Source organism: Bacillus sp. FSL K6-0138, assembly GCF_037982765.1.
Lineage (GTDB): Bacteria > Bacillota > Bacilli > Bacillales > Bacillaceae > Bacillus > Bacillus glycinifermentans.
Genome location: NZ_CP150286.1, coordinates 2,656,869 through 2,712,360, shown reverse-complemented (window position 1 = coordinate 2,712,360; position 55,492 = coordinate 2,656,869). Strand labels below are relative to the sequence as shown.

The 55,492-nt window shown below is 34.0% G+C and carries 78 protein-coding genes (1 of these 78 running past the window's edge); 48 read left to right on the top strand and 30 right to left on the bottom strand.

Annotated features, from left to right (window positions below; all coding sequences use genetic code 11):
- The 27 genes from MHB78_RS14490 to MHB78_RS14360 all read right to left on the bottom strand — a co-directional run.
- Positions 1–691 carry the 5' portion of a hypothetical protein gene (locus MHB78_RS14490; RefSeq protein WP_046132691.1) on the bottom strand. The gene continues 965 nt to the left of window position 1, outside the view, so the window shows 691 of its 1,656 coding nt (coding positions 1–691); it begins with the start codon at positions 689–691; its stop codon lies off the left edge, out of view.
- A 2-nt stretch (positions 692–693) separates the two neighbouring features.
- The gene (locus MHB78_RS14485; RefSeq protein ID WP_046132690.1) at positions 694–1,059 is read right to left on the bottom strand and encodes a hypothetical protein; all 366 of its coding nucleotides are present in this window, start codon (positions 1,057–1,059) and stop codon (positions 694–696) included.
- Positions 1,060–1,147: 88 nt separating this feature from the next.
- Positions 1,148–1,591: a hypothetical protein gene (locus MHB78_RS14480; RefSeq protein ID WP_052948569.1), complete on the bottom strand. Its 444-nt coding sequence runs from the start codon at positions 1,589–1,591 to the stop codon at positions 1,148–1,150.
- 39 nt (positions 1,592–1,630) lie between these two features.
- On the bottom strand, positions 1,631–2,437 hold the full coding sequence (locus MHB78_RS14475) for a hypothetical protein (protein WP_046132689.1): 807 nt from the start codon (positions 2,435–2,437) through the stop codon (positions 1,631–1,633).
- A 44-nt stretch (positions 2,438–2,481) separates the two neighbouring features.
- Positions 2,482–3,201 carry a hypothetical protein gene (locus tag MHB78_RS14470; RefSeq protein WP_065894420.1) on the bottom strand — a complete coding sequence of 240 codons (720 nt, stop codon included), beginning with the start codon at positions 3,199–3,201 and terminating at the stop codon, positions 2,482–2,484.
- On the bottom strand, positions 3,198–3,728 hold the full coding sequence (locus MHB78_RS14465; protein ID WP_046132687.1) for a hypothetical protein: 531 nt from the start codon (positions 3,726–3,728) through the stop codon (positions 3,198–3,200). Before MHB78_RS14465 ends, MHB78_RS14470 begins: the two co-directional genes overlap by 4 nt.
- On the bottom strand, positions 3,725–4,384 hold the full coding sequence (locus tag MHB78_RS14460) for a hypothetical protein (RefSeq protein WP_046132686.1): 660 nt from the start codon (positions 4,382–4,384) through the stop codon (positions 3,725–3,727). Before MHB78_RS14460 ends, MHB78_RS14465 begins: the two co-directional genes overlap by 4 nt.
- The gene (locus MHB78_RS14455) at positions 4,371–4,613 is read right to left on the bottom strand and encodes a hypothetical protein (RefSeq protein ID WP_052948568.1); all 243 of its coding nucleotides are present in this window, start codon (positions 4,611–4,613) and stop codon (positions 4,371–4,373) included. Before MHB78_RS14455 ends, MHB78_RS14460 begins: the two co-directional genes overlap by 14 nt.
- On the bottom strand, positions 4,610–5,008 hold the full coding sequence (locus MHB78_RS14450; RefSeq protein ID WP_046132685.1) for a hypothetical protein: 399 nt from the start codon (positions 5,006–5,008) through the stop codon (positions 4,610–4,612). The genes MHB78_RS14455 and MHB78_RS14450 overlap by 4 nt, the downstream gene beginning before the upstream one ends.
- An 11-nt stretch (positions 5,009–5,019) precedes the next feature.
- Positions 5,020–5,490, bottom strand: coding sequence for a hypothetical protein (locus tag MHB78_RS14445; protein ID WP_046132684.1), 471 nt, complete (start codon positions 5,488–5,490; stop codon positions 5,020–5,022).
- Positions 5,491–5,524: 34 nt separating this feature from the next.
- Positions 5,525–6,541, bottom strand: coding sequence for a hypothetical protein (locus MHB78_RS14440; protein ID WP_046132683.1), 1,017 nt, complete (start codon positions 6,539–6,541; stop codon positions 5,525–5,527).
- Between the two features lie 44 nt (positions 6,542–6,585).
- Positions 6,586–7,188, bottom strand: a complete 603-nt coding sequence (locus tag MHB78_RS14435) for a hypothetical protein (RefSeq protein WP_046132682.1) — start codon at positions 7,186–7,188, stop codon at positions 6,586–6,588.
- A gap of 25 nt (positions 7,189–7,213) precedes the next feature.
- Positions 7,214–8,653 carry a hypothetical protein gene (locus tag MHB78_RS14430; RefSeq protein ID WP_046132681.1) on the bottom strand — a complete coding sequence of 480 codons (1,440 nt, stop codon included), beginning with the start codon at positions 8,651–8,653 and terminating at the stop codon, positions 7,214–7,216.
- A gap of 33 nt (positions 8,654–8,686) precedes the next feature.
- Entirely contained in the window at positions 8,687–10,207 is a 1,521-nt protein-coding gene (locus MHB78_RS14425) for a hypothetical protein (RefSeq protein ID WP_046132680.1), read from the bottom strand.
- Positions 10,208–10,224: 17 nt separating this feature from the next.
- Positions 10,225–11,994, bottom strand: coding sequence for a terminase large subunit (locus tag MHB78_RS14420; protein ID WP_335498445.1), 1,770 nt, complete (start codon positions 11,992–11,994; stop codon positions 10,225–10,227).
- Positions 11,978–12,910, bottom strand: a complete 933-nt coding sequence (locus tag MHB78_RS14415; RefSeq protein ID WP_046132678.1) for a hypothetical protein — start codon at positions 12,908–12,910, stop codon at positions 11,978–11,980. Before MHB78_RS14415 ends, MHB78_RS14420 begins: the two co-directional genes overlap by 17 nt.
- A 125-nt stretch (positions 12,911–13,035) precedes the next feature.
- A complete protein-coding gene (locus tag MHB78_RS14410) occupies positions 13,036–13,167 on the bottom strand; it encodes a hypothetical protein (protein ID WP_269082062.1) in 132 nt (43 codons plus the stop codon).
- Between the two features lie 23 nt (positions 13,168–13,190).
- Positions 13,191–14,381, bottom strand: coding sequence for a metallophosphoesterase family protein (locus MHB78_RS14405; RefSeq protein WP_046132677.1), 1,191 nt, complete (start codon positions 14,379–14,381; stop codon positions 13,191–13,193).
- A gap of 12 nt (positions 14,382–14,393) precedes the next feature.
- Positions 14,394–14,585, bottom strand: a complete 192-nt coding sequence (locus tag MHB78_RS14400) for a YonK family protein (RefSeq protein WP_046132676.1) — start codon at positions 14,583–14,585, stop codon at positions 14,394–14,396.
- A 644-nt stretch (positions 14,586–15,229) separates the two neighbouring features.
- The gene (locus tag MHB78_RS14395; protein ID WP_046132675.1) at positions 15,230–15,745 is read right to left on the bottom strand and encodes a hypothetical protein; all 516 of its coding nucleotides are present in this window, start codon (positions 15,743–15,745) and stop codon (positions 15,230–15,232) included.
- A 65-nt stretch (positions 15,746–15,810) separates the two neighbouring features.
- Complete coding sequence (locus MHB78_RS14390; protein ID WP_046132674.1) at positions 15,811–16,041, bottom strand: hypothetical protein; 231 nt, start codon at positions 16,039–16,041, stop codon at positions 15,811–15,813.
- 944 nt (positions 16,042–16,985) lie between these two features.
- Positions 16,986–17,261 carry an HU family DNA-binding protein gene (locus MHB78_RS14385; protein WP_006640182.1) on the bottom strand — a complete coding sequence of 92 codons (276 nt, stop codon included), beginning with the start codon at positions 17,259–17,261 and terminating at the stop codon, positions 16,986–16,988.
- Positions 17,262–17,366: 105 nt separating this feature from the next.
- Positions 17,367–18,167 carry a hypothetical protein gene (locus tag MHB78_RS14380; RefSeq protein ID WP_046132673.1) on the bottom strand — a complete coding sequence of 267 codons (801 nt, stop codon included), beginning with the start codon at positions 18,165–18,167 and terminating at the stop codon, positions 17,367–17,369.
- Positions 18,164–20,938, bottom strand: a complete 2,775-nt coding sequence (locus MHB78_RS14375; protein ID WP_046132672.1) for a hypothetical protein — start codon at positions 20,936–20,938, stop codon at positions 18,164–18,166. The genes MHB78_RS14380 and MHB78_RS14375 overlap by 4 nt, the downstream gene beginning before the upstream one ends.
- A 30-nt stretch (positions 20,939–20,968) precedes the next feature.
- Entirely contained in the window at positions 20,969–21,421 is a 453-nt protein-coding gene (locus MHB78_RS14370) for a hypothetical protein (RefSeq protein ID WP_046132671.1), read from the bottom strand.
- A 620-nt stretch (positions 21,422–22,041) separates the two neighbouring features.
- A complete protein-coding gene (locus tag MHB78_RS14365) occupies positions 22,042–22,455 on the bottom strand; it encodes a DUF2283 domain-containing protein (RefSeq protein WP_046132670.1) in 414 nt (137 codons plus the stop codon).
- Between the two features lie 14 nt (positions 22,456–22,469).
- Positions 22,470–23,165 carry a DUF4258 domain-containing protein gene (locus tag MHB78_RS14360; protein ID WP_065894422.1) on the bottom strand — a complete coding sequence of 232 codons (696 nt, stop codon included), beginning with the start codon at positions 23,163–23,165 and terminating at the stop codon, positions 22,470–22,472.
- A 109-nt stretch (positions 23,166–23,274) separates the two neighbouring features.
- On the opposite strand from MHB78_RS14360, the gene MHB78_RS14355 reads away from it, so the two are divergent.
- Complete coding sequence (locus MHB78_RS14355) at positions 23,275–24,276, top strand: S8 family peptidase (protein ID WP_046132668.1); 1,002 nt, start codon at positions 23,275–23,277, stop codon at positions 24,274–24,276.
- Positions 24,277–25,038: 762 nt separating this feature from the next.
- On the opposite strand, the gene MHB78_RS14350 is transcribed toward MHB78_RS14355, so the two are convergent.
- Positions 25,039–25,476, bottom strand: a complete 438-nt coding sequence (locus MHB78_RS14350; protein ID WP_046132667.1) for a hypothetical protein — start codon at positions 25,474–25,476, stop codon at positions 25,039–25,041.
- 238 nt (positions 25,477–25,714) lie between these two features.
- On the opposite strand from MHB78_RS14350, the gene MHB78_RS14345 reads away from it, so the two are divergent.
- From MHB78_RS14345 to MHB78_RS14265, 17 genes are all read left to right on the top strand, one after another.
- Positions 25,715–25,996: a hypothetical protein gene (locus tag MHB78_RS14345; protein ID WP_006640599.1), complete on the top strand. Its 282-nt coding sequence runs from the start codon at positions 25,715–25,717 to the stop codon at positions 25,994–25,996.
- Between the two features lie 612 nt (positions 25,997–26,608).
- Positions 26,609–26,788: a hypothetical protein gene (locus MHB78_RS14340; protein ID WP_006640598.1), complete on the top strand. Its 180-nt coding sequence runs from the start codon at positions 26,609–26,611 to the stop codon at positions 26,786–26,788.
- Positions 26,789–27,100: 312 nt separating this feature from the next.
- Positions 27,101–28,333, top strand: a complete 1,233-nt coding sequence (locus tag MHB78_RS14335; RefSeq protein WP_065894424.1) for a hypothetical protein — start codon at positions 27,101–27,103, stop codon at positions 28,331–28,333.
- A gap of 311 nt (positions 28,334–28,644) precedes the next feature.
- Complete coding sequence (locus MHB78_RS14330) at positions 28,645–30,516, top strand: hypothetical protein (protein ID WP_231947452.1); 1,872 nt, start codon at positions 28,645–28,647, stop codon at positions 30,514–30,516.
- Between the two features lie 169 nt (positions 30,517–30,685).
- Positions 30,686–31,036: a hypothetical protein gene (locus tag MHB78_RS14325; protein WP_046132662.1), complete on the top strand. Its 351-nt coding sequence runs from the start codon at positions 30,686–30,688 to the stop codon at positions 31,034–31,036.
- 21 nt (positions 31,037–31,057) lie between these two features.
- Positions 31,058–31,312, top strand: coding sequence for a hypothetical protein (locus MHB78_RS14320; RefSeq protein WP_046132661.1), 255 nt, complete (start codon positions 31,058–31,060; stop codon positions 31,310–31,312).
- Between the two features lie 33 nt (positions 31,313–31,345).
- Positions 31,346–31,645, top strand: coding sequence for a hypothetical protein (locus tag MHB78_RS14315; RefSeq protein WP_046132660.1), 300 nt, complete (start codon positions 31,346–31,348; stop codon positions 31,643–31,645).
- Positions 31,646–32,043: 398 nt separating this feature from the next.
- Complete coding sequence (locus MHB78_RS14310; RefSeq protein ID WP_046132659.1) at positions 32,044–32,244, top strand: hypothetical protein; 201 nt, start codon at positions 32,044–32,046, stop codon at positions 32,242–32,244.
- Positions 32,241–32,396 (top strand): hypothetical protein, encoded by a 156-nt coding sequence (locus MHB78_RS14305; protein WP_157759329.1) that lies wholly within the window; start codon positions 32,241–32,243, stop codon positions 32,394–32,396. The genes MHB78_RS14310 and MHB78_RS14305 overlap by 4 nt, the downstream gene beginning before the upstream one ends.
- A 263-nt stretch (positions 32,397–32,659) precedes the next feature.
- Positions 32,660–32,887 carry a hypothetical protein gene (locus MHB78_RS14300; protein ID WP_065894426.1) on the top strand — a complete coding sequence of 76 codons (228 nt, stop codon included), beginning with the start codon at positions 32,660–32,662 and terminating at the stop codon, positions 32,885–32,887.
- Between the two features lie 299 nt (positions 32,888–33,186).
- Positions 33,187–33,393, top strand: coding sequence for a helix-turn-helix transcriptional regulator (locus tag MHB78_RS14295; RefSeq protein ID WP_006640584.1), 207 nt, complete (start codon positions 33,187–33,189; stop codon positions 33,391–33,393).
- Between the two features lie 93 nt (positions 33,394–33,486).
- A complete protein-coding gene (locus tag MHB78_RS14290) occupies positions 33,487–33,804 on the top strand; it encodes a hypothetical protein (RefSeq protein ID WP_046132657.1) in 318 nt (105 codons plus the stop codon).
- Positions 33,805–33,842: 38 nt separating this feature from the next.
- Complete coding sequence (locus MHB78_RS14285; RefSeq protein WP_046132656.1) at positions 33,843–34,307, top strand: hypothetical protein; 465 nt, start codon at positions 33,843–33,845, stop codon at positions 34,305–34,307.
- A gap of 32 nt (positions 34,308–34,339) precedes the next feature.
- Positions 34,340–34,960 (top strand): hypothetical protein, encoded by a 621-nt coding sequence (locus MHB78_RS14280; protein ID WP_096891761.1) that lies wholly within the window; start codon positions 34,340–34,342, stop codon positions 34,958–34,960.
- A gap of 39 nt (positions 34,961–34,999) precedes the next feature.
- Entirely contained in the window at positions 35,000–35,179 is a 180-nt protein-coding gene (locus MHB78_RS14275; protein ID WP_048356248.1) for a hypothetical protein, read from the top strand.
- A gap of 42 nt (positions 35,180–35,221) precedes the next feature.
- Positions 35,222–35,476 (top strand): hypothetical protein, encoded by a 255-nt coding sequence (locus MHB78_RS14270; RefSeq protein ID WP_048356247.1) that lies wholly within the window; start codon positions 35,222–35,224, stop codon positions 35,474–35,476.
- Positions 35,477–35,503: 27 nt separating this feature from the next.
- Positions 35,504–35,725 (top strand): hypothetical protein, encoded by a 222-nt coding sequence (locus MHB78_RS14265; RefSeq protein ID WP_006640579.1) that lies wholly within the window; start codon positions 35,504–35,506, stop codon positions 35,723–35,725.
- Positions 35,726–35,775: 50 nt separating this feature from the next.
- Here the strand turns inward: MHB78_RS14265 and MHB78_RS14260 are convergent, their stop codons facing one another.
- The gene (locus MHB78_RS14260) at positions 35,776–35,955 is read right to left on the bottom strand and encodes a hypothetical protein (protein ID WP_065894433.1); all 180 of its coding nucleotides are present in this window, start codon (positions 35,953–35,955) and stop codon (positions 35,776–35,778) included.
- Positions 35,956–36,047: 92 nt separating this feature from the next.
- Between MHB78_RS14260 and MHB78_RS14255 the strand changes: the two genes are divergently transcribed.
- The 26 genes from MHB78_RS14255 to MHB78_RS14130 all read left to right on the top strand — a co-directional run bounded on the left by MHB78_RS14255 (position 36,048) and on the right by MHB78_RS14130 (position 52,518).
- Entirely contained in the window at positions 36,048–36,497 is a 450-nt protein-coding gene (locus MHB78_RS14255) for a hypothetical protein (RefSeq protein ID WP_048406372.1), read from the top strand.
- A 307-nt stretch (positions 36,498–36,804) separates the two neighbouring features.
- The gene (locus MHB78_RS14250; RefSeq protein ID WP_065894435.1) at positions 36,805–37,041 is read left to right on the top strand and encodes a hypothetical protein; all 237 of its coding nucleotides are present in this window, start codon (positions 36,805–36,807) and stop codon (positions 37,039–37,041) included.
- Positions 37,042–37,064: 23 nt separating this feature from the next.
- The gene (locus tag MHB78_RS14245) at positions 37,065–37,349 is read left to right on the top strand and encodes a recombinase family protein (protein ID WP_065894437.1); all 285 of its coding nucleotides are present in this window, start codon (positions 37,065–37,067) and stop codon (positions 37,347–37,349) included.
- An 83-nt stretch (positions 37,350–37,432) separates the two neighbouring features.
- Entirely contained in the window at positions 37,433–38,284 is an 852-nt protein-coding gene (locus MHB78_RS14240) for a DUF4238 domain-containing protein (protein WP_065894439.1), read from the top strand.
- Positions 38,285–38,340: 56 nt separating this feature from the next.
- Complete coding sequence (locus MHB78_RS14235; RefSeq protein WP_335498398.1) at positions 38,341–39,936, top strand: hypothetical protein; 1,596 nt, start codon at positions 38,341–38,343, stop codon at positions 39,934–39,936.
- A 14-nt stretch (positions 39,937–39,950) separates the two neighbouring features.
- Positions 39,951–40,178 carry a hypothetical protein gene (locus MHB78_RS14230; protein ID WP_006640571.1) on the top strand — a complete coding sequence of 76 codons (228 nt, stop codon included), beginning with the start codon at positions 39,951–39,953 and terminating at the stop codon, positions 40,176–40,178.
- 135 nt (positions 40,179–40,313) lie between these two features.
- Positions 40,314–41,480 carry an AimR family lysis-lysogeny pheromone receptor gene (locus MHB78_RS14225; RefSeq protein ID WP_083217252.1) on the top strand — a complete coding sequence of 389 codons (1,167 nt, stop codon included), beginning with the start codon at positions 40,314–40,316 and terminating at the stop codon, positions 41,478–41,480.
- Positions 41,481–41,882: 402 nt separating this feature from the next.
- On the top strand, positions 41,883–42,092 hold the full coding sequence (locus tag MHB78_RS14220; protein WP_065894445.1) for a hypothetical protein: 210 nt from the start codon (positions 41,883–41,885) through the stop codon (positions 42,090–42,092).
- Positions 42,089–42,391 carry a hypothetical protein gene (locus MHB78_RS14215; protein ID WP_065894446.1) on the top strand — a complete coding sequence of 101 codons (303 nt, stop codon included), beginning with the start codon at positions 42,089–42,091 and terminating at the stop codon, positions 42,389–42,391. Before MHB78_RS14220 ends, MHB78_RS14215 begins: the two co-directional genes overlap by 4 nt.
- A 63-nt stretch (positions 42,392–42,454) precedes the next feature.
- A complete protein-coding gene (locus tag MHB78_RS14210) occupies positions 42,455–43,555 on the top strand; it encodes a site-specific integrase (protein WP_065894448.1) in 1,101 nt (366 codons plus the stop codon).
- Between the two features lie 57 nt (positions 43,556–43,612).
- On the top strand, positions 43,613–44,989 hold the full coding sequence (locus MHB78_RS14205; protein WP_065894450.1) for a DNA sulfur modification protein DndB: 1,377 nt from the start codon (positions 43,613–43,615) through the stop codon (positions 44,987–44,989).
- A gap of 17 nt (positions 44,990–45,006) precedes the next feature.
- Positions 45,007–46,011 carry a site-specific integrase gene (locus MHB78_RS14200; RefSeq protein WP_335498392.1) on the top strand — a complete coding sequence of 335 codons (1,005 nt, stop codon included), beginning with the start codon at positions 45,007–45,009 and terminating at the stop codon, positions 46,009–46,011.
- Positions 46,012–46,398: 387 nt separating this feature from the next.
- Positions 46,399–46,671, top strand: a complete 273-nt coding sequence (locus tag MHB78_RS14195) for a YopT family protein (protein WP_048356239.1) — start codon at positions 46,399–46,401, stop codon at positions 46,669–46,671.
- Between the two features lie 788 nt (positions 46,672–47,459).
- On the top strand, positions 47,460–48,197 hold the full coding sequence (locus MHB78_RS14190) for a hypothetical protein (RefSeq protein ID WP_046132647.1): 738 nt from the start codon (positions 47,460–47,462) through the stop codon (positions 48,195–48,197).
- Positions 48,194–48,541, top strand: a complete 348-nt coding sequence (locus MHB78_RS14185) for a hypothetical protein (RefSeq protein ID WP_065894454.1) — start codon at positions 48,194–48,196, stop codon at positions 48,539–48,541. Before MHB78_RS14190 ends, MHB78_RS14185 begins: the two co-directional genes overlap by 4 nt.
- A gap of 27 nt (positions 48,542–48,568) precedes the next feature.
- Positions 48,569–48,817 carry a hypothetical protein gene (locus MHB78_RS14180; protein WP_065894458.1) on the top strand — a complete coding sequence of 83 codons (249 nt, stop codon included), beginning with the start codon at positions 48,569–48,571 and terminating at the stop codon, positions 48,815–48,817.
- Between the two features lie 28 nt (positions 48,818–48,845).
- Positions 48,846–49,133: a hypothetical protein gene (locus tag MHB78_RS14175; RefSeq protein ID WP_065894459.1), complete on the top strand. Its 288-nt coding sequence runs from the start codon at positions 48,846–48,848 to the stop codon at positions 49,131–49,133.
- 36 nt (positions 49,134–49,169) lie between these two features.
- Positions 49,170–49,313 (top strand): hypothetical protein, encoded by a 144-nt coding sequence (locus MHB78_RS14170; RefSeq protein WP_164918155.1) that lies wholly within the window; start codon positions 49,170–49,172, stop codon positions 49,311–49,313.
- Positions 49,314–49,331: 18 nt separating this feature from the next.
- The gene (locus tag MHB78_RS14165) at positions 49,332–49,580 is read left to right on the top strand and encodes a hypothetical protein (RefSeq protein ID WP_128748129.1); all 249 of its coding nucleotides are present in this window, start codon (positions 49,332–49,334) and stop codon (positions 49,578–49,580) included.
- A gap of 35 nt (positions 49,581–49,615) precedes the next feature.
- Entirely contained in the window at positions 49,616–49,906 is a 291-nt protein-coding gene (locus MHB78_RS14160; RefSeq protein ID WP_065894462.1) for a hypothetical protein, read from the top strand.
- Positions 49,907–50,075: 169 nt separating this feature from the next.
- Complete coding sequence (locus MHB78_RS14155) at positions 50,076–50,294, top strand: hypothetical protein (protein ID WP_048355015.1); 219 nt, start codon at positions 50,076–50,078, stop codon at positions 50,292–50,294.
- Positions 50,295–50,554: 260 nt separating this feature from the next.
- Complete coding sequence (locus MHB78_RS14150; RefSeq protein WP_048355017.1) at positions 50,555–50,755, top strand: hypothetical protein; 201 nt, start codon at positions 50,555–50,557, stop codon at positions 50,753–50,755.
- Between the two features lie 32 nt (positions 50,756–50,787).
- Positions 50,788–50,931, top strand: coding sequence for a hypothetical protein (locus MHB78_RS14145; RefSeq protein WP_164918129.1), 144 nt, complete (start codon positions 50,788–50,790; stop codon positions 50,929–50,931).
- A gap of 70 nt (positions 50,932–51,001) precedes the next feature.
- Positions 51,002–51,421 carry a hypothetical protein gene (locus tag MHB78_RS14140; RefSeq protein ID WP_231592135.1) on the top strand — a complete coding sequence of 140 codons (420 nt, stop codon included), beginning with the start codon at positions 51,002–51,004 and terminating at the stop codon, positions 51,419–51,421.
- A gap of 41 nt (positions 51,422–51,462) precedes the next feature.
- Positions 51,463–51,990 carry a hypothetical protein gene (locus MHB78_RS14135; RefSeq protein ID WP_046132636.1) on the top strand — a complete coding sequence of 176 codons (528 nt, stop codon included), beginning with the start codon at positions 51,463–51,465 and terminating at the stop codon, positions 51,988–51,990.
- 324 nt (positions 51,991–52,314) lie between these two features.
- Entirely contained in the window at positions 52,315–52,518 is a 204-nt protein-coding gene (locus MHB78_RS14130; protein WP_046132634.1) for a hypothetical protein, read from the top strand.
- Positions 52,519–52,584: 66 nt separating this feature from the next.
- Here MHB78_RS14130 and MHB78_RS14125 read toward each other — a convergent pair whose 3' ends face one another.
- Positions 52,585–53,397: an ATP-dependent DNA ligase gene (locus tag MHB78_RS14125; protein ID WP_046132633.1), complete on the bottom strand. Its 813-nt coding sequence runs from the start codon at positions 53,395–53,397 to the stop codon at positions 52,585–52,587.
- Between the two features lie 92 nt (positions 53,398–53,489).
- Between MHB78_RS14125 and MHB78_RS14120 the strand changes: the two genes are divergently transcribed.
- Genes MHB78_RS14120 through MHB78_RS14105 form a run of 4 tightly spaced genes read left to right on the top strand, consistent with a single transcriptional unit; the run spans position 53,490 to position 55,492 of the window.
- Positions 53,490–53,714 carry a hypothetical protein gene (locus tag MHB78_RS14120; protein WP_335498380.1) on the top strand — a complete coding sequence of 75 codons (225 nt, stop codon included), beginning with the start codon at positions 53,490–53,492 and terminating at the stop codon, positions 53,712–53,714.
- Positions 53,711–54,073 carry a hypothetical protein gene (locus tag MHB78_RS14115; RefSeq protein WP_046132631.1) on the top strand — a complete coding sequence of 121 codons (363 nt, stop codon included), beginning with the start codon at positions 53,711–53,713 and terminating at the stop codon, positions 54,071–54,073. Before MHB78_RS14120 ends, MHB78_RS14115 begins: the two co-directional genes overlap by 4 nt.
- A 36-nt stretch (positions 54,074–54,109) precedes the next feature.
- Positions 54,110–54,781: a hypothetical protein gene (locus MHB78_RS14110; RefSeq protein WP_335498377.1), complete on the top strand. Its 672-nt coding sequence runs from the start codon at positions 54,110–54,112 to the stop codon at positions 54,779–54,781.
- Between the two features lie 33 nt (positions 54,782–54,814).
- Positions 54,815–55,492 carry a metallophosphoesterase family protein gene (locus MHB78_RS14105; RefSeq protein ID WP_301207953.1) on the top strand — a complete coding sequence of 226 codons (678 nt, stop codon included), beginning with the start codon at positions 54,815–54,817 and terminating at the stop codon, positions 55,490–55,492.

The window sequence follows — 55,492 nt, the reverse complement described above, 5'->3', positions numbered from 1 at the left end:
CGGCTGTTATTTTAAAGAGTTGAGCAGCGCTCCATTTTTTTCGTTCATCAGAAGTGATATGACGTGTGTTATCTGAATCGTGTTTATCAAAGTCGGACTTTGCTGCCTGCTGTATGTTATCAACGTTTCCGAGGCCGACCTGAGCTTTTGTAACTGAATGTGGATTTTCTTTGTTATTCGCATGATCATCTGTATAAGCTTTTGCAGCAGCTAAAGCAGAATCTAGATCAGAAGAAGAGGGGACAGTAATGAATTCTGTCCATCCCGTAGATGGATACCAATGCCGAAGATAAATTCTTGGATCATCACGATTACCAGCATGAAAGAAAAGCTGAGCAAATCGATATTTAGTTGTCTTTACATTTAAACACTCGCCATAGGAACTTGGATATCCAGTTGAACCAGATGAGAGATGAAATGTTGAAATTCCCATTGGATAGTTATCTCCAGAGTAAGAAGCATCTTGAAATGGTGATGGGTCACTGATGATCGTGACTTGCTCTGATGTAACATTATGAGGGTTTGATTTATTATTTATGTGATAATTCATCAAGTCTGTAAGCTGATCGATTGTTGACTTTAATTCTTTTTCTGTATCAAGACTGTGTTTTTCAAAACCAGAAAATGTCCCTTTTAGGTTTTCAATCTTAATTTCATTTTCTTTGTTCTGTGCTCTTGAGAGATTATCCATCGTTATGTCACCGCATTTCCTTTGATGGTAATTGAACCACCATTAATCTTTGTTACTTCAAATAGAATTGCGGTTTTCCCAGCAATATCGAATTCCCAAATCTCATCAATGCCGAGTGTACTTGCTCCAAACATGTGATTAGAAGAGTTTATTCCTTCAAGAGTGATCTTTTTCGCATCTTGAGTGACAGCATAAAACTTAACTTCTCTTGAAGTGCAGTCACCTGTAATCTCTACTGTTAGTGTTCGATGTGACCCAACAATGAATTTTTCTCCTTCCCCGGCTTCAGTGACGGAATCGTGAAAGGTGAAGGGGGTAACTAAGGGTTCAATTTTTCGAGGCAATTTCTTATAATCGCAAACTGACATCTACAGCCTCCTTACATTGATTTGTATAAAACTTGTATTTTATTTAAATAAAAAAGGAGAGGGGAGAAGTCCCCTCATTTGTCTCGCTTTATGCAAAATGGGTGATAACCAGGCTTTTAATGCTGACGTCTGCAGTTCCACTGTTTGTAATCATGATTCGTGGAGATGAAGAGAGAACATCTACTTTATTAAGACCCCTATCATTGTCTTGGAGTGTCAACACATCTTCATACTCTTTAATTGTGTAGTTACTTGTTCCAGGGATGATATAGGTAAGCTTAACGGTAAGATTAGTCTTTTGATTTAAATAAATACCCAATCCCAGGCCGTTTCCTTTGGCGTCAATATTCAGATAAACCGATTCTCCAGCTTTAACCGTTGCGTTTTCAAGATAGGTTTCTGGAATAACACGTGGAGAAAGGATGCCATCAGCCATACCTAAAAGATGAACGTCTGTAACAGGCTTACCTTGCCCATTGTCCCTTGAGGAAGTAAAAACACCATTACTTTCATTTAGAAATTGATTTGCCAATATATTCTCTCCTTACTTATGTTTTAAATTTTGATTATTTTAGTCACCAATACCTACAGCTTTAGTTTGAGTTTCTGTATCTGAACCTGTATCTGGAGCAGGGGAGGGGGTTACAGGTGTGCCGGTTTCAATCCGAGGTACTCGTGCGAACCTACCAATTTTACCTTTGCTGTCTGCTGCAAGAACCTTAAATGAAAGCTCCGGCGTGTAGGCAGAGCCATTTTCAAGAGACATTTCAAATTCACCAGATGGTGCAACTTTGTCAAATTGAATATAGAGGTCACTATAAACAACACCAGTGTCCGGATCATACTCAATAGTGTGATATTCAAGCTCGTACATTTCAGAGAATTTGTTCGTGTTGATTTCAACTGTTTCACCAGTTACTTCAACTTTGTATACTGCAGTTAGTACATCTCCCTTTTTAGCAAAACCTTCAGGAACCGTAACTACGCCATCTTTAAATTCAGCTTGTACAGTTGCACCTTTGCTATTTTTAAGTGATACCGTACCAACAGGAGTTTTCTGTAGTTTAACTGTCTTATCTGTATCAACTGTTACATCTTCACGTTCAAATACATTGAATTTGTTTTCTTCAATTGCAACCCCTTGAGTCATTGCCATGAATTCCATGTCAAAGAATGCATTTTTAACCTTTGCATCAATTGACTTATCAGAACGAAGGAGATAAAGAGTTTTATTCCCAATACCACCTTTTAACTCTTCTTCTGAAATTGATTGAGAAATAGAAGCCAATTGAGCTTCGGCAGCAGAAATTACATGTCCATCGGATTTTCTTTTCCAATAGACATCTGCTGTATCATGAATAACTGTTTTCTTGGTCATTAAATATCCTCCTTGAATTTAAATAAAAAAAGACTGATGATTAATCAGCCTTGAAGCAATCTTTTTAAGTTTTTGACTTGTTCATCTGTCAGTGCATGACTCTCTTCTTCAAAGAGGTCAACATGTTCACTCCAGTGTTTGATATTTTTACCTGCTTCAGGGGATACTGTTGCAAATAAAATAGATGTATCGTAATCCTTGATCCTATCAATGCGATAAAAGGTCATATACATTTGATACATTGTCATCTCTGCAATTTCTTTGTATGGGACACCTGTAAAGGCCATAATTGAACTAATCATGTCATACACTTCAAGCAGCTCTTGTTCTTGTCTTTTTAATCTTTTGCTTTGCTCGATTCTTCGTTGAACTTCTGGGTTTGGGCTAATCTTTTCTTCTTTGAGACAGTGCATTTCTATAATGAGTTTTCTTATTGAAATGAAATTATCTCGATCAATTAATTCAAATATATCCTCATTCTGAAAGACCTTTTGGAACACTTCAGAATAAGCCTCATTGAAATTTGGTAATTGATTAACGATATCAAAAAGAGGTAGCTTCTTCATTTCTTCAATAAGCTCGTTTAATTCACCGTTTTTATTAAGCTGGCTATATCTATAAACAATCTCATTTTTGCTCATCTTTATTAAGTTCAGGTATGCCGCATAGTCGTTGTAATCCTTCATTTTGAGGAAATGGCACTTACCAATAGGAGTGTCAACGGGGATACCTAAGATAAATAGTTTTTGAGAATTTTCGTTCATTTCATTGCTCCGAATGTGAAAATCATTTTATAACCCAAATACCCAGCAGGTGGGTTTCCGATCAGCATTCTTTTAGGAGCCATAGCCTTTCCGAAGCCAGCGATATTTTTATTGAAAAGAAGCTCAGATAACCTGTCCAAAATTTTTAAAGATCTAAATTCATTTTCTTCATATGTCTCAATATGAGTGTAGACATCAATATGAAGGTCTTGATCCATAAGCAAATAGCTTTGATTAGAGGGCTTTGATAAGCCACTTCCCAAATACATGCATACTCTACAGATTGGTGATTCAGTAATGTCATCGGTTTTGGGAGCTCTTTTGAAGATTGTCTTGAAAATAGGGGGGATAATGCGGACTTTTCCATCTTCTTCAACAGTTGTTTCGACTTCATAGCCTTCTAAGTCCTGAACATCAGGGAGGTCAGGGGAGAGGGGGTTGTCCTTATAATACAGAAGCCTGTTGAGCTCAGAATCATTAATCAATGTTCTGAAAATCTTGGTCATGTGTTCAACCATATTGCTCATGCACTACCATCACCTCTGACTTTCTTTTTAGCAATTAATTTTATTGTGCCGTGATCTCCATAAACCTTAGAGTAATCAATGTCATTAACAAGATAATCCTCACCAAAGAAAGAGAGGAGGAGCCCAATTTTAATTTTGTCGTTATTTACATTTGGAATTGTGATGTTCGCTTGGCCGTCAGGGAGATTTACAGCGAGGTCAGTCCCATTTATAGATGTGGATCGTTCAAAAATGCAGGGTATTTCAATAACTTCTCCAGGCACTTTAACTTTGATTGGTTTACCAGTAACTTCACTTATCTTGTCTGAATCAATCCATTTGTCATTTGTGGTTATCTTTATTGAGGAGTTGCACAGTCTAATTTCTGCTTTTTTATAAATTTTATTAAAGCTTGGGAATGTACTGATTAACCATTGCTCAGTACCCCATTTAACAACTCCTCCAATATAGATATCTTCGGGCAGTCCAAGAATGTATTTAGTCATTCCATCGCCATTGGAATACTTCGAGGTAATCAAACAATGTATCGATTCTTTCCCGTCAATTGATACAGTCTCGGATTGAAATCCTTTTAGACCAGCCTGAAAAATCAATTTTCCATCATGTTCTATTTTTTTATTAGTATCAATCTGATGATAATTCCTAAAGTCTTTCATTCAAATCACCGGATAGGTATTGACCTAATCTTACGATTTCAGCACTCACGTCCAAAATAATTTCCCGAATTTCAGCCAGTTCTGCATCAGCAAGCATTTTCTTATTTAGATATTGCTCTACTTTATAAAGAACAGAGTTGTTTTTCTTACTTAATCTTATGCAGTGTTCTTGCAATGAGAAAGGTGCCTGTCCTTCATTAAAGGGTTGAAAAACACTTTTGTTGCTCATAAATAGTCCACCTCTGTATTCATAATGAGGCGATCAATTTCTGCTTTTTGCTCTTCGATAGACTTTCCTAATGAATTGATTTGTGTACCATAGTTAGTAACGCCAACGTCTTTTGCAAATGGCTGCCATGTTGTCTGGAAAAAAGTCTGTTCATTAGTTAAAAAAATTAGACGTAAATAATGAACGAGAATCAATAAATCGTCCTCGTTCATTACTCTATCTACTGTTTCGGTTTCATCGTTACACTTTAATTTTTTGTCGCGAAGTCTGTTGTTGAATCGAAGAACTGCATTCCTTATAGACTTATAAATTAGAGTTTCGTCTGTGGGTAAATTGATATCAGACGTTTTGCAGTTTAGCAAGAAGAACTCCCAAATTTCATCATAAGAAGTCATTATGGAACCTCCTAGTCAAAAAGCAAGGAAGGATCTTCGACACCCATCCATTCAGCTAATGCTTTAAGTTTTCCAGCAGGGATATCATCACTAAATTCAGAGGCAACATCAATAACAAACTGTTTTTCCGAGTCAACTGTTATCTTTTCGAGTTTACTTTTCATCTGTGCAATGTTACCTGTTTTGATCATTTTTGTGATTTCTTCTTTTGTGTGAGTGTTGTTTGTATATGCTTCCGCATTAACAATAGACTCCTTAATTTCTCTTGTCGAATCACCTTCATCGACAATAACCAATTCACCTTTATCAAAGCAGACGCTGTTCATTGTTAACCAGTCAACAACATCTCTAGGAACTTCTTTGATCTCAGCCTTACCATTTTTACTACCTGACCAAGTGAATTGTTTAAGTCCACCATCTCCAGTGTACCCAACAAAATAAGAAGTGTTTCTATAACGAGCCAATTTAACTTTATCAGACATAATTTCCTCCTAGTTTATCCTTTAAAATAAATACTTAGATAGATACTGCTGCTTGTTCCTCGATAATTCCAATCGCTTCACCAAACAGAAGGTTAACAGAAGCAGATTGAGTGATTTTCATTTTAATTCTTTCATCTTCAATATCCTGTTCAGTTAACTGTTTAAGTCCACCGTACTCAACGATAGAGAATGGTTTTTGTGACACTCCACCAGCAAACATATAACCTTTGTTTACAGGCAACTCAACTTTTGAGTTAGTTTCATCAGTGAATGGGTTTGTGAGGTTTACTGCAGTAGTTCTTCCAATTGTAGTAGGGTTTAAAGCAGTTAGAAGCTCATTTTTAATGCCATCAGTTAGAAGGTTTTTATATGTAGAATCTGTAGCTTGTTGGAAAGCAAAGTAATCAATAAGAAGGGAGTCTCCAACAAATACTGGCCTACCTCCATAACGTTGAAGAACTGAAGCAACTTCATAATATTTTTGTAATGTAAGGTTTGAACCAACAGCCACGTTTTTTGGCGGAATTTTCCCTTTAGCAATAGCAGCAGCCGTTAATTGATGAATATTATCCAAATACAAACGAACTTTTGCATTGGCAATGTCATTAACTAATTTGTTGAAATACTCGACAGAATCAGTTACAAGATCAAGCGGTTCATAGTAAAAACCAGTAGATAGTATACGAGGAACAGCAGGTACATTTTCCCGACCTTCAACTCGAACCAGATCAACGCCTGATCCACTAGCAGACCAAATCACTTTTGCTTTGTTTTTCTTAGGGATTTTGATTAGTTTTAGATTCCCTGGCTTCTCTTGTTCGAGATTTGCAAATAACGAAAGAAGATTCGTTACCATCGGTTTTGCGATCTCATCAGCCTGTTGGACAACAAGTGTATTAAACTGATGCAACATGGAAGGGTCAGGAGTTACAGTTCCATCACCAAATACTTTTTTAATATAAGTTTCGATGTCTGATTTATCTGTGGCTTCCATCTTATTGTTAACCACACGGCTGAATAAGCCTTTAATTTTTACAGTGTCAAGTTTCATATAACGTACTCCTTTTCAAATAAGTGTTTGTTCAAATTTATGTATTAATCACCAATGTCTACGGCTTTAGTTTGAGTTTCTACACTTGTTCCTGGGACTAATCCTGTTTCTGATCCTGTGATTACTTCGAGACGTACGAGCTTTTGTCCCATTGTGTATTGGAGATCATCCTCGCTGTTTACAACAAGGAATTTAGCAGAAGAGTCTGCAAAGTCAGCATGTGGTGAAGCGGGGTCACTTAAAATGTATTTTTCAGTTTTAATATCAAAGTGCGCCACTTGTCCTCGTTTAACTTCTTTGACGCCTTCATTCAGAGAAAAAGCAGAAACATCAAAACGTGTGTATCCTGGTTCCAAAATAACGATACGAGCATGTTCACCTTTAGCATTATAGAAATCAGTCAAGGACTCGCCCAAATAACGAACTTCTGGAGCTGCAATTAAATAAGCTCTGTGCTTTTTGTCGGAAAGTTTTTTTGCAATGCGATTTCCTTCTTCATCAAAACCGAGTTCCACAAGCATAAAGTTGTCGATATCTGATCCAGACACCTTAGCACCGTGAGCAAGAGTTTTGATTTTTAATGAATTCAAGTTACCAGTAGTGTGGGTGCCTACTTCTGTGAGGGCAGTTTGTAGTCTAGTAGCCATTTATAAATCCTCCATTTTAAGTTTTTTAAGATGAATAACGCGATTCAAACGAATCATCATCTTTTAGTAATTTTTCACGTTTGCTGGACATCTCTCTAATAAAAATTCCATCTTGATCAGTTGCATGATCAACAAGTTCGACCAACATTGAATTCAATTGAAGAACTGCTTTATCGGCTTCTTCGTTGTCTTTAGCAGATGCTAGAATAAGATTTTGAACTTCTTCAGTTTCATATTTCTCTTCAGCATTAAGAGCTTCAAATTTAGACTTATAGAATTCTTTCTTTTCTTGAGCTCTTTTTTCGAACTCTGCTTTTTCATGTTTTTCCTTGAAAGGTTTTAGCTCTTCTACAACAGAGTTTAATTGAACGAGCTTTTCACTTGCCGCATTGAACTGCTCTTCAAGCTTGGATTTACTCTCTTTTATTTCATTAAACTGATTAGAGAGCTCTGAAATTGTTGTGTCTTTTTCATTTAACTGACTAACAATTTCTTCAGGGACAACTTCTTCCCAGTTTCTTTTTAAGAAGACTTCTGTTTTAGAGTCCAAATCAATTGTCAGTGTATCCCCATTTTTGGTGTAGTTAATTTTGTAATATTTGTCGTAAGAATTATCTTCAGACCAACTATAAATGTTTACAATAAAATATGAATCATACACATCAGCAATATATGATTCCTCATTTGATTCGAGAGTTGGATCAAGCTGATTATAGATAAGTGCTCTTATGTCTGAATGTGATAACTCAAAGACTTTTTTAAATTTATCCACTTTTTCACCTTCCTTTTGTTTTTCTTGGATAGCGGCTTGCGCTATTAATTTCTCGAATTTTACCATCTCATTAAAGCTCACTAAACGAGATGAATCATAAGCAGGGAGGACGATATCGTGTTCTCCTCGTTTCTCAGAATTCAAGATCGCATGACCTTCTAAATAAATAGGTGTTTCAATGTACTCTATTCCATCTTTAACAGAGTAATTTGAGTATAGAATTTCACAGCTTGTGTTTATATTGATGCCCCGCGAATACCATTCCAATAAAAGCTCACAGGCATCGCTGAAACGCGAACTCCATAAAACTGCATCGGCGGCCAAAACTTCCTTTTTCCCTTCTGGAGTATCGATCTCCATGATGTATCCTTCAGAAGTAAACACGCCGATTGGGGTGGTATCCGTCTTTACTTCAAGTTCACCGTGTTTATCAGTGCCTAAATATGCTTCATGAGATCCAAGAGCATCAGTAGCAGTGTTGTTTTCTTCAACCTCATGGTATTTTGCAACAATAGGCTTATTGATAATAGTAGGGGAGGCGTCCAAAGCAACTTCCTTAGAAATGACTGTATTGTTATGAGATGCCTCAAAGTCAAAAATGATAAAAGTGCAGGGGAGCTTTGTGGGATCATCTGTTTTCTTTATCTCATTTAGCTGCAATTGAAAAACTTTTTTCTTTTGCTCTTTGGCCAAACGTTTATTCACCTCCTTTCAAAACATTGCAAATTAGTCTGGTAAGCTGTTTCCATTTGATGTTGCAGATTTAATAGTGTTTTCATTAGTACTTTCATCTACAACAGGGTGTCCAGCTTCATTGCCTGTATATGTATAGGATGTTTGATAAGGCTTTATCTTATCTTGAAGATTCAATTCATCTGTTTCATATAAAGTTTGTTCCAAATAACTTTCCCATGACACGCCTGCAATATTGTCGATTACATGTTTAATTGACCAACCTTTATCATTAAGCTTAATGAGAATGTCCATCTTTTCTTTAAGAGTTAAAGGCTTATCTTTGTCATAGTTCATGTAATAATTATCTTTTTGACCTGCAGGAAGGATAAGGTTAAAGAGTTTTTGATATACTTCCTGTTCAACTTCCTCCATTAAGACGCCAATTCTTTTGTAAAAGGTATCTAAGTTTAATGAGGAAGTTGCATAGTTGCCGCCATCACCATTTAGCAAAGATCCTGATAAACCATAAGCAGATTGTATGTCACTGTTGATGTGATCAAATTTTGTTCCGTCTAATCCATCGGCTTTTACATCCGGGAACTCCAAATTTGCAAAGTCGGGGATGGAAACGACTGTAACTCCATCTCTATTGTTTTTTTCTAAAGCAGCCTTCACTCCAGAATGAATTTTTTGCTTTACTGGTCTTGGAAGCTTAAGATTTGTGTACTCGCCTTTAACTTTATCAGTCCCGATGGTTAAAACAGCAACTGCATTAATGATTTTATTGGCGATAGCTCTTTCAACGTCTTTAAGTTTCTTCTTATGTAGAACATCATATAAACCTGGTGTTACCCAAGATGTACCTAACCCTTGATTCCTTTTTAAAGTTCCGGTTCGAAGCGGGAATGTCCGTTCTTGTGGGAGTTCCTTATATCTGTATTTCTCACGATCTTTTAGGAAGTTTTCATAATCTGAATTCTTAATGAAAGGGGAAAAGCTGTTTAGCAACTCTTTTCTATAGTCCTCTTTGAAGTTGCTGAAATACTCCATATTGATTAAACAAACCCAATCACCATTTCTTCTGAAAGCTGGAAAAACATATTTAACGCTGTCGAACACAAAAGGGTAGGGGGATTTTTCATCTCCTAGCCAAATTCCAACGAGTGTTCCTGCTGCTGCAGTTTGTTTTAGCAAGTCGCGTGTTAATCTTTTATGTTTTACTCTATGGAGGGATTTATTTAAAAGGGAGATGTGCTTATCAGAGGACTTGCTTTTCACAAAGGAATCAATTTTATAATTCAAAGTTGGGAGAGCTTCGATTAACTCAAAAAGTTGGTGGATCTCAGCGGTTGAAATATAGAAATATTGAGCAAGATTTTCTATCTCTTCCTGAAACTTATCAGGGTTAGAAAAGTATTCTTTTAACTGCTTAGCATCTACTTCACTTATAATACCTTGAGAAAATAGGTTAGAAACGAAGCCAGATGCAAAAGTAGACACATAGGTACTGTAATCGTTTAGCAGCTTTTGGTACTCCTCTGATTCAATATCGATTTTATTAATACCAGCCATAATTCACCTCATTTCTTTTAAAAGTAGACAAGATCATCATCAATGTCATATTCTGTTTGTTTGTTGAGTTTTCGTTCTAAAAGGGTAGCAACATAATTCCCATACGCCACGGAACTATATCTGTCTTTTCGTTTACTCTTAGGTTCTTTTAGCTTGATTTGTCCGTTATCGCTGTATTCAGCTTCAAGGTTTATCATTTCATTGATCAACAAGGTGATTTGAACATAAGATGAAACAAATTTGGCCTTGGTTTCTTCTGGTAAGGCTTCGTATCCCTTGAGTCGCTTCAAATACTCTCGACCTTCATTTTCATTTATAGGGATTTTAATTTTTCCTCGTTTAAATCCGTCTTTAAGAAGAACTGCAATCTCACTATTTAACTGAGCGTTACCTTTAATGCTGTAAATGAGTTTTTCGGCATTTTGATACGTGCAACGTTCAGTCATTTTTTCGTCATTGATACAAGAGAGTGGTTCATATTCTTTAGCTCTTTCTTTATCATATAGAGGCTGACAAAGAGCATCATATACACCTAGACCAATGCTTTGAGTATCTAGCACAATATAGTCACATGAATAATCTTCAAATAATTGTCTTATCCTTGTTGCTTGTGAACCTGTGTGTCCACCAACTATGCTCTCCATATAAACAATGTGTCTATCATAACCATTTGAATTTGGAATTAATCTGAAAATAGTATAAACACTGGCGTCATTATCTTTACCTGCCATGCCAGCAATGTCGTTGCTAATTAGCCTTAGTTCACCAGGTTTTTTATTTTCAAATTTAAAATTTGAATCTTTAATGATGTCATAATAATCAGGTGGGAAAAGGGGAGAGGCGAGTTTTCGATTTTTTTCGAGATCTTCAAATTTAAAATAAGCCTTTTCTGATTCTCCAAACCACAATGCTTCCATTTCCATTGACCAGCCAATTGGGTCAAAGTCTTCTTCTGACATTTCGTCTTTTACTTGATCCTTATCAAGCAATCCTTCTTTAATGGCAATTTGATAAGGAAGGCCACATACAAAATATTTTGATCCTTTCATCATTGCATTAAAATAGGTGACAAATCTATTATATGACCAGTGAACCTTATACCAGCAGGATGATAAGTAAATTTCTTTGTTTCGTTCTTTTAGATGAGCATATTCTTCTTTTTCAAGATATTTTGGAGATCTTGGAGCGGTAAGGAACTTTCTTAATACTTTACTGATGATCTCGATATCGACCATTCTGAACTCGTCCACAATCAAAAGGTTTGCACGTTTTGAGCGAGCTCCGTCGTTTGATGCAACAATTTTAATCCAACTACCATTATGAAATTCAACCCTTGCGTCATTAGTTGAAGTTTTTAAGTCCTCAATTTCTCGTCTTAAATTCGGAGACTCTTTTCGCAAATCATCAATCTTTTCAATAACTTCTCTTGCTTGTCCTTTAGTTCCTGAAGCAATGACTATCTTTGTGCCAGGAAATAGTATGGCTTGAACACAGCAGTACACCGACGTTAACCAAGTTTTACCCTGTCCACGACTAGCTAAATACATAAAATAATGGTTATGTACCATCATGTAAATCAAAATACATTGAAATAGTTTAAGGGTTATCCCTAAGTATTCTTTTACAAAACGATGGGGATTTGCTCGATAAAAAGAAGCCCAAGCACCAATACCATCCATTAGTCTTTCTGATTTAGATTTCTTGTTGAAGTTCCTGCCTTTATTGAAGAGGTTAATACCTTTACTATGTTTTTTACGGTCTGTTGTGAAGTTACTGTATGAGGCCATTTTCTGTTACCTCGTCTTCTTCATCATCTACAGGCTCTTCAACAGTGTGCTTTTGCATTTCGCTCCAATATTCATCTGAATACTCATTCTTGATACCAAGCATCCTTGATAAGTGACCTAAGAAAAATACTTTTATGTACTTACCGATCTTATCAGGATCTTTCCAGCGAGGCTCAGGTTCTGGAATTGGCCTTTCGTTTTCATATTTCTTTATCAATGTTCCGAAGGTCTCTTGCTCAACGCCACTAGCCCCTGATTCTTGAACCGGCTTCAAATTACTTGAACCCAATAAGTCTTGGAGTGTTTTTTGTTGCTGATCGACTTTCTCTCCATTTTCACGGCGCTTACGAATATCCAACATTGTAAGACAGATTTGATTTATAAGCAGTTCCATTCCTTTAGAATCGCACTCATACCGATTTGTAAAATCAATGTACTCATTTTGAAGCCACAAATAGTCCTCAACCGATAAACCGCGTCCCCAAAATTGAATAAACTCCTCAATATCTTCTGGAGTTACATCTTCATTACTTTTAGCGAGCAGCATTTTTGTAGTATGTTCTTGATCATCTTCAAAATCATATTCACTGTCTGACCAGTTTTTAGCGATGAAATCTTTCATCCCAATGTTTTTCATGTAAACACCAAAAACATTGGCATCGCCATTTTTAGATTTTGTTTTTGCTTCGTCAATTGAAGCTGTCCAAATATCATAAATAAAAGGACGATCAATCATGCGTAAAATACTTTGTACATGTTTTAAGTTTTCAGGATCTTTTTTGTATTCAGTTTGAAGACATGTTTTGCAAACTGTGAGCTTCCCAGTGGCAGCATTAAATAATGATTCAGATTTGTAAAACTGAGTGGGTGCTTGAACTTTCCCACAACAAGAGCACATAATTTTTTGTGTAGCCATTAATTCACCTCCAATACTTAAGTTAAACACGTTTTATAAAACGCCCAGCAATAGGGAGGATGGGAGAAACCTCAATCACACTGGGCGTTCTAAAAAGGTGTTTTTAAATAAAATTAAAGATTTATTCAGATACAATGAATGTTTTTAAACAAACCGTCTTTTGTTTTATCTACCTCCAATTTTCCATTTACTTTTAAATTTAGGGCTACGGGTCGATTTCCAGCCAACTTTTCAATTAAAAACCTTCTTAGTTTCATTTGAATTCCTCCTAAAGTTTTTCTCATGTAAAACGAATTATGTATGTAGCTTCAATGCCTTCATCATCAAAAACCATGAATTTCTGAGAAGGCTTTGTACCAAAACGACCTTGCATTGCGTAATCGTCAGCACCAACTAAAGCGCCATTTACTACGACGGTCGTGCTGCCGTATTCTTTTTCATAATTGTGGTGAATATGCCCACCGAATATGTATGAAGGAATATAACCTAATAATTGAGGTAAGCGCGTAACACACTGATCAACTCGATCATAGTGTCCGTGAACAAAAACGACTTCACTATTATTGATTTTTGCTGGAATAAAACCATCTTGCTCAGGTTCAATAAAGATGTTGTCAATGTCTCTTAATCTGGCTTCTAAATACCAATTGATAAGGTATTCAAAATTCTCCTTGATTCCAACATCATTTTTAGAAGGGGAGAGGCGGCCATGATTTCCTGCAACGTTATAAAATTTAATGTTTTGAAATTCAGAAGCAAGTTTAGCCAAGACTTCAGAAAGAGTTTCTGACACATATTTAATTTGTTCAACAGCATCTTCATTTGCTTGCACTCTCGTTGAAACATGAATGAGCCCACTGATTAAATCACCGAGGTTTGCAACATGCAGCGTAGAAATGTGATTCAACCTTCCATATTCAATAACTTTACTTGTTAAATGCTCCACTCGTTCATTGAAAATTTCTTTGTTAAATTTGTTAATTCGGTTATCAATCTCCATTCCAAAATGCCAGTCACTAAAAAGAGCAAGTCCATGCTTTTCAGTTGCGACAGGCGATGGGGAAGTGAAATTGAGTGGTCGCTTTGATTCTAAGTTTAAAATAGCTTCAACTACATCATCTTTAATCTTTTCAAAACGAGCCTGGTTACGAATTTTTTTAGCAAATTCTCTATTTTGATCACGTTTCCTGACTTTCGCTTTTTCAGATTCAATATAGAGTTCTTCGTATTTATCTTGAATTTCTTTGTCAATGTTTTTAGACATTATATAAGTATACCAGCGCTCGTATTGCTTATAATCTTTACGCCACTTACTCTCATCATAATGAGAGCCATGTTCCTTATTAAGCAGCTCTGCAATAGTTTTTGTATCAATATTGTATGTATCTTTATTTTTAAATAATCTAATGTGGTAATCAGTAAACGATTCATCTTTATCACGTTGAAGAGCGGGATTCAAAACTGCTGTCATTCAATCACCATCCTACTCATCTTCTTTAACAGGAAGTTCATTTTCTTCCTTAATTGTGATTGACACGTTTTTCCCACTAAACTCAGAAAGAATTTCTTTAAAATCGTAAGTATACTCAGCTTCTTTGGTTTGTTCGGTAATTTCCATTACATCCATATCAAAAAAACCTTTCAAATTAACTTGATGAACTTTTTTGCTTGCCATATAAAATTTCCTCCTTATTATCCTTTTAATTGATATATAACTGAAATAAATTCCTTCGGAAGTCCGATGATCCGATAACATCGGCCAATCCGAAAAGAGGGGATGAAGGGGAATAATAAGAAATGAATAAATCGGATAGGTGTTGAGGGAAAACACCCGAAGGAATTTACAAAAAATAAAAACCCCATCTCACCTACGTAAGTAGCTCACGTGAGGAACGCAAGCCTTCGGATCGACAGGGAATATGGCTGCTTACGGGTTAGCCAAAAACCTTTATAGTCGGCAAAATTTAAGTAAGCCGAAATAGCAAAAGACGCTTTAGCAGCGCCTTCAGAAACTCCTTCTACGCATGGTAGATGAGCTAAATAATGAAGCAACAGAGAACAGAGTTAAAGTTTTTCATCAAAATATGACCACACTAAATATCTAACGTCCGTTTAATCGTAAAGCACGTGAACCGTAAGCTGTTAAACGTTATCCGTTTTCCACCCTACAAATAAATGTTGTAATTTTATCTTACAGTTCGGATACGCTCCAAACCAAGGCGGCTCTCTACTTCTCTGATGCTCCGTGCTGATGATTTTACATCAGCTATCAAGGTGAAAATCAGTTTCACCCTCATAGCTAAGGTAAAACCCCAGCATTTATAGATACTTATCAGCAGCCTCAAACTCAATTTCATAGTTATGATTTGCTTTTTCAATTGCATTTGATAAGCGATTCGCCATTCTTTCAAGTTTTAATCCTTTAGATTGCATTTTTTCAGGATCAAACATTGCTTTACGATAGCTAATAACATCAGAGTAAGATGATAATCGTTCAGTTTCTTTAGAACGGCCGTAGCTTTTAAGTCTATTAGCTTCACCTCTAAGTTGCTGAGCTAACTCAAGAGCTTCAGTAATAGACAATTCTTTTTCATCCCATACAACTTTAGCATTAAGGTTGGCTTCGGACATTAATACTACCAGATCTCGATAATCTTTTCTAGCCTCTTCCAGCTCAGATGTGATTTGATCTACACTTTTTGTAGGTTTGATGTATTCTTCACCTTTATCATACTCAACATATGCAACACTGTCACGTTCTTGCAAGAGTTCCTGAATACGTTTAGAAATAGTATTCCTTAAAGGAAGAGCCTCGAATAGTGCGATTTTCGTCATTTACTATCGACTCCTTTATGGGTTTATAGACTGATCTTAATATAATTTTGATAAATTGCCAACTATTACACATTACCGCTGGATTGACTTGTTTTTAAAATGGTACGTGGACTTCCCACGACTTCATCCCATTGACTAACAATGCCATCTTGTTCAAGTCGTTCTAGGAATTTTGCAGCGTCCATATACGAAATCATATATCGATACTTAATTGCGATAGGGGACATCGTTCGATCGCCAAAAGGATTGGACATAACCCAGTCGCGAACTTCCTCATATGTTAAACTTTTTTTCATGCAGCATCTCCTTTTACCGTATTTAACGCAAAAACAAAAAGACTGCCGACAACTCTCAGCAGCCTCGTTCTGATTGCGTTGGGATATTCATCTCGTCCCGTCCCATGCGGTATAGCCTCTGCGGCTGCCATGCGACAATGATTAATGAACCCGACGTCGCTATCGGATATTAACACCCGCCGCCTCAAGGCTGGGCAGCGTGGTTTTGTGTATGCGGGCAAGGATTTGCACCTTGCATGTGTCCATGGATACTGCCATCCCTTTATGCTCCATGGATTCACTTAGCGTGTTATGGATGGCTTTTCCTCAAAGAGATTCATTTGCACCTAGCGTCTACCTTATTCCGCCACCGCATATGTATTGAAAAGGCAAGACCGAAAATAATCCTTTTCTGTGAAATGGGAGCGGTGATCAATCGCTCAAGCCTATTCACTTATTTTACGATTATAGAAAAATCGCTAACCCGGAAAAATTTTGTGGCCTCATTCGAATGGTCGAAGGGCAGTATTTTAGGGGAGGAAGACGCATCCGCCTCACCTAAAGTGTAAGCCGAAGCTGTACACCGCAATTAATTTATAGACAAAACTGTCGCCCATAATAAGACTGTGATGGGTTCACCCTACAAAGTAGTTAGTAGCAAAGGTCTTATTGACAGTTTTCGTCCGATAATAGCCACTTGCCTGTCTCCTAGAGATACAGGCGACCAAGCTAACCTCGATCCCTCGCAAATGACTATTATCCGACCCACTTCAAATTGAAGTGGAGGAAAGAGGAGTAATTATTCTGAAAGGATTAACCCAATACTCCTCATATACTCTTCCTCGGAATCGAAGAAAAGTTCAATTTGTTCCTTGGTGATCGCGATGTTGCGCTTCTGTGCAATTTTCCATATCACCTTTTCCAATTCATCATAACTAAATCGCAAATGAACAAACTCCTTTTAATTATTGTTTGATAGCATCTTTAAGAGCTTTAGCAGCTTTAAATGCTGGTGCTTTTGTTGCTGGGATTTCAATTTCTTCCCCTGATTGAGGGTTACGCCCCTTGCGTGCAGCACGCTCTCGCACTTCGAAACTGCCAAAACCGTGCACTTTAACTTTTTCACCATCTTTTAGAGCAGATGTGATTACATCAAATGTTGAGTCAACAACCAATTCCACATCTTTCTTTGTTAGTCCTGTAGCCTCTGCAACTGCACCAATTAGTTCTTTTTTATTCATTCTTATTTCCTCCTAAATGTAAGTTTAATTTTATGTATCCTTCCATATAATAAAAATTTATGTATGGTTCAAAAACGCTTATATATCAAGGGTTTTAGCGTTTTTCTAAAGCGTTACATTTCGATATTTTCTTACTCTTGCCCTTGTTTTTTCTTTTGCTATAACGGATGCACAAAAAGGGCAGTATTTAGATTTGTTACTTTTAAATCTAAATGGGGTTTGACAATTGACACATGGTTTAACTTTCTTTTGATCAGTGTGCAGATCATAATAAAGGCCGATACTGTCAAACGATCTTATTTTGATAGCCGTTTCTCCGCCAGGTTCAATACCATAGATAAAACTTAATTTAATGAATCCTTTATTTCGAATCTCAACAATGTCTTTCGTGGCCAACTCTCCAATGTTTTGATGCAGCTTGTTGGCAGTTAGCGAAGTATGAGAAGCATCTATAAGTTCTTTGTATCTTTTGTTGTTTCCGCCAAAATAGTGTTCTGTTGTATGCTCCCCGTATTTGATGTGATGAACTGTCGAATATAATTTTGCTAAGACGAGAAGGGTAAAGCAGAGCTTTTTTTGTTGATGGTTGATATCTAAAGAATCAATAAATCGAAGTTCATTCTCGGTTATATCAATTTCATCTATATTGATTAAAATATTTTCTTTTTTTCTTGCATGATTGAGTACTGTATTAATTTTTTTGTAATATAGCACCCGGCTAAAATTCTCTATGTTTTTTTCACAGAAATCATAAAGGAGTTCTTCTCGTTTTTTAGGTTTATATCCTAATTCTTTATAATACTTGGCCAATAGCTTCAATTCATAATTCAGGTTTTTTGAAATAAATCCATTTTCAATAATTGCTTCTGCATATTCTTTCTCTTTAAACTTAAATTTGTCTATCATAGACACACCTTTCTTAATGAATAGTGTTTATTAAGGTAATTAATATCTCCGTCTTGATCCAAAACAGGGATGTGGAAACTGTCTTGCTTTCTTTTTACGTTTTCAAATATGTATTGGCCGTATAAATGCCATAGAATCTCTTTATTGGAGCTCTTCTCATCAACATAGAATAAGCGAATAAGGTAATTAACTGCTTCATAAACATTGGAGCAGATATCATTGATTTTTTGCTTGAATAATTCTAGGGAGTTTGAGAAATTGTTACAGAGCTCAGCATCATAGAGATTCTTATCAGATTCATTACTTGTTCCAAATGAAAAGGATTGATTAATGCTCTTCTTATGTTTTTGGTATGCTTTCATTATTTTTTTGTAACGCGATTCATCAAAATCAATAGTGTCGTCCATGTAAAGCTTGTAAATCTCATAGTCAACATCCTTGTTTACAATGCTTCTTATACCGAAATCAACAGATTCAATGTATTTACATAGCCTATTCATTACACAGTCGCTCTCAATCACAGGGTTAAACCTTTCAAATAGCTTAAGGAATTCATGTTGCTCCTTTGTCTTTCGTTTTACTTTCCTTAGCTCCTCAAGGCTAATTCCAAACTTCTGCTTGCAAGTGATATCGTAGGTTTTGACATGTTTTTTATACTTATTCTTTGTGCCTTTATACAAATAAATAAAGAAGTAGGGATGCTTATCCAATAAGATTTTATTGTGAAATTCCTTTTCCAGTTTTATTTTCTCCGGATCATCTTTTTTGATCTTTTGATAATTGATCCAACGGGAAGGAATCCCTTTAACTTCTCTCCCAATTTTTGCTTTGTCAATTTGAGCACTTTGCAATTTCGTACACATCTTTACACGGTTCAATGTAGTCAAATATTCATCAGAATCAACGTCTAATTGCGAAAGAAGGGCATATCCACTCGTGCTTTTATTTGTTATCGAGCCAATGATTGACCCAAACGAAAACAGGTCTGCATTAAACAAATCTTCCTCTGTTAAAACCTTTTTAGTCGAAGTGGGAGGGGTGTATGCAACTGGCAGCTCATCTTTATAAACCCCTCTTAATACTGTTTCATTGGACGTGGTTGCAATAATGTCATAGTCAAAATCACTACCAGCCCAATTCATTGTTTCAGATCCATGCACATTCACAATGATGCCTGTGTAATTGTATCTGTACCAATAATCCAAATCCTCATTTCGCTTAAGATTCAAAATCAAATGTTCGCTGCGATAGGTGAGGGGAGCGCGCATACTGTCAACATATTTGACCCCTTTTTGATTCCAATAATTTGAGTAGTATTCACGCTTACCTAAAAGCCCTGTTACCTCTAAGCCACAAACGTGCTGCATCATTGCATAGGGGTCGCTGACAAGTGTTTGAAAGTTCCCGTCTAAGATAATATCCCCTAAGCAGCCACGTTGGATTTTCTTTTTCATAAGGTCATATATTTTCTTTTTTATGTATTTGTCATTGATTAAATTGGGGTTCACGATTAAGGACTTAACCCAATGATTTTCAGATTTCTCTAAGTAATTCATGATTTTTTCGTCTGTAACGTCAGTTCCAAGCAAGAACAGAATGGTGTAATATATGTTCCCTGAATTAACACCAGTAATCCAATTTACAAACTTCTCACATATCATTTCAATGTCCTCGTTGTTAAGGTTCAGTGTCTGCAAAAATTGATAGTTCATTTTCAAAATGTCTTTATCTTTTTTAGGACTATGCAGTGATACTCCCCATTTCAAATTGTTCTTTTCGCAATTATGTTCGTAAACTTCAATAGAAGGGAAGCTGTCCCAAAGTTTAAATTGGCTTTCGGTAAGGATTACATCGATGTCTCTTAAGTCAACAATTTTTGGTTTCCCATTCCCGTCCTTATATGAAGTTCTTATTCTGTAATTGCCGTTATTGACTTTTTCACAAAACTCATGAATGGGGAAGGTGTTAAGCATTCCTTTGATGAAGTTCTGTCTGATACACCATTGTGCAGGTACATAATCTAAGCCTAATTCATCTGCCCATTTTTTCGCCATCTCATAGCTAATCAAGCCTTGGCCATCAAAACGGTTAAATGATTCAACAATATCTTTAACTTCGATAATGTCATCATCTTCATAATCTGTTTCTGTCACAAAGTTTACTTTTACTTTAGTGTCGCTATAATAATCAGGGACTAAACAAAACCGGGGAGCGCTAACTACTTGAGTGGCGCTGCCAGCCAATCCCTTATAAGCATTAAACTTAGAAGGGACTAGAGCTTTATTTAAATCTCTTCCGTTATCCAGGATTTCATTAAGTCTTTTGGAGGTCTCTTCTTCGATAAATACGACAGTGGACACTCTTGCTTGACCTGCAGAAGAAGAGAAGCGGACAAACCGTTTGTTATTTAAGATCAATCCATTTTTATGTAAGTCTCTATAATGGCTGTTGTGATCCATTTTGATCGTTATGTATTCTGGTACGAAAAGCATCTCATTGATTTCTGATTGAATTTCTTTTAATCTTTTAGAGATTTCTTGAGAATGCTTTTGTTTTTGTAAATGCTCTTTCTCTTTGTTAAGAGTCTCAAGGTAAGCATAATCGATGATTTCGTTCTTAATGTCTCTTATTGATCTTAAAATTTGATTATCAAATAAGGCAATTACCTCGTTGTATTCCTGTGCTTCTTGAAAAGAAAGAGTAATGTTGTATCCAAATTCTTTTAGGCGCGAAGAATTAAATTTATATGTATAAAATTGTTGATTGTCCAATAGGCACCCCTCCTTTTACACTATGTATTTTTAATTTGTTTTAAATAATTCAATTTCAGTTATGTATGATGCAATCTGATCAAGCAAATAGTGAAGATCTTCATTACTCATATCGGATGGACAAGAAATAAATGACATATCTTCAATCCAAGGATTCCTCTTGATGATCAATTTAACGTGTTTCACTTTCTCTTCTGAAGAAAGACAAATATCATCTCCAAATTCATCTTCGATCAATCCTTTTAATTTGTTTAATAACCTTTTTGAAACAACAGTGTTTTCACTGGTAACAGGTTCTTTTCTAATAAACATATATTCTTTTTCACTTAATCTCTTAATCTTGTTCCTGCTATTACCAACAAAGGCTGCTTCACCTATGTTGAGAGCACGGTTTAATACTTCTCGTTTAATGTATGTATGACCGTTTTCTTTGATTTGAATGTCTTTTGTTAATGTATATCCTTCTGTATTATGTAGTAACATGCTTCTCCTCCAAAATTTTCGATTTATTTTTCACTGAATCACACTCCTATTGAATATTCTTTAGGGCGTTTAACACTAATCAACTGATCCCAATTATATATCAAATCACTCCCTGCTTACCTTTCTATATACATTATATACTTTTAATTTGCTTATGTCTATAATTATTGAGCTGAATTATTCATCCAGCTCAATAATTTCAAATAAATCGGATAGCTCACAATTTAGGACAGACATTAATCTTATAGCATATGGAAGTGATGGGGGAGAGCTACAATAACCCTTTTTTCTGTATTCTCTAATTCTTTTTTGGTTAGAACCTTACCTTCCATACAACAACCTCCTTATTTTCATTTAGTAACTAATAAGGGTATTGTAACTTTTTATCCAAGGATTGGATAGTGAACTTGGTTGATTATCGTTGAATTATTTGTAATGAATTATGATGCTATCGTAATGAGGAGAGAGAATAGATGAAAAGACTACAACGACAAAGGATTTATGTGTTTTTTTATTGGGGAAGGGGGAGGATGAAAAATGTTTGTACCCAGGAGGTGAATTAAAGTTAAGGGACTGATTCATAAATATGGCTTCTGTATCAGTCCCTCTATAAAAACTCGTTATTTTTTTGTCATTTTGTCTAATAATTTTTCATCGTATTTTGATATATCAATAATATCAAAGCCAACAAATTCTTGAAATTTATCATCATTAAAACAAAAGGAAATCCCAAAAGCGTTATAAGTTTTATTTATTTCTTTATCAGATAGTCTAAAACTATAAATTAGACTATTGTTATCTTTATTTAAAGATTTGGAATATATTTTTTTAGCACCTGCAAAATTGGCTAAAGCATGTGCTGTATCTCCAAATAACTCCATCCCGACAATTCTATCCTCACTGTCAATATCAAGCATGATATCCTCATTGACTTCTAATTCATCTGTAGATTCAATTTTAGATTTCCTGGAAGGGGGTAAAACATATATATATCCTAACTCGGCTTCCATGTCAAATGTTATTAGTGATCTCATTTAGAACCTCCTTCTTATTTCCATCGTTTTTTCGGTGTTTTTGAACGGTAAGTAGTCGTTAAAGTACCACCTTTTTTTGCCACTGCAACACCTTTATAATAATAAACTGTTGATTTATACTTTGGATCATAGTATTTTTTTCCTTTTCTAAGAGCGTCAAGTACATCACCTGGAGATATATTTCGTTGAACCATACGTACTACCAAATGAAATGAAACTTTAACGGCTTTAAATCCAAACTTTTTTAATAAAGATTTAGTTTGAGCAAGCAAAAGCCTTACTGCTAATCCTGCAAATTGCCCCTTAACCTCTGTAAATTGTTCTTCATCTATATCTTTATCCATTTGATCAAGACTATCTAGGTCTATATCTGGATTAATAGTGTCTATGTAGGCTAAAGTTTCATCATCAATCAGAATATCTGATTCAGTTAAATTTTCTTCTATTTTCTTTTCAGCTTTATTTACTTCTGTTGTAGTTGGACTAGGGTTTTCATCTTCAATGTAAGACACTAACTTTTTATCTTTAATTAAGTCATCAATGTCAAGATCCAGCAACTCTTTGTTAGATAGGTTTGTCTGATTTTCTGGTTGAGTTATTTCTTTTTCTGGTGTACTCTGAATTGCTTCTGCTACTGATGTTCCAATAACACTAAAGAACATTACAAAAGCAGTTAAAGAAAAAATAAGTTTTTTTGAACTTTTAAGCATCCTTCTCCTCCTAAAATAAAAAATACTAGATTATTATACCATCATTGGTTTATTATTCAATAGTGTAAAGGAACTTTTATTCTTAATTTCATAATAAAAGGAGAAATAGATGAAAAAAGAATTAATTTTATCATTGATTTTAACTGTTATTTTTTTGGTTTGCCCGTTTCGCGAGACATATGGATTATCTAACGAAGTGTATTTAAAAAATCAATATAAAGAAGTGATAGGAAATAGAGAAAAATATAATGTTAACGGAGATGGAATATCAATTGCCTTGCTTGACTCAGGCTTTAGTAAAAAAAAGAACAAAGAAATAACTATGAAAGGTGGAATATCATTTAAAGAAACGAATAATTATGAGGATTTAAACGGGCATGGGACACATTTAGCAGGAGTTATTAATTCAATTGCCCCGAAGGCAGATATATATGCGGTAAAGGTTTTAGACAAGAGACTTTCAGGAAGTTATGATGATTTGATTAAAGGTATTGAATGGGCAATTGACAATAATATCGATATCATTTCTATGAGTTTGGGAGGTGAGAAGGAATCTGAAAGCTTACATAAAGCTATAAAAGAAGCACATGATAAAGGAATCATAGTAATATCATCTGTAGGGAATAATGGTTTTTCTATAAATGATACAGTTACATACCCAGCTAAATATGATGAAGTTATAGGTGTTGGGGCTCTAGGGAAAAATAAGAAAAGATGGTTTAGAACTAGTCGAGGAAATGGCATTGATATTTTGGCGCCAGGAGAAGATATATTAAGTAACTCTCTAGATGGGAAATACATAAAAAGAAGTGGTACTTCAATAGCCGCAGCATATGTGGCAGGCGTCGTTGCTCTTATTATGGAACAGAATGAAAGTCTATCAAATGATGAGATTAAAAACATACTCTCAAAAACAGCTATACCTATAGGAAGCAAATTAGAATATGGCAATGGGGTGTTAAGTATTAGTAAAGCTTTAGATCAGTCTAATAAAATAAAACTGCTTAAAAATATTGAAACTGGAGGGATGTTATTTTTATTGACAACTTTAGTTATTGTTTTTTTCTTTATTCGAAAAAAACGCAGAAAAGTTTTATTAGAGAGAAAATAACACTGAAGGAATGTGCGATTTTTTAAAACAGAACTTGTCAATAATCTGAATTTTATTTAGGTGATCAGCAATGATCATCTCTTTTTTTGTTTATTATGGTCAAAGATGCCATCGTGATGAGATAAGAAAATTTGAGGAAAGGCAACGGTGACAATAGTTTTCTAAGTTTTTTTAGGAGATATGAGGGAAGTTAATCGTAAAACATTTGGGGGAGAAGGGATTGGGAATGATTTGACATAGGATTTAGAGTGTTTTAGGGGGAGGGGATACGATGAAATGTGTTGATATTAATGAATTTTACGATAGCAATTACGATTGAATTTTGGCTGAAATCGAAAAAATGATCCTGGTGTGGAAATGGAAGTGCTAGGGGCGAATATAACCCTATTTGACGCAATTTGGATGTTAATATACCCCCTCTATAACCTAATATATGGAATCCATTTACGGTTATAAGGACTGTTATAACTGGATTTATTGAACCGTTATTCAGGAATTAACTGAGATCACATATTAATGAAAAGTCAATAGTTTGTGTGAATATTTTTCAAAAAAATTTTATTAATGTTCACAATAACCCTGAAACATTTCTTTTTTATTTATAATCGTGAGAATAACAGCAAGCCGCGAGCCGAAGACTTATTTTCTTTTTAACACATTTGTACTATATTAATTAATCCTCTCATCATTACACCAACACACATGTATCATAATCCTCTCATCAAAAAAGAGACCAGCCACAAGACTGATCCCCTTTGTTATTTATTCTATAGTTAACCATTTCGACCTAGCTTCATATAAATTCTCTCCGTTTGATGATTTTTTCAAGCCTACATATACAATAGCATCTGTTTTTTCTTCCGGATGTATGATAGTTATAGATTTCAAAGGAGTAACGGAAGTAAACGAACCTGTTGGCAGATTTTCACCCATTCCTATTGACCAATCTCCTTTCCAAGACAAAAACATTTCATAATAAATAGTCCCGCATTTACCGTTCTGTTCGGCTTTCACATCAACTGTCTTAGCTCTAGATGAGTAGTTCAATGCATCAGTATACACGCGAACTTGACATCCTTGTTTAAATCCATTAAAGCTTTGCCAATCTGACCAAGCCGCAGAAGCATTCTGAGGTGAGAACCCTAATAAGATCGCCATACTCACACCGAACAACACACATAGTTTTAATACTTTTTTCATCTCTTAACTCTCCTCCTTTTTGATGGAACTTTACATAAATAATTCCATCTGATGAAATCATAGCCTAGCAACTCTCTTAATTCAATGTGTCAATAGATTGGTATTTTATGTATGTTGAGAATCCAAACATAAACAAATTAAAAATAATTACATGATATATATTGACTATCTTTAATAGTCGTGATACAATTTAAATATAGTTAATCGATACATATATAACCGAAAGGGGAAATGAAAAATGGCAAAAGCGATCAAATTTATGGGTCAAAATGAAAAATTCGAGAAATGTTTAAATGAAGCGTGGGGGCTGCATTTAGATGAATTCGCGCCCGAACTTGATAACCTTGAAAGCAAAACGATTTCTAGTGTAATGTTTAAGGTTTTATCTGAGCGCGACCTTGCGATTGAGGGACATACGAATGTGCCTTCAAAACACATCAACAAAGTAGATAAATTCCTTTCCAAGTGGAAAAATCACATTGAAAACGATGATGAGAAAGCAATGTATAGGATCTTTTAAAAAAGGGATATGGCCCTTTAAATTTTTCTCTTTTATTTCATACTCATTGAATATATAATATGTTTAGAGGAAGGAGGATAATTTTGAATCATTCGCGAAAAATCTCGCAAGCGTTCGTTAAGACTTATCCAATCCGGTAAATGGTTTAAAGAGTTTGCCCATGCTGAATATAATAACGATCTAAACGTTATGACTCTTTTGCGTTTCTGTTGGGGCTTAGATGATTCAACTAAACAATGGGCAAAGTATAGGCTGTCAGTTGCAAAAGGTGAATGCCAGGAAATCAAAGCAACACGAAGACTGAAAGGTCTAGTAAAGGAACGAAACAAGAAAGGGATTCATAAAATGACAAAAACAAATTAAAAATAGAAATAAAACACGACTCAGTTTTATAACTGGGTCTTTTTTATTTCTATTCTAACCACCTTTACAGCCTCATACAGACGTTACAATCAAATCCTAACCCAAATACACTCATCAACTTTAATCCTTGTTATATCGAACGTAAACACTCTTTATCTATCATCCTAAAAATTATAAACAAATTAAAAATAATGATTGACTATTTAAAGGAGTCGTGATAAAATTAATATATAGAAAGGAGGGGAAAATGTGCTTGATAAGGTAGGTGTTGTATTGGCTACCGTCCTTTCTTTATCAACGTTAACACTTAATATCTTAACGATCATTGAGAAGCTGACAGCGATAAGAAAGGAACGCCAAAAACAGCAAAAGAAAAGGCGTATACATAAGCGAATCCGGGCAAGGCATCGCAGACGTACACGCCAATAATACAGCAAGGCTAGGGGAGACTTCTCCCTTAGCTACACCTACAGTATAACACAATCAAGCACATGATAAAACATGAAGCGTAATCCATTATGGCTAACACATTTATTGTTTATTGTTTGCTTTGTTCTATTCTTGTTCAATAAACAATACTTCAGCAGCACAACACAGATCATTATTTATACGGTGTTTATTGTTACGCTTGTCCTTATTGTGGTTTCATGGTTTGTTTACTTTGGAATCAAGCGTAATCAAAAAAGATGAGTGAAGGTAATCGCTCATCAATACATAACATAAATTAAAAGGAGATAGTGAATGACAAAAGTTAAAGTAATTGATTCAATAATGGGAAGCGGCAAAACAACGTATGTAATTAATATGATGAATAATTCTTCAGAAGATGAACACTTTATTTTTATTACGCCTTATCTTGATGAGGTGGCAAGAATAAAGAAATCATGTACGAATAGAAAATTTTATGAACCTAAAGTTCACAGCGAGGAAGGGGAAACAGTATATAAACTTGATTCACTTCACAAATATTTAGCAGAAAACAGAGATATTGTAACAACACACGCATTATTTAGCATGGCTAATGAAACAACAAAAGAACTTATTTATTCTGGTAACTATACACTAATCCTAGATGAAGCTATGGAGGTTGTAAAAAAATTAAACATATCAAAAGATGATTTAGATATGCTGTTTAAAAACAAATGGATTATAAATAATAACGGTCAAATTGTTTGGAATGCAGAACATGAAGAAAAGTTAAACAGGGAATACAAAGGAGAATTTCAAAACCTTAAACAATTAGCATTGAGCAGAAATTTAATTTTACATAACGACAGCGTTCTTTTTTGGCAATTTCCAGCCGATATCTTTAAACAGTTTAAACAGGTATATAATTTAACTTATTTGTTTGATGCCCAAATACAAAAATATTATTATGATCTGAATAATATTCAATACAGTCTATACACAGTAATTAACGATGGGAATGAATATAAACTAATTAACTATAATAAAGACAATGATAAGAAAATAAAAGCGGATCTAAAAGACAAAATAAAGATATATGAAGGGCAATTAAACAAAATAGGTGATGACAAATATGCATTATCTAAAAACTGGTTTGAAAGACGTTCAGCACTACATAAAAGACTTAAAAATAATATCTTAAATTATTATCAAAATATTATTAAATCAAAATCAAAAGATAATCTTTGGACAACATTCAAAACACATAAAAGCAAATTGAGCGGGAAGGGATACACAAAAGGCTTTTTACCTTGCAATACAAAGGCAACAAATGAATATAGCCACAAAAAGACATTAGTCTATTCAATAAACAGATTTGTCAATCCAGCTATTGACGATTATTTCAGATCAAAAGGAATATTAATTAACCAAGATATCTATGCGTTATCTGAGATGATTCAATGGATTTGGAGATCAGCTATACGAAACGGAGGAACAATAAATATATATGTTCCATCTGCAAGAATGAGGGGATTGTTAAAAAACTGGCTTGAAAACAAAATTTAAAAGAAGGATATGAAAAAAAAAGCAATAAACCATTTTTAAAAAGCTTGATACACAAGGGGTTTTTAGGCTTGTCTCGTAAAACAAAGGATGTATATAAATTAAAAGAATAAACAAATGAAAACCTTGGGATGCTGACAAACATTTAAAACAGCTTCGCTGCCTTAAATGTTTTGGTCTGCACCATCCCAAACCCTTCACAGACTAATACATAAATAAATTAAAAATAATACATAAATAATTATTGACTATCTAAAATAGTCATGATAATATAATGGTAGGTCGAATGAACAAATTAAAAGGAGATATTTATAATGGCATTATCTTATTATGATAAAAGAACGGCAAAAGTTGAAATCATGTGTGAACTTAAAAAAAGGGGTTGGAATGTATTCGGATATAAACCGGACAACAGTGATCCAATGACTGACTATTTTGATCCTGCATCATGGGATGGTATTGCAGAAAAAGACGGCTACATAATTCTGATTGATATTTATAAACACGATCTAAGTATGTCAGGCAAAAAGGTAACAAAAAAAGGTTACACTATTGATCATGCTAAAATTGCAAAACTTCAAGCAACAATTAACGATAGTGCAGCAAGTGAAAATGAAAAAGAAACGTCCAGAAAAATCATTGAAAAAATGAGACAGAAAGAAGAAATGGAAACTGTTGTTGTCTCTCAATATCCAGTCTTTAAACATGCCAACCCAAGCCGAACAAATTGGCATATCGAAAAAGATGGGGAAATCATTGCTAAAGGTAACCGCGCTTTTTCTTTCTTTGATTGGAATAATAAAGAAGAATCACAAGCTAAACTTGTGAAATTCATCGACGGTTTAGAAAACAAAATCAATGAACAATCAAAACTAATTCCAGTCAAAAAACAAGTTATCAAAAAAGTTGTCAAACCTGTATCAATTGATCTGACTATTGAAGAAGCTCAAGAGGGACAGACATACCTTGTAATTGATAAGCCTTTGACATATGGTGTACAACAAGGATATGTTTATAAATTAACTAGAAAACAAATGTTTAACGGTAAATTGTCTGTATCTTTCGTAAGAATGAATAAAAAATTAAATAAAGAGCTTACGGGTTCAAGCAATCCAGCAAACACTATGTACTTTTCCGAATCTAATTTCAAAAGACTTTTTGAAAAAGGGTGCTTTCACTTTGCAGAGTTGAAAGAGGTGGAAGAGGTCACGGAAAAGACTGTATATGTAAAGGCAAAAAGAGACACAGCCCAAAAAGAAAACCTTTTAACAGGTGAATCAGTCGAAACAACAAACAAAGCGGCAAATGAAAACGTGCAAGAAACAACAGAACAAGAAACAGTTACATATACACTTAACGAAGAGAAAAACGGTGTTGAAATCCGTTTCAGCTCTAAACCATCCGAAGAGATACGGGAGCAGATGAAAGCGGTCGGGTTCCGGTGGTCACGTTATTCTAAGTGTTGGTATGCTAAACAGTCAGACAGTACAATTTCACTTGCTAAAAAACTAAGCTCGAATGATCTTGAAAGCCAAGAAAACGCCTTTGAATATCCTGAAATAGATATTGATGATGTTGAAACATATGTCATTGATCAAACAATACAAGATCGCGAACATGATGCACATTGGATTTTTAGAACAACTAAAAGAGATCACACAAAGGAAATACAAAACCTGTTTAATTCTTGGAATGATGAAGTTAAAAAGCTAATTAAAACAACTGATAATCAAAGCATTATATACCATCTTAAAAAGGACTTGCAGCGGTTCAAAAAGCGTTATTATGATCTGTACGTGAAGTATTTAACTTTAAGGGGAAATAACCCTTCCTGGGCGGTAACTGGACGTGCTGGGCGTAATATGAATAGATATAACAAGCTAGTAGACAGAGAAAACTCCGTAATGCTTGAGTTTACGGGAATTCCGGAGGAATTTAAAAGAAAACTATCCGAAGCAAAGGACAGAATTAGACATACAAAGAAAGAAAAAATCAAAAAACTGGTTTCGAAGATTAATAATGTTATTGAGTTTAAAGCAGAAAATAAAGAATTTACTTTTATGAATAATCTAGAAAAAAAGCGGGTTTACACTCATGGGGATTGGTTTATCTGCAAGACATGTGGGGCTTTTAGGATTTTTTATAAAGGAAATGAAGTCCATACAATGCTAACAACAGAATGCTAAGAAATACGCGACCTATTTAATAAATCAATCCAATACAAAAATATCATAAACAAATTAAAAATAAGTATTGACTATTTAAAATAGCCGTAGTATAATAAAATCATAAGAGAAAGCGTTATTAAAAAACACTATAAACAAATTAAAAGAAAAAAACAAAGAGGGGAAGAAAATGAGAAATAAAAAGTTAATGAAAAAAGTAATTGATTTAGATACGCAAGTTTTACGAACAAGAGAGCAGAGTTTGAGGGTAATGATACAAATCGCAATAATTAGACAAGCGTTTGGAGTTAAAAACGATGAAACTAACCAGCCCGTTAGAGATTATGAACGAGATGTCATTCTATCCGATGATGAAATAAGAAAGCAATTCAATGAGGAATTAAATTGGCTAAACTTAGCTAAAGAAAGAAGTGATTTAGGGGACGTAAAAGAGTTTGAAAATAGAGTGCACTATTTTATTGACGGTGTAAGATTTTTTAATGCTAGCTTAGCAGATGAATTTGAAACATATGTTAATTGAAAAAGAATGGAGCGGTTAAACATGAGACATTTAGATTTAAAAACCATTGAGGAAATTTTAAGAGGTAAGATTTCAACAAATCCAAAACGGTTCGAATGTGCAAACGGAATTGTATTTTCATTGAACAATAGAAGTGGTAATGCCTTAGATTATTTGTCATCTAGAGGTATTGAAATCCATGAACTGGTTAAGGGCATTTATTACACTGAAACAGTTATGACCGTTATAGAGTTTGAAGGACTTGATTGCATTTCACATGTGATTCAGATTGCATAAAACAACAATTTTAAACTGAATGGAGAGAGCAAAATGAAAACAAATAAATGTACACTGGATTATCTCAAATTAAAAGAAGAGTTAGAACAAGAAAATATGATTATCGAAGCTGTAAGAAGTAGAAGAAATAGAAATCAGAAATTGACATATATCTTTCTAAAATCAATGTACATAAAATATTTTGTATTTGTTGATGGGGAAGGTTACTATTCAGAGGGAGAGGAAACTTGCGTAAACGTTTATTGTGGCAACGGTGATACTAAATACGGAGCGTGGTTTAGGAACTTTAGAGAGTTGGCGGCCGAGCTCAAGAAAATAAATAAACTTGGTTGAAATAAAACAGCAGTTTTATATGAAATGGGTTAAAAAGCCGACGGACTGGAAATAGTGAAATATTTAATAATCGATAAGGGAGAGGATTTATATGGAAAGTAAAATAATCAATAACCTGGTGATACTTGAGGCAGAAAAGGAGCGAGCTGCCCTACGATTAAAAGACCAAATAAGAACTATTCGAAATGCTTTAGATAACATGGAATCAAAAATGAATAACAACTAAGATTTGTATGATTCTGATGGTTTACAGGGCAATGGGGTATATATTGATGTTTATTTGAGTAAAGTGGTTGCATACGAAAGAGAGATCGAACGGTTTAAAGCGCTTTTGAGCAATGATGCGAAAATCTAAATAAAACATGAGTTTTAAACAAATAAAAAGGGGTTCAGTAAAATTGCTTGATCATATACATGATTGTTTTGTAAGTGTTTATGGAAGAGTTCCAAATAAAATGGAATTAAAAATTATTGCTAAGACTTTGCCCGCAGAAATTAAATTCCTTGCTGAACAATGGGGATGGAATGATACAGAAGTAGGGGACAAGGTTTTCTGTTGGATAGAGCAAATGAAAGCAGAAAGGGAGAGCCAAATATGAAGACAGAAAAAGAATATGCTGAAATGACTTATAGGATATGTCCAAAGTGTAAAAAGAAAATGCTGAAAGAGTTAGGAAAGGAATATCCTAAAACTGTGAAGTGTCCTAACGGTTGTATAACAACAAAAGAACTTGCTGTCTTTTATGCATAAACAAATCGAACTTAAAGGAGCGGCTTAAAATGAACTTACATAACACCCTATTCCACGAAACGACAGAACAAATCATACTTACTTACCCCATAATCCTGTGACATGACCAAAGAATGGGGGACGCAGGAGCAAGTGCTTGATGAACTTACTGAGGGATATATTGAATATAAAGAGGGATTCGGCGGTAGTATTAACGATTATCTTGAATGGTATGCAGAGTTGCCTTGCTACCATTAAAAACAAATTAAAAGGGGATATGAATAGTGAACAGGAAAGAACTTAGAGATTATATGATTAACATTAGTAACAACGGAATAGGAGACACGGCTAGAAAAGCAGCCCAAAGTGTTTTTAAGAAGGCTGATAAAACAAACGAGGATAATTTGATCATTACAAGCGCAATAGCTAAGAAGGCGTTTATTGATGCTTTTGATCTTGAATATGAACGCCTTTTTCTAATGGCTGAACTAGAAGAAAATATATTTGAATAAAAACACCATTTTAAAAAGAGTTTAAAGCAACCAAAAAGGGATACCCTTTATAAAGCGTATAACAGCTCTTATCCTTTTTTGCGGGCAAAATTTTGATACACAAATGGATTTTTTAAGATACTACATAGCTCACTAAAAAAATTAAAACAGTATAACAGCAGCGGTAAAAAGTTGCGGGCAATTTTTGCGGAAACGATATAACAGCCAACTTGAAAAATCGCGGGCATTTTCTTAAATAGGAAAATTTTGATTGACATTTTTAAATAGTCAAAGTAAAGTTGTATAAGAGGTGAGAAAAAATGATTAGATCAAATTTGAAGGCTATTGCAGATGAGGCAGGTATTTCAATTTCTCGATTAAGTGCCGAAATAAATCATGGGAAAGAAACCGTTAGAAAAATGTACAACGATGACATGGAACGATACCCACGGGAATTGCTTGATAAGCTTTGTAAGCATTTCAACTGTGAACCAGGAGATTTAATAAAATTCGAAAAAGATGAATAAATTTCTATTTTATTATTGACTATTTTAAATAGCCGTAATATAATTGAGTTATGAGGTTAAACGAATTAAAAATAATTTAATGGGGGATGAAATATGGTGAAATCAAGAGAAGATGTATTGAATTTATTGAAACGTAAAGGATTTGCTTTAAAGACATATGAAGATCAAGGACTTACATTTTATACAGTTACATATAGTGATCCTGGGATTGTAAAAGGGTTCATTGACAAGTTTTATGAACCGTTAGAAGAGGAAGAGGACTTCGATTGTACAGGTATTGAATTCGTTGTTGAGATTCGAGATGATTTTGAAACTCCTCAATGGTGCTTTGCTAATGGTTTAGAAAAATATCATATTTTTGATAGCGTAGATGAATTTGTTAAGTTCGTTGAAGAGCTGCCGAATATCTGAATGAAATCATACTTTTATGACAAAAAGGGGGGATATCCTTGGATCAGCTTATAAATCCAACGAAACATTCATTTTATTTTAGATTAAGTGAAAGAGACTGTTATAAAGTTCGTACAGGTAGATGTTCTTTGGATCTTAGTGATGAGGAATTTAAATCTTTAGAAGGAAAAGAATACGAATATGCACTTCGGTGTAGAAGATTGGCAGCACACTATATAAAACCTGATATGCATAAAAAACACTCTGGGATATTTGCAAGCATAAATGCTTGTGGGCATATTTCCTTTAGTGATGGCCAGCATAGAATGTGTATTTGTAAAAGATCAGGAGTAACTAAACTACTAGTATACCTTTCAGATAACGGCGATTATGTATGCCATATCTGTCAAGACAAAAACAAAAAGCTTACAGCGTTTGAAAAATTAAAACAACTTTTATTCAATAAATCTCCGAGAAAACTTGCAAGAGAAAATGATTTTATTGATGATGAATTTTTTGATTAAAACCAGTCTTTTATATAAATAAGGGGGAAACAATGAAATTAAGCTTGCTTGCTAATGGGATAGACTCTTTAAAAGCTTCATATAATTCTCTTGAGGATATTGACTATCTTGTTGAAGGGGGAGAGCATAGAGTTAAAGATGCTATCCTTTCTTTGAATCATGCAAATGAAATCCTTTTTAAATTACTTCTTAAACAAAAAGCAGAGTGTTTAGTTTTTGTTGATATTAAAGCCTATATGAATGCTAAAGAGGAAATGCGTTCTAGAGATAAGAGTAATGTGTTTGAGGTTAAGCCAGGTTTGCAGACAATAGGTATTTCTGAAGCAATCAAAAGGTTAGAATTGTTGTGTGATATAGAGGTCTGTTCTTACTTAAAGAGAAGCCTTGATTATTTAAAGCAAAAAAGAAATCAAATAATGCATTATGAAATTAACCTAAATGAAGGTGAATTCAAGGCATTGATAACTAAATTGAAAAATTGCTATGAAAATTCAGTCCGTTTTTTTTCTCAGTATATAGAAGGTCTAAGTGACAAAGTAGAAGATGCGAGATTTGAATTATATGAACAAGATCTAATTGATGATCCTGATGTTGAAGCTATGGTTGACGAAGCATACTATGATTATTTAGCCGGGTTGTCTGAACAACAATAAACCAAATAAAATTACGATTTTAATGGAAAAGGTGAAATCATGTTAAAAATCATTTTAAAAAATGGACGAGAGCTGTTGAATGATCCTGAACTAGGCTTGAATTTAGAATCAAAAGAAGAAATCGAAGAAAACTTAAGTGTAACTGGACGCTATGATTTGTGCACCAGTGATGAAGGATTTATTTGCTTATCTGTTGATGAGATTAAGGATATCATTTGAAATAATGATTGCGATAAAATGCAATTTTAAAGGGTGTTAACTATGAGAGTTAATCGAAATCCGTTAAGGGAAATAATAGGAACAATACAGGTTGAATTTTCACCTGACAGTATTTCAATACCCATGGAAGTTTATGAATGTGGACATTATGCTCCTCCAAAACAAGACATAATTGGCGAATACAATGCGGTAAGGAGAAGATGCGCGAAATGTGGAAGGGGGAAGCCTCCTCAACTTACAAATTTAGAAATAGAACAAATTAAGAACGGTAAACGATTGTTGAAAATAGAAGAGTAGACCGTGAAAATCGAGGTGAGAAAATAGATGATTAAGGCTTATACAGTCGGACATAGAATCCCTGAAGAGATCAAGGCATGTATTTCTGAATGGAATTACTGGAATTGGATTGTTACTGCAAATACACCGAAGAAAAATAAGGATGCTAAAGAGATTATAAACAAAATTGAGCCTGATGTTGATAAAGTTGCAGTATTTAAGAATGGGGATATTGACGTTTATGTTAGCTACATGTTTCCCGTTAAGTAACTTTAAATAAAAGAAGCATTTTAACATAACAGGCAGCGGAAGAAGAGAGGTTAAATACTCTTCTTCATCCCGCAGCGGCGACATTCACGCAAGAATATGCCGTCCTTAACTGAGCTTTTAAACAAGGTATTGTCACAATTATCACATCGGCCATGATGAGCATCTGGATACTCTTTGTAGTCGTAGACAATTGAAGTATCATATCCCTTTGTTTCAAACTCTTTCTCCATGAAAATCACCTTCATAAATAAAGTCAACTTTATAAGAATAACAAATTTCGAAATCCAAATACAGATCAATATCAAAGAAATGAGGAGACAAAATGAAACTGCCCAAAGTCAAAATTGATATCGAATGGAATGAGCTTAACAGTGATAAAAGAATTAAAGACATCGAAGGTTTGATGGAAGTAAACAAATTAAACAACAATGATTTCAGCTACTTTTTTGAATTGCATGAAGATGAAAATGCTGTAGTGTTTGTGAATGTTTCAGGGTATGACCTTGAGGAAGAAGATATTGAAAGTGGCATCGGAAGAGTTTTTCAAACTGAAACAGCAATTATTATCAAAAAAGCGGACAATGTAAAGCTAATCAATGAACTACGCTTTCGCGGCGACTATAATGGAGATATGCTTAATAAATTGAACAATTTATTAAAAGATAAACCTGTTTGGACAATAAATGATTTTGAAAAAGCTGGTGTAAAATTAAATGTTCACGGCTGTGATCCTTTTGGATATTCTTGGTACGATTACATCGATGAAGAATAAAGCATTACCGTTTAAATCCTAATTAAAAGTATAAACAAAACATAAATCAGACATAACAGCAGCCGACAATGATTACGGCCAATTTAATCGAATTAAACAAATTAAAAATAATTACATGAGGTGATTGAGATTGACTATTGAAAATTGGAAAGACAATTTGATCTTTATTGGTGTTTTAAGTCTAGGACTAACAGTGTTTGTATTATCTCTTGCATATTTTGGTCATTAATCCTTTCCTATGTTGTATAATGTTAATAAGGAGAATACATAAGATTGTGTTTGTATTATTGGTTAGAAGGGGAGTCAAATGGTTAAAAATCTGAAAGCTGAATTGGAAAGGTTTAATGTTACATTGAAAGATCAAGACAACAGCGTCTTGTGTGAAATGGAACTGAATATTAGAAATCGGGAGGAGACTATGACGAAAATTAGAGAACTCACTGAGTTGTATATGAAATCTATTGAGGGTGTTACTGCAATTACAGAAACAGTTCATGGCTTAAACTCTGGGCTAGAAATAGAAGAAACAGTGACAAAAATTTAAAAAATGATGAGGAGGAACAAATTATGATTTATGGATATGTCCGAAAGAGTTCAGAGATACAGAAACCTATGCTGCTTAAAAATATTGAAGAACTTAATCAAGCAGGCGCAGAAAAAGTTTATTGCGAAATTGCTTCTGAAAGCAGCGAGGAAAAGCAAGCCCTCAATGAACTTATAGCCGGCTTAAAAAGTGGTGATGAGGTTTATTTACTGGGTTTCAATCATCTCTCTAGAAATGAAAGTGAAGTGAAATCAATTTTGGAAGAGATTAAAGCAAGGGGCGCGGAAACTAAAGTATTGACTAAATAAAGACTGATGAAGATGATATGGTCGAGGATTTCTAAATAAAAACATCGTTTTAATTGAATTATGAATTAGAGAAAGGACAGCATATGCAAAAGAATCCTGTAAGGCAACATACAATTCCAAAAACATATTTAAAACATTTCTCTAAAGATCAAAAGACTATTTATCTATATGATAAAGAAAAATATGAGATTAGAGAGCAAAGTATAGCTAGCGTTTCCATTGTTAAAGACATATATACAGTTATTAATAAGGAAAATGAACAAAAGCTATATGATTTAGAACACCTATTGGCTGATGAAATTGAACCAGTTTACAACCCTACTTTATCATTTGTTGAAGAAAATAAGTATGTTGTTGATAAGAGACAGCTCGCATATTTTATTACTGCTCAATATTTAAGAAGCCCACGAGCCAAGAAACAAATATTAAAAGAAATCCAAAATGCTATAATTACTGGGGAATCAGGAGAAATATTTAACGAAAGAGATTTAAGAATATTTAAATCTGAAATTATTCAAGACAATGGAAAGAAAATAAATTTTAAGGAATTTGTTAAAAAAAGAGAAGAAGGCTTCTCAATAGATACGGAAATTGATGATAGTTGTTATGGGCAATATTTTGTCAACACTATAATTGGAATGTCAGAATCAATAGCAAAACAGAATTGGGCATTTATCAAACCTCCGATGAAGAGGAATTTTTTAACTAGCGATAACCCATATATTTCAGTAAAAGACTTTGAGGATTCTATTGGCTGGTTGAAAGGTGATATCTTTATTTTAAGCAAGAGCCTTGCTCTTGTCATTGGAGACCTTGAGGGATGGTATGATCTGGATTTAAAAGATGTTAAAATGATAAATGTTCATACAGTTAAGAACTCGGATCGTTTTGTATTTTCACATTCAAAGGATCTGTTAAACCGATTTATTAAATAATTAAATGAATTAGGACATTCCCATCTTTAAAATACAACTTCTTTTTGGGTGATTGGATGAAGAAATCATTATTAAAAAATGTTAAAACTTTAGCTACATTTAGTGATTGTTTTGAAGTTAAAGCAACAACTGAAGAGACAATATCAAGCTTAGTGAAAAGAGTGCCATTCTTTGATACATGTATCTTTTTGTCTAAAATGTCAACGGACGAAATGGATGAAGAAGTTTTCAAAACAGTACTCGTACAAACCCTTCTAAATAAAAGGATAAGGTTTAAAGAAGATGCGATAATTCCCAATAAATTGTTTTCCCAGCAAACAATATTACAATTTTGGAAGTATCTAATTACATATGGAAATCCAGATAATGACAACAAACTGAACGGTGAGGAATTTGCTTTTTTGATAGGGTATATATCATTAATGATTAATGATACTCTTTGGTTAGAGAAAATTTCAGAATTAAAATCACAGGTGTTTAGTAATGGGATATTTAGTAGTGGTTACGATTTTGATGACTTTGCTGCTGCTATAGCGAGAACGGATTATGTGTATACAACTATTGCACAAGAAAAAAGCTTTTTTAATAAAAACGATTACATGGATATTAACAAAGATTTTTTTAATAAATATGGATATAGTATTAAGGACTATATAGCAGTATGGTTTGGGCTAATCACAGGTTTTATAAACCCTAATGGAAACGCAGACCATTGGTCTATGAAGCGTGATTTTTTTCAAAAAACAAATCTTTACTCTACAGCAAAAACCATATTAATGGAAGAAGGACAAAAAATTGATCATTATATTAACTTTTGTAAAACTAGTTTAAAAAAGCCAATAGATTTTTCTGGTTTTATCTCTAAACCACTGTTATTTATAAATGATGAATATTTTTTACCGATAAGTCTTTATTTAATAAAAAAAGAATTTTTCAAACTCTTATTCTATAAGGTAAAAGATGTTTATCCAAGAGAAAACAATAAGTTTTTATCTTTTTTCGGACTACCTTTTGAGGTTTATGCGCAAAATTTACTTAAAGAATCTTTAAGTAAAAAATTAAAATACAAATTCACTAAGGATTTCAAATATGGAAAAAATAATAAGTCCCCAGATATAATGATTCGCCTTGGAAATAGGTTAATTGTAATTGAAGTGAAAAGTTTTAGACTATCTTTTAGTACAGTTTTCGAGCCTGATACTAAACCTGTTGAGGATGAAATAGAAAAATTTGTAGTAAAACCTTTGCGGCAGGCATGCAAAAGGGTAAAAGAAATGATCGACCTTAATGTTGAATTTTTAAATAATGTGGAAAAAGTGGATTTTATTATAGTAGGTAATGGGGTCATACCTATCATGCAGGAGCATAAAGATATTATAAGTAGAGACATTAAAGAGGATTTTAATAACCTCCCTGTAAATGTTACCTCTTATAACTACTTAAGTATTGAGGAATTTGAATATTTTTGTAGTCTGATGGAAAAAAACAAACCTGTTTTTAAAGTGTTAGAGAGATATTTAACGAATGGCGAATTGTTTGAGAATTTTTTGAACTTTTTAAAACACAATTCTTATAGAGTAAAAAGACCAAAAAAATTAAACGAATTATATAAATTAACCATGGAAGAAATAAGAGACAATTTCTTTAATTAATTTGGAGGTGTTCTATGAGAGACGGTGAGCGAATTAACAGAATAGCAGGGTTGATTACTCAAATCTGGGAGCGACAGCACGACAAAAGCTTTCTGCAGCTTATTGAGACATTGAAAAGTGAGTATAACAGTCAGCAAACTATATTAAAGAAAGAAACGGATCTCAATGACCTTAATAATGATGAAGAGTTCGAAAAGTTTCTTAGAGAGCACTTAAATATCTTAATGAAAAAAGAAAATTGAAGATATTATATAACCTGTAATGCGCAGGGGAGAGTGATCTTCTGTGCATTTAAAAATTATAAACAAATTAAAAATAATAATCGACCGAAAGTGGGCGCCATGATATTATGAATGTATATTAAAAGGGGAAACGTGGTGAAAGAATTGGAGTTGAAAAGGTTATTAAAGAACAAATGCGAAGAAGAGCGAGGACTCGAAAAAGAACTCGCTAGTGTAGCTGGATATTCTAATTCATCTGGGTTTCATCAGTTTATTTTTAACGATAAAAAAGAAATGGATAACATCCAAGGCTTAATAGATGTTGTTCAAAGGGTCTCCCCTGATAATGAATTTGAATTAATGAGTGAATACATATTGACTTTAGATCCCAATAAGTCTGCTGCAAGACAAGGATTAGAATATTTAAGTGTAAATCAGCTAAACGATGCTTTAGATACTCATATCGAGAACTTAAGAGCTGCTAAAAATGCAATCAGTAAGGAATGGAGAAAGGTATACTCTCTCCAAAGAGAACTCGACTGCGGAAAGATAAGCATCGAAGAGTGCATAAGGATTCTGGGAGAAATTAATCCTAAATCACCTGAAATGAAGGTTTATTCAAGGTTAATTCCTATGTATTCCATTCTTGCTTCAAGGCAGTTTACCAGGCTTAAAGATATGAGTGAGAACGTCGTCTTAGACGTTATCAGGAACGAGAATTATGTTTATTATTCATTTAAAAGTAGATATATGCTGTTGTTAGCTAACTGTTTTTTTGGAACTAATGAACTTGAAAAAGCACGGGAGTATGCCAAATATGGAATGGAAAACTCAAATGTAAAAAGAATTAATTTTTTCTCGTTTCTTACCTATGGGAGTTCTTTAATGATGACTGATTATGAGAAATCTAAAAGTTGTTTTTTAAAAGGATTAGAACTTGTAAAAGGGGATGCATTTTATGAGCGATTTGCTATTAGGAACCTTTGTTTTTTAGAGAATTTATGGAATAAAGAAAACAAATATTTAAATGTAGACTCTAAGGAAATCATAGATAGACAAGAGGTTATTCATTATCTTATCAGAAAAGGGGATATTGGACAGGCCAAAAAAATGCTTTCTAAATTAGAGGTTTTAGAGCAAGACGCTAATGAAATGGGATTGCATTATTATTACAAAGGACTTGTTGAACATTCTAAAGATTATTTCTTAAAATCAGTTAAGTATTTTAAAATGAGCGGTGATAAATTCTCTTGTAGACTGCCTTTAATGGAGTTGGAGAAATTGGGAGTAGACAAAGAAATTTTAGAGATAATGGTAATGTAATTCGATATCCTTGAAAGGAGGTGATAGTATGAAGAAATTATTGATCGGAATCTTTGTTTCAGCTACTCTTCTGGCAGTAGGATACGTTGCTTCCCAAGTTAACAACAGCGGCTATTCTATTGCAGGGTTTACGGTTGGAGCATAAAGTTAAATAAAAGCACTTTATACATAACTGGACGTTTGACACTTTAGTCAAGCGTCTTTTCCATTTTCTTAGAATTTTTATTAAAATTCAAGTTCTCCATTTCAGTAAAATCATAAGTCATGCAGCACATTCAAAAAATCCAAAAAGAATGTGCTATTTGCCGTGGAAAAATAATCTAAAAGGGTTTACAAAGCTTCTTATATCAATTAAAATGATAATATATTAATAAATAGTTTAGTTAGAGAGGGGTTCAGATTATGATTCCATGCGGCCAACAAAGCAATAACACAATTGAGTACTTCAAACAAGCATATGAAAATAAATTAAGAAAGTATGGAGAAAAATGGATTTTTGATGTTGATCATGAAAAAGAGCAGCTAGATAAAGAAAAGAGAAAAAATATTAGAAAAGAACTCACAAAAGGTTATTTGGCGCTACTGAGTGCACAAATAGGGGAAAATAGATGAGAAATATAAAAAACAAATTAAAAGCAGATAATGATTATGGAGAGATTATAAAAACATTTCAAGACGAAAGGCTACATATTAGACATCAATTATTACGATCCAACAGCTCAATGGAGTTGTTTAGAGCGAAATTAAGAATAGATGAATTTTTTAAACAAATAAACGAATCGATTAAAATAATTAGAATAACTTGTAGTGATCTATTTGAAAAGAAAGAAAAGAATAAAGAAGTTCTAAAATTTTTATTAGACATAAAAGAAGACGCATTGAACGAATTTGGAGTTTTCCTATCTAAATAAAAACAAATTAAAAATATAAATCGAATACATAATATAGCTTATAAAAAGGGGGATTTACGGATAATGGGTGCTCAAGTTAAATCTATCCGGGAATACTCGGTCTTTAATGATATTTTAACTTATTTAAGAGAGAAAGACACCGAAAGCTTGGCCGGAAACGTTAAAGGATTTGACAGAAAACAAAAGAAAAAATCCAAGTACGGACTTCAATCAAACACAGCAATAAATTATTTAGGTGACATAAAGCAGTTCTTTAGATTTTATTGTAAAACTGAAATTGAATTTTTAAAAGAGGAGCATCTGTCTTTTAAAAGGTCAGATGTTTTGGCATTTAAACACCATCTTGCACAGAAGGGATTAGCTAACACAACAATTAATCGAAAGATCGCAGCATTGAAATCGCTTCACTCGGAGCTCAAGAGACTGTATCCTGAATTTGTTGACGATGATGCTTTCTATAAAATTAAAAGAAGTCCTGAAATAAAGAGAACTAGGGCAAACACTTCCCAAATTCAAGCAGAGATGATCTGTGAAAATATGTTCATATATGAAAAGCAAAAACCACTTTTGAAAAAATTGTTCGGAGGTTTTTTGCTTAGATCATCTTTCAGAATATCGGCTGCCCTGGACGTTAGATGGTGTGATTTTGAGGTTTCTTCTGAAAACCCGGATTGGTTTATTGTTACGGTCATTGACAAGGGAGCGAAATTGCGTACTACAGGTATACACAGAGTGTTTTATGAACAGTTACTTGCATTAAAGAGTGAAGAAACAAAAGACACTGACAGAGTGTTTGAAGGACTTTCAGAAGACGCTTTTAGAGAATCACTAAAGCGTGCATTGAAAAGACTTGGAATACCTGAAGAAAAAGGTATAGTACCTCATTCATTTAGAGGAGTGGGAATAACTGAAGTATTTGAGGCGACAGGGAAAGATTATAGAGCTGCAATGAAGCAAGCAGACCACAGCAGATTCGACACAACACTACGTTATTTAAATGATAATAAAGACATTTCACAGACTGCAGGTATTATAATGGATGAAGAATTAGATGTATCCATTTTGAAAGACATTACAAAAGAAGAATTCTTACGTTTTTTTGAGCAGTGTGATAAACAAACGTTAAGAAAGGCATTACATTTTTTCGCGGTTAAACCATTATAATCTTGATTAAAAAAAGGCGATCTGCTACATTTAATTTAGATTAAATGAGGTGATGTAATGAATTCTCCAATCATTTTTGATGCGGAAGCAGATAAAAAATTAATGGATGGGTTACTTGATGTTAAATTAAAAATACAACACGATAATAAATTAATGATTTCTTTTAGAAATTTGATGGCTAAAGATAAATTTCAGCCTGGGAAAACGCAGGAGCTTTTTAAACAATTGAGTAACCCAAATGCTGTTTTTACAACAATTGAAAAATATTTTCTTGCAAAAAATTTGTATACTTTAACAAGAGATGAAACAATTTCACCTGAAAATTATTTTCCCCCTAACCGTATTAAAGAGATGGAATTAAATTGGGAGGGTTATGAGAGTGAAGAGGTTTCATTTCCCTATACATTTACAGATGTAACAAAGGTTTCAGAAGATAATTTTATTTTTCTTGTTAAAGCAAGTGAACTGCATAAACTATATGAATCACAGCTATTGCGCTATAATCCAAAAGCTCAGAGAACAGATAAAACACTTTATATCGAAGAGATTGAAGATGAAATACCAGTTCCTGATCTCGTTGATGCTTCCGTTGAAGCAATTGCAAAATTAGTGGAACAAAATGATTTAAATAAATCGGTATTGACTTTCAATGCCTTATTAGGCAGCTCAGAAGAGGGAATTGAACTGTTATTCGATCCGGAAGAAAGAAAATTAACTGTCACTAAAGGAACGCAATTGGATGTGATTGATGGATGGCACAGATTGAACGGTATAAATAGAGCATTCAGAAGGAATCCAAGCGTTAACGATTTTTATTTGAAAGTTGATTTGTATAACTATACAATGAAAAAAGCGAGAAAACATTTTGGACAACAAAACACCATCAATCCTGTGGCAAAATCTAAAGTTGCAGAAATGAGTGAGAATGATTATCTGTCAACTATTATTAATTTTATTAGAGATAACAGTGATATAGGTGAGTACATTAAAGTAAATAGTGATGAAATTTTTAGAAATGAAAAATTCGTCATTACATTCCAAAGGTTTATTACAGGTTTAAAAATGGTTCTCAATTCTTTAAATTACAAAGTGGATAATCTAGCTGAGGCAAGAAAGTTGGGCATGTATCTTACGGAAGTGTTCAATACTGTTTTTAGTTCATACATCGATGATTTTACAAATCATTCATTTGGTAAAGAGAGAAGAAGTCTAATCACCGCGTCTCCTATTATAATAGGCATTTTAGCATTAGGAGTAAAAATGAAACAGAAATCAAAATCTGCCGAGGAAATCGATAAGGCACTTTTGAATGTGGATTTTTCCATGGATAACGACCTATGGAAAAGTCTAAAAGTATTAAATAATAAAAAGCATGTTCAGTTTAGGTATGGCTTAAAACATGTGATTGATTACTTTTCCAAGTTAGATGTCTAAGTTTAGAGGTGCTTATAATGAAATTATATAATGAGGATATAAAGAATAAATTTTTAGAAATAGTCAATGAGAAAGAGGTGCCTCAAATCCTTTCTATATTTAGAAGAGGAGCAGAGGTTGAAAAATTTTTAAAGAAAGATCTTTATGATTTTAACTCTAATGAAATCCTTGATTATTTGACACTCTTGAATAGATCTACAACTTCATCTTTATTGAGCTGCTGGTCACACATTACAAAGTATATTGATTGGGCGATTTATCAAAAAATAACTAAAGGCACTACAAACTTGTCTAGAGATTTGACAATTGAAGATGTTAAAAATTGTATTGACGAAGGAAAAAAACTTTATATTACTGCTAATGAATTTGAAGGGATTATTGACACTTTAGTTAATCATAGGGATAGAGCTATGTTTATGCTGCTGTTTGATGGAGTTCAGGGACATAGATGTAGTGAAATACGTAATTTAAAAAAACCCGATGTTCTAAAAGCAAAAGAAAACGGAAACATCCTAACTGTGCATGATGATAAATATGGATCAAGGGAGATCAAGGTCAGCGATGAATGTATAAATGAATGCCTTCTTGCAGCAGATGAAAACAAATATCATAACAAGAATGGAGCTTCAGAATCATCAAGAGGGAGTATGTTTACCTTAGCGGATAATGAATATGTTATTCGGAATAAAAAAACAAGCACCCAAAAAGACTTAGAGAGATCTTCTTTTAATGTTGTTGTTTATACCATGAGGACTGTACTGGCCCCAGAAGTTAACGATTATCCTTTCTTAAATCCGACAAGGATAAATAGATCGGGTGTTTTGTATGAAGGCTATAAAATATATAAGGAAAAGGGTAAATTAGAGAAAAAGGATTATGAGCAGATCATCAACAAAAGAAGTGAACGGTATGATGACTTATCTAAAAAAATTTATAGCATCAAACAGTATGTAAATGAAGAAGAGATTAAAAAGTATTACGCTAAAGAACTTGGAATTAAAGACGGCATTAAAATGCGTTAATGAAATGAGCGCCCAGAGTAGGGGTGCTTTTTTATTTTACTAAAAATCAGATTTGAAAATTCAATAAAATTTTGAGTAAATTTATCGGAGAAATCCATTCAAATGAGTCTATTCGACATAATGAGACAAAAATAGCTATTCTCTTAAGAATTGACATATAGTAACATAGTCATACGGAACGAAGAGATGTTGGTGAGTCTAATGAGTCATAAGTCCTTTTTATTTAGGATATACTTTCAGAATATTATAAATAAGGTCTTTTAGCCTAGTGATTTGAGGATATAAAAATACCTCTAGAAATGTTTAGCAAAAAGAGGTATAATAAACTCACGAACAAAACAGAACAAGTGTTCTGTTCCAGAAATTCATTATATAGGGGAAATGATAATGGCACAACAAAAATATCTAAACAATTGCTTACTACAGATTGACACTTTCATTGAGAATTCAGCAGACTCTGTGAAATCTTCAAAAAACAAAGCTGAATTTTTACTTGAGAAATTGCAAGAGGCTTACAAAATTGTTTTTATAAATATAGACGGGGAAGCTGAAGAGTTTGATATCTGTAACCTTGAGTATGAAGTTGAAGACACAGAAGAATGGGAAGACGGCTATATAGAGGATACAGATGCAGCATTGAATCAAATGATTAAAATTTAAAAGGACAACTGAAATGGATATATCAATTGATATTGCCTTAGATAACATTGAAATCAAATTGAAGAGCAAAAGTCTTTCGTCTAATAAGTTTTCGGCCGTGATAGTCCTTCATGACAAAACCGAGAGCAATTTGAAATTAACGATTACCACTGAAGATATAGTGAAGTTAAGAAATGAAATCAACGAGTTCATCTTCAAAATCAGATGACAGTCAATGTCAATAGGGATGGATGAAAGTAAATAAATTTAATGACTTTTCAAATCCCTATTGACTAAACATTTTCTGTATAATACAATGTAAACAAATTAAAAGTATAAAAAAGGTGGTGTTAAAGATAGAGATTGTTTTTCAAAAGATGAAGAAGATACTTGATTCACACAGTAGAGCACTACATGATATGAAACAAGGGGATTTCAGACGGGCAATCGGGGACTTGCATTTTGTTATCGAAAACGCCCAGGAAGCAACATACATACTGAATGAACTCATTGAGGAGAGGGAAGAGAATGATTGCAGCATACCCGACGAAAATTTTTATGAAAGATTACAATAAAATTAGCTTATTAAAAAGAATTAGAGAAAAAGAGGCAGTAGGATGGGAGTGCGCTCAACGTATTTCAAAAAGATGTGTAGAAACAGTACTACATAACTGCAATAAACGTACATATTCAAGTCGATTCGAATATTTTGTGGTAATGAAGAAGTCAAACACTAATTAAAAGTGTAATTGAAACATTGTTTTAAATAAAAGATGCATTTTAAACGAATTAAAAAGGGAGTATGATTCATGGAGGTTTTGCAACCAAGTCAATATTTCGAAATGGTTAAGTCGAAACAAAACAAAGTTACAGATGAAGTTCTTCAGCAATATTACGATAATTGTTTGGTGTTATTAAACAAATATAACAGAACTAACCAAGTTAAGGCAGCAAAAAAACTGATTTTTCATCTTGAAACAATTGAAAAAGAACGTGAAATTGTGAAGCTGGGAATCGATACTTTTATTTATAGAGATGATATCGAGGAATTCATAGACAATATTGCAAAAAACACTGTAAAGATCATTGAGCTTGAGAACTATGAACGAGAGATCCCTGATGACGTGATTCATAAATATGAAAAAGTAAGCGATAAATTCGACCGATTTTACGTTGTGTTTACTGACTATACAGGGAGGATCGAAAAACAGGTGGAGAAAGAAAGGCGGGATAAAGATCCAATTCTTTTTGGAACATTTCAAGATGAATCTAGTGGTACTTTAATTGAACGGTTTTATTACATAGGTGATTGGGAAGACGAGTATTGCGATTTAACTTTGGACAAAATGATTTCTGAAGTCAAGAGATCTAAGAACAAGGATATTTCAATAACAATCAGTACTCCTCAAGACATAAAGCAATTAAAAAATCAACTAAATAATATGGATGACAGCGTTGACGGGTTCAGAATAAATCGAGAACGTAAGCTACATAAACTACATAAACGTTCAAGTTGGTTAAAAAAGCTTTTTGGGAATAAGCAATGAAAAGAAACGTAGATCTTACGGACAACAGGGATTTTCAGAAAATTAAACAAAGCCCCTTGAACTTGTCAGTTTATAGAGTGCTGAAAAAATCAGTTTTTCCTTGGAGTACGGAAGCACGTGTAAAGAGCGGGGATTTATATCAATCAGAAATAATATTAACTGGGAATGCCATGCAAAGGAAGCAAAAGAGAGAATCTAATGCATTTGATTTGAGTTGCCAATGCTGCGGTAGAAAAGACTCTTTTTATCAGACAATTACAAAGTCGACTCTTTGCAAGGTGTGTGATGAATTGTTAGAAAATGATTCTTCCAATAAGTTTCCGTGGTCGGGATTTGAAAAATAATGTGAGACAGGTGATTATGTGTTCTACTTGGGGATTGCTTTATTCGCTTGGTTAGCAATTGGATTCCTAGCAGGAGTCAAAATGGTTTTTGTCGATCAAATCCTTGAAAGAGATCTGGTAAGGGAAGCTCAAAAAGAACTAGATCAGATGGATGCAGATGTGGCTGAGTTTTTCCTGGGAAACAAAAAGGCTTTTATCGCGGCCATGACTTTGTTGGGGGTTGTAGTGGTTGTTGTCCTGCTCAAAGAAAACATAAAGTCGTGGATGAAGAATTAGTTTCAAAATAATTAAAAGGGTGATTAGGATGTTTATTAAAAAACAAACCAAAAAGATGGTTATAGAAGTGTTTCATAATTCCTTGGATGAGATGTGGGAAACAATCAAGCGACTGGAACAAGAGGGGTGGTCTGGGAACACAAGAGTGAGCGTTGTAGGGATGCCTCTCTTTGAACTTAAATTGCGTAACGATGAGGAGGTAAAGAGGTTTAAAGAATTATATCAGACAACAAAAGTGCAAGAGCCTGAAGGAGACTCGCTCTTTGATGACTGTACATATGTTCTCTATACAATTCATGAACGGGAAATTAAATAAAATTGAAGTTTTAAAGGAAAGAGGAGGGGGATTGCAGTGAAACACAAAGTGCTAATAGAAGAGCTAAAATGGATGATCGAAAACAAAATCTCACAAACAAGTATAACAGATGGAACCAGGTACTATCTACTGAGCAGAGATCAACTAGAAGAAATTATTGAAGCATTAAAGAGAAATTAAAATGAAAAGGAGATCTTTATGTTAACTAAAAAGGAAGTTGTTGTTTTTGATCCAGAAATTGCAAAGGTGGGGAATCCCATCAAAGTAGTTTGGTATAAAGATAGACCAGATGAGATAAGGGATTGTGGAATTATTTTAAAAAATAACGGGGCGCTCTTGGTTTATGGGGTGGTTGATAGTGATGGAAAACTCAAAAGGATTGAGCTAGAAGCGCAGAAGGTTGCAAGGTCTTCAGTTGAAGTGAAGGTAGGTAACTGGGATTTCTAATAAAAAGACTGTTTTAAAGAAAAGGGGGAGAGCACGTGAAGTTTAAAAATAAGAGCTGCGATGAGGTTCATGTTGAAATCAATGGGGAAAGAGTTGATGTAAATTCACTTGAAGAAGGCAGCGTAACTCTAGAAAGATATAAGAATACCAGGGCAAATTCTGATGGATTTGAAGCACTTTATCCCAAACTAAATGATGAAGCACTTATACATGCTGCTAAGAACCACATCAGAAATATCCCTATAAAGAGAAACCCGGTTACATATGAAGAGTCATTAGCCGCGTGTATTGCTCCAGAACTAATTAAACGATTGGAATTAAAATAAAAGGATTATTTTATCCAGAGAGGGGATGGAAGTATCGGTTACATCAAATACATATTCGAAACAGCCTGGTTCAACTTAGTATGGTTTAAATGGCATTTGAAAGCAGATATCAAAGTATTTGAGAATTGCAGATGGGAAGACTATGTAGAATCCAAGAGGAGGCACAATGATGAATTACAATCTTAATGATGAGACTCTTAAAGAGATTTTTGATTTTTATTTTGAGTCTCATGGACAGAAAGTGGAAGAAGTTCAGTTTCTTGAAAACCGTGTTCTTGTAAGAACTAAATCAAAAGTCAATAAGCGTATTGATATTCCTGAATTCATACATAAAAGACCGCACAGAACAAAATATGCGAAAGTGAAGGCACTGTTAGCTGTTAAATGATAAAGCGAAATAAGGAAAGGGTGAAAAGAATGGATTTAGTTGTCTTTAAAAGAGATGTTTTCTTTGAGGATGAACACAGGAACCGCATTTTCAAAAAGGGTAAGGAATATGAAATATTAAGCGAGGATAAAGAGTTCATATATGTCAATTCCAAGCCGAAAACAAACGAATGTTCACAAATCCCAAAAAAAGAAGAAGGTTTTATTTTTGAATACAAGTAATGTGGCCTTCACCAAAACAGGGGAAGGGAAGGTGGGGAAATGACAGAAGAAAAAGAGTTCACACGGCTAAAAAGAAAGACACAAAAACTCATTGAAAAATGCGACGAAAAAGGGATCGAGTTTAATGATATTGAAATTTCCACGATTTCAAGAGTTGGACATGCTGAAAGCATGAAAGATTTATCTTGGTTAGTTTTATATATGATGGAAGGTTTTTTTGAAAAATATAAGGTCAGGTAATGGCGCGGGTGCCGGAAAGGAGAATGAAAGATATGAAAAAGGGTTATCGAGTTTTTGATTCCCGAAACAACGCTTCATTTTTTGAAGGAACTGAATGGGAGTGTATGGATTTTATTCTAAAGAATTACCCAGGAGAAGATTTTGCACATGTTTTAATTGGGGAAAACGAGTTTTAAAAACACGTAATGCAGCGATAGATTAAATTAAAATCGTCATTTTAAACAAATTAAAAGATTACTTCATCGAGTGGGAGGAGGATTATATGGGTTTAGATGTAACACATGGCGCCTTCAGTGGGGCATACTCGCGTTTAATAATCTTAGAAGGTTTTTATTAAGATCAATTGGAGGTAGTTGGCCGCCTCACGATGATAAAAAATTAAAGGATGGCTATTGGTATTTTGGTGATGGTTATTCCACAAAAACGCATAAGGGGCTAACTGCGTTTTTCGGTCATTCAGATTGTGATGGTGAAATTAGTCCTGAAATGTGTAAAATTGTTGCGGATGAATTAGAAGCCATCTTGCCATATGTAGAAGAGTTAGCGAAAAAAGAAATGTCTCATGGTCATATATTACGTGATGGTGGATACATAGTGTGTACAAAACAGTTTATTGCTGGCTGCAGACTAGCACATGAATTAAATGAACCATTGGAGTTTAGATAAAAGCATGTTTTTATCTGAAAGTAATTAAAAGGGGAAAATTAATGAAGGATATTCAATTTTTAAAGGAGCTGCAGGAAGAACTACGAACACAAGACACAGATTGCCAGGCAGCACCTCGTTTTTGGGCATTGATGGACTACAGGTGGAGAGAAACCACAGAGGGAGAACATGAAAGGGTAAGCATTTATTCTTCCGATGAAGCCGAATGTTATGAGTTAAGCGAATATGCTGAAGATATTCTCGATGATAAATACAACATGTACGCAGAGGAAATGCTTGAAGAGCTTAGAGAACTCTATGACCTGGATGATGAAAGCGAAATGCTGGAATGGATAGCTCAAAATGTTAATGATGAAACTTTTCCGATTTTTGAAATAGAAGAATCATTTATTGTTCCTAACACTATGTTTCTGACAAAAAAAGAAGCAAAAGAACATATCAAAAGAAATCGACACCATTACACTAAAAAGGTACATACATACGCTATGACAGCTTGGAGAGCACCAAAAGTTGAGCGCTTAATGAAAATATTAGAGACGTTTGATTGGGATTCAATTAAAACCAAATAAATATGGTTTTAGCTCAAATACTCAAGGCAGAGCCCACCGCATCTACAATACCAGCAAAATCAACAACTGTAGATACATTACTCATAAGTTCTAAAGAGTGGTTTGTCAAATACATAAAATCAGCCCCAGTTAAAAAATTTGTTGCTAAGATTAAGAATGTCAAAAAAGTGAATTTTAAAGCTGGTTTGTTTTGGGTGTAGGAGCAGCCTTGAATATTTGAGCTTGTACATAATGTACCATATTTTAATCAATTAGTCTAAATACCTCTTACGTTCTAGTTAAATAGTTATTTTATTGGAAAAGGTGAGATAGGGGAGGGTAGTATTGTTACCAAATCAACGATCAAAAGAACAAAGGATGCATGATTATATTACAGCCATACAACAGATTGAATGGATTTGCAACAGAGCACGTAGACACGGAGTAGATATGAATAATGTAACAGAGATAGAAGAAGCAGTAGACATGGCGTTGGGGAGAGATGAAGAAACTCAAAAGTGGATGAGAAAACAAAAACTAATTGAATAATGTATTAAATTTTCACTTAGGAAATGGAGGATGGATTGTAGCAAGAGGTTTATGTAATGGAGAGCATTAATCTCTCCAAGAATTAAATGAGGGGATACGAAGCTTGCCATTTTTAGTCTTAAAACGGTGCTTCACATTACATAATAAAGGCTTAATGAATACATAATCATCAGTTTCATATTCTATTTGCTTGATAGAATGGAAGTATTTGCGCTCATCGAATGGCATAAATTCCATGAATCCGGCAGCTAAACCGTCAGGATAACTTAGAAAAAACTTGATATCCTCCTTAGTGTATCCAGTAATAAGCACGTCAGTGTACTGATAATTTATAATCTTGATCCAGTTTACTGATCTATTGTTGATCTCGTAAGGGGAATTTGCTTTCTTAAGTACGATTCCTTCAAGATTCTTTTCTTTGGCCATTTCAAAATAAGCTTTGCCTTTACCTTGAATTCCTTCAACAGTGAAGACATTCGGATGGTTAAGGTTTAGCGATCTTAGGAATTCCTTGCGTTTAACAAGTGGCTCTGAAGCTATTGAAATTTCATTTAGTCTTATGACATCAAACACACAATAAACAATTTGATGAGAAGATTTGCTTGATTGAAAACGTTCCATAACAGATTCAAAATCGGGTAACCCATCTGAATTAGTAACGATAATTTCCCCATCTAAGACTGTCCCTTCGGGAATATCAATATCATGCAGCTCAGGGAATTTATTTGTGACTTCATTATTATGGCGCGTGTAGAGCTTAATCTTACCATCTTGCTTAGATAGGATGATTCGTATTCCATCAAATTTAAGCTCAGTAATGTAGTCTTCATCATCAAAGGGCTCTTTGGCTGAATCAAGCAGCATTGGAGCTATAAACAAAAAACCACCTCCATTTAAATATCTTATCTAAGGGGAGATGTTATTTAAAGTAAAATGCTGATGGTACTTAATGGATTAAAAGGAGGGATGTAATGCACCAAGCAACAGTGCAGCACAAAGATGTGAAAGTATTGATTAGGGGAATCTGGACAAAGAAGAAATTCACTGAAATAGAGCGCGGCCAGACGTTTATGATAGAGGAAGATGGAGTTTTTAAGAAATACATAGCAAGAACAGAACCGTATTGGGATGAGGAATTTGAAGCTTTTGTTGTTGATGTGATGGATAAAAACAAATTGAGAAGAGGGATTAGATGAGAAGTAATGCTGTAATTAATGAATTGATTCAAGACCGATTATTCAACGGTTACAAGAAGAAGAAAATCACTCCAGATGAATGTTTTGAGTTTTTAGGGGATATTGTGGCCGATGAATTGGCTTTTGATAATGATGGGAAAGTGGTTAATCTTAAAAATTTTGCAGGAGAAATGAGTTTAGCATTACAGGTGGTTGAGAAGCTACAAAAAGATTATGGACTGAATTTTTATTTATCAAGAGAACACGATTTTATCGGTCTGGAAGATTGGTGTGCTTCTTTTGATGAGTATGAAGCTTGGGCAGAAAAGCCAGAGAAAGCAACATGCTTAGCGGCATTAAAAGCACTGAAAATTAGATAAAACAGAAATTTTATGAAAAATTAAAGGAGGATATTAATGAATTATTTTTATGAAGAAGATTTTTATCATGAACCAAGCGAATTTGAGATGAAGATGAATGAATTGAAGGAAAGTTTATTGAGTTCAGTTAAAGAAGAATATGTAGCCGAGATGAATCGTCTTAAAAAGGAAAACCAAGAACTGCAAATCATTAAAGTAAATTTCGAGAATATAAAAAATGACTACAGGAAAAAGAGATACGAATTAGATTGTGAGCGCCAAGAATTAAAAAGAAAAATTAGAAAAGAACGGCTATCAGAGCTTATGAAAGATTTTGAAGTAACTATGTACCGAGCAGATTATGAACTTATAGAGCAACCTAAATGTAATAAATGTAATGCTCAACGAAAAATTGAATATCTGACTCCCTTGGGCAAAATGGCGTATGAGACTTGTGATTGTGCTGAAAAAGAGGAATTTTTTATTCCAAAAGAGTTCATTTGTCACGAGTTTCGTATGAATAATGATGGAAATAATATTCTTGCTTGGTACAAATCGAGAGAAAGTTGTGGTGAAGATTATTTTACTCATGAAATATCAACATTTGCCAAAACAATTTACAACTCTGGAATGGACTTTGAAAAATTAGATAGATGGGACACTTTCTTTAAAACAAAAGAGGAATGTCAGGACTATTGCGATTATATGAATAAGAACAATATTGAATAAAAACAATATTTTATTATAAAAGGAGAGGATGGATTGAAGTATAATAAAACTTTTGTAATCAGTGATATACATGGTGAGTATGAAAAGTTCGAGGAATTAATGAAGCATTGGGATCCGGAAACGATGAACCTTGCTATTCTCGGAGATATGATTGATCGAGGCGAGAATTCATTAAAAGTCGTTCAAAAAGTTATGCAGCTCAAAAAGGAATACCAAGACCAGGTAGTTGTCCTGAAAGGTAACCATGAAGACATGCTTTTGTTATTTTTGGAAGTGCAGGACTATGAAACAGGAGACTGGTATTTTAATAACGGCGGCAATCGAACTTGTGCAAGCTTCGTTGAGGATGAATACATATTCTTTAAAAGCTATGAGGAAAGAGCAAGACAGATGATGCAGCGAAAAGATGAGATTAAATTTATTAGAGAACTTCCAATGTATTATGGATTTGGTGATGTTTTATTTGTTCATGCAGGGATAAACCCTTTATTAAATGACTGGAAGGAAACACCTAGGAATGAATTTCTCTGGAGCAGAGGATGTTGGAATTTCAAAAACCAAACAGGGAAAATAGTTGTTTTTGGTCACACCATTACTCAATTTCTTCATCCAGATAAAAGAAATGATATTTGGATTAGTGAATGCGGAACCTATGTCGATATTGATGGAGGCGCAGTTTTTGGAGGACAGTTAAATGCAATAAATAAATGA

Excerpts from the sequence above, each read along its gene's own strand:
- MHB78_RS14485 (WP_046132690.1), bottom strand. The coding sequence starts at position 1,059 with ATGTCAGTTTGCGATTATAAGAAATTGCCTCGAAAAATTGAACCCTTA.
- MHB78_RS14475 (WP_046132689.1), bottom strand. The coding sequence starts at position 2,437 with ATGACCAAGAAAACAGTTATTCATGATACAGCAGATGTCTATTGGAAA.
- MHB78_RS14470 (WP_065894420.1), bottom strand. The coding sequence starts at position 3,201 with ATGAACGAAAATTCTCAAAAACTATTTATCTTAGGTATCCCCGTTGAC.
- MHB78_RS14465 (WP_046132687.1), bottom strand. The coding sequence starts at position 3,728 with ATGAGCAATATGGTTGAACACATGACCAAGATTTTCAGAACATTGATT.
- MHB78_RS14460 (WP_046132686.1), bottom strand. The coding sequence starts at position 4,384 with ATGAAAGACTTTAGGAATTATCATCAGATTGATACTAATAAAAAAATA.
- MHB78_RS14455 (WP_052948568.1), bottom strand. The coding sequence starts at position 4,613 with ATGAGCAACAAAAGTGTTTTTCAACCCTTTAATGAAGGACAGGCACCT.
- MHB78_RS14450 (WP_046132685.1), bottom strand. The coding sequence starts at position 5,008 with ATGACTTCTTATGATGAAATTTGGGAGTTCTTCTTGCTAAACTGCAAA.
- MHB78_RS14445 (WP_046132684.1), bottom strand. The coding sequence starts at position 5,490 with ATGTCTGATAAAGTTAAATTGGCTCGTTATAGAAACACTTCTTATTTT.
- MHB78_RS14440 (WP_046132683.1), bottom strand. The coding sequence starts at position 6,541 with ATGAAACTTGACACTGTAAAAATTAAAGGCTTATTCAGCCGTGTGGTT.
- MHB78_RS14435 (WP_046132682.1), bottom strand. The coding sequence starts at position 7,188 with ATGGCTACTAGACTACAAACTGCCCTCACAGAAGTAGGCACCCACACT.
- MHB78_RS14425 (WP_046132680.1), bottom strand. The coding sequence starts at position 10,207 with ATGGCTGGTATTAATAAAATCGATATTGAATCAGAGGAGTACCAAAAG.
- MHB78_RS14420 (WP_335498445.1), bottom strand. The coding sequence starts at position 11,994 with ATGGCCTCATACAGTAACTTCACAACAGACCGTAAAAAACATAGTAAA.
- MHB78_RS14415 (WP_046132678.1), bottom strand. The coding sequence starts at position 12,910 with ATGGCTACACAAAAAATTATGTGCTCTTGTTGTGGGAAAGTTCAAGCA.
- MHB78_RS14410 (WP_269082062.1), bottom strand. The coding sequence starts at position 13,167 with ATGAAACTAAGAAGGTTTTTAATTGAAAAGTTGGCTGGAAATCGACCC.
- MHB78_RS14405 (WP_046132677.1), bottom strand. The coding sequence starts at position 14,381 with ATGACAGCAGTTTTGAATCCCGCTCTTCAACGTGATAAAGATGAATCG.
- MHB78_RS14400 (WP_046132676.1), bottom strand. The coding sequence starts at position 14,585 with ATGGCAAGCAAAAAAGTTCATCAAGTTAATTTGAAAGGTTTTTTTGAT.
- MHB78_RS14395 (WP_046132675.1), bottom strand. The coding sequence starts at position 15,745 with ATGACGAAAATCGCACTATTCGAGGCTCTTCCTTTAAGGAATACTATT.
- MHB78_RS14390 (WP_046132674.1), bottom strand. The coding sequence starts at position 16,041 with ATGAAAAAAAGTTTAACATATGAGGAAGTTCGCGACTGGGTTATGTCC.
- MHB78_RS14385 (WP_006640182.1), bottom strand. The coding sequence starts at position 17,261 with ATGAATAAAAAAGAACTAATTGGTGCAGTTGCAGAGGCTACAGGACTA.
- MHB78_RS14380 (WP_046132673.1), bottom strand. The coding sequence starts at position 18,167 with ATGATAGACAAATTTAAGTTTAAAGAGAAAGAATATGCAGAAGCAATT.
- MHB78_RS14370 (WP_046132671.1), bottom strand. The coding sequence starts at position 21,421 with ATGTTACTACATAATACAGAAGGATATACATTAACAAAAGACATTCAA.
- MHB78_RS14365 (WP_046132670.1), bottom strand. The coding sequence starts at position 22,455 with ATGAGATCACTAATAACATTTGACATGGAAGCCGAGTTAGGATATATA.
- MHB78_RS14360 (WP_065894422.1), bottom strand. The coding sequence starts at position 23,165 with ATGCTTAAAAGTTCAAAAAAACTTATTTTTTCTTTAACTGCTTTTGTA.
- MHB78_RS14355 (WP_046132668.1), top strand. The coding sequence starts at position 23,275 with ATGAAAAAAGAATTAATTTTATCATTGATTTTAACTGTTATTTTTTTG.
- MHB78_RS14350 (WP_046132667.1), bottom strand. The coding sequence starts at position 25,476 with ATGAAAAAAGTATTAAAACTATGTGTGTTGTTCGGTGTGAGTATGGCG.
- MHB78_RS14345 (WP_006640599.1), top strand. The coding sequence starts at position 25,715 with ATGGCAAAAGCGATCAAATTTATGGGTCAAAATGAAAAATTCGAGAAA.
- MHB78_RS14335 (WP_065894424.1), top strand. The coding sequence starts at position 27,101 with ATGACAAAAGTTAAAGTAATTGATTCAATAATGGGAAGCGGCAAAACA.
- MHB78_RS14330 (WP_231947452.1), top strand. The coding sequence starts at position 28,645 with ATGGCATTATCTTATTATGATAAAAGAACGGCAAAAGTTGAAATCATG.
- MHB78_RS14325 (WP_046132662.1), top strand. The coding sequence starts at position 30,686 with ATGAGAAATAAAAAGTTAATGAAAAAAGTAATTGATTTAGATACGCAA.
- MHB78_RS14320 (WP_046132661.1), top strand. The coding sequence starts at position 31,058 with ATGAGACATTTAGATTTAAAAACCATTGAGGAAATTTTAAGAGGTAAG.
- MHB78_RS14315 (WP_046132660.1), top strand. The coding sequence starts at position 31,346 with ATGAAAACAAATAAATGTACACTGGATTATCTCAAATTAAAAGAAGAG.
- MHB78_RS14305 (WP_157759329.1), top strand. The coding sequence starts at position 32,241 with ATGAAGACAGAAAAAGAATATGCTGAAATGACTTATAGGATATGTCCA.
- MHB78_RS14295 (WP_006640584.1), top strand. The coding sequence starts at position 33,187 with ATGATTAGATCAAATTTGAAGGCTATTGCAGATGAGGCAGGTATTTCA.
- MHB78_RS14290 (WP_046132657.1), top strand. The coding sequence starts at position 33,487 with ATGGTGAAATCAAGAGAAGATGTATTGAATTTATTGAAACGTAAAGGA.
- MHB78_RS14280 (WP_096891761.1), top strand. The coding sequence starts at position 34,340 with ATGAAATTAAGCTTGCTTGCTAATGGGATAGACTCTTTAAAAGCTTCA.
- MHB78_RS14275 (WP_048356248.1), top strand. The coding sequence starts at position 35,000 with ATGTTAAAAATCATTTTAAAAAATGGACGAGAGCTGTTGAATGATCCT.
- MHB78_RS14270 (WP_048356247.1), top strand. The coding sequence starts at position 35,222 with ATGAGAGTTAATCGAAATCCGTTAAGGGAAATAATAGGAACAATACAG.
- MHB78_RS14265 (WP_006640579.1), top strand. The coding sequence starts at position 35,504 with ATGATTAAGGCTTATACAGTCGGACATAGAATCCCTGAAGAGATCAAG.
- MHB78_RS14260 (WP_065894433.1), bottom strand. The coding sequence starts at position 35,955 with ATGGAGAAAGAGTTTGAAACAAAGGGATATGATACTTCAATTGTCTAC.
- MHB78_RS14255 (WP_048406372.1), top strand. The coding sequence starts at position 36,048 with ATGAAACTGCCCAAAGTCAAAATTGATATCGAATGGAATGAGCTTAAC.
- MHB78_RS14250 (WP_065894435.1), top strand. The coding sequence starts at position 36,805 with ATGGTTAAAAATCTGAAAGCTGAATTGGAAAGGTTTAATGTTACATTG.
- MHB78_RS14245 (WP_065894437.1), top strand. The coding sequence starts at position 37,065 with ATGATTTATGGATATGTCCGAAAGAGTTCAGAGATACAGAAACCTATG.
- MHB78_RS14240 (WP_065894439.1), top strand. The coding sequence starts at position 37,433 with ATGCAAAAGAATCCTGTAAGGCAACATACAATTCCAAAAACATATTTA.
- MHB78_RS14235 (WP_335498398.1), top strand. The coding sequence starts at position 38,341 with ATGAAGAAATCATTATTAAAAAATGTTAAAACTTTAGCTACATTTAGT.
- MHB78_RS14230 (WP_006640571.1), top strand. The coding sequence starts at position 39,951 with ATGAGAGACGGTGAGCGAATTAACAGAATAGCAGGGTTGATTACTCAA.
- MHB78_RS14220 (WP_065894445.1), top strand. The coding sequence starts at position 41,883 with ATGATTCCATGCGGCCAACAAAGCAATAACACAATTGAGTACTTCAAA.
- MHB78_RS14215 (WP_065894446.1), top strand. The coding sequence starts at position 42,089 with ATGAGAAATATAAAAAACAAATTAAAAGCAGATAATGATTATGGAGAG.
- MHB78_RS14210 (WP_065894448.1), top strand. The coding sequence starts at position 42,455 with ATGGGTGCTCAAGTTAAATCTATCCGGGAATACTCGGTCTTTAATGAT.
- MHB78_RS14205 (WP_065894450.1), top strand. The coding sequence starts at position 43,613 with ATGAATTCTCCAATCATTTTTGATGCGGAAGCAGATAAAAAATTAATG.
- MHB78_RS14200 (WP_335498392.1), top strand. The coding sequence starts at position 45,007 with ATGAAATTATATAATGAGGATATAAAGAATAAATTTTTAGAAATAGTC.
- MHB78_RS14195 (WP_048356239.1), top strand. The coding sequence starts at position 46,399 with ATGGCACAACAAAAATATCTAAACAATTGCTTACTACAGATTGACACT.
- MHB78_RS14190 (WP_046132647.1), top strand. The coding sequence starts at position 47,460 with ATGGAGGTTTTGCAACCAAGTCAATATTTCGAAATGGTTAAGTCGAAA.
- MHB78_RS14185 (WP_065894454.1), top strand. The coding sequence starts at position 48,194 with ATGAAAAGAAACGTAGATCTTACGGACAACAGGGATTTTCAGAAAATT.
- MHB78_RS14175 (WP_065894459.1), top strand. The coding sequence starts at position 48,846 with ATGTTTATTAAAAAACAAACCAAAAAGATGGTTATAGAAGTGTTTCAT.
- MHB78_RS14165 (WP_128748129.1), top strand. The coding sequence starts at position 49,332 with ATGTTAACTAAAAAGGAAGTTGTTGTTTTTGATCCAGAAATTGCAAAG.
- MHB78_RS14155 (WP_048355015.1), top strand. The coding sequence starts at position 50,076 with ATGAATTACAATCTTAATGATGAGACTCTTAAAGAGATTTTTGATTTT.
- MHB78_RS14150 (WP_048355017.1), top strand. The coding sequence starts at position 50,555 with ATGACAGAAGAAAAAGAGTTCACACGGCTAAAAAGAAAGACACAAAAA.
- MHB78_RS14145 (WP_164918129.1), top strand. The coding sequence starts at position 50,788 with ATGAAAAAGGGTTATCGAGTTTTTGATTCCCGAAACAACGCTTCATTT.
- MHB78_RS14135 (WP_046132636.1), top strand. The coding sequence starts at position 51,463 with ATGAAGGATATTCAATTTTTAAAGGAGCTGCAGGAAGAACTACGAACA.
- MHB78_RS14120 (WP_335498380.1), top strand. The coding sequence starts at position 53,490 with ATGCACCAAGCAACAGTGCAGCACAAAGATGTGAAAGTATTGATTAGG.
- MHB78_RS14115 (WP_046132631.1), top strand. The coding sequence starts at position 53,711 with ATGAGAAGTAATGCTGTAATTAATGAATTGATTCAAGACCGATTATTC.
- MHB78_RS14110 (WP_335498377.1), top strand. The coding sequence starts at position 54,110 with ATGAATTATTTTTATGAAGAAGATTTTTATCATGAACCAAGCGAATTT.